Below are 56,325 nucleotides of genomic sequence, written 5' to 3'. Positions count from 1 at the left end.
CCAGTCGCCGTTCTTCTTCGCCCTGTACTACGTCCTCTCCAAGATCGCCTCCGGTAACGTCGTCGGCTATATCGACGAGCCGCTGCTGGCCAGCGCCCGGCAGGCACATATCTTCGGTGCCCCGCTGGCGGCGAAGTTCACGGACAGCCCGGAGAAGGTCGCGGCCCTGGACGCGTCGCTGACCGACGTCCGCGTGGTCACCGCCATCATGATCATCCTGATGTCGGCGTCGCAGTTCTACACCCAGCGCCAGCTGATGCAGAAGAACGTCGACCTGTCGGTGAAGACCCCGTACATGCAGCAGCAGAAGATGCTGATGTACATCTTCCCGGTGATCTTCGCGGTCATGGGCATCAACTTCCCCGTCGGTGTCCTCGTCTACTGGCTGACCACCAACGTCTGGACCATGGGTCAGCAGATGTATGTGATCAACCAGAACCCGACGCCCGGCAGCAAGGCGCAGGACCAGTACCTGACCCGGCTGCTGAAGTCCGCCACCCACCGCGGCGAGGTCCGCTCCCGCCGTCAGCGCAAGGTCGTCCAGGTGCTCGTGGCCAAGGGACCCGAGCGCAATGACAACGAGCGGAAGTTCGTCACGAGCCTCGCCAAGGCGGGCTACGCCGCCCAGGCCGACGGCACCATCGTGAAGAGCGACACCCTCGAGACCGAGCCCGAGGCCGGTGCCGGACGGCGGCAGCAGCCGAAGCGGCAGACCAAGTCCAAGCGCCAGTCCGGGCCGCAGTCCGGTACCGGGAGCAAGCCGGAGGAGCCTGCCGCCGGCGACAACGACGAGTCGAAGCCCTCGCTGGAGAAGAAGGCCACGACCCAGTCCGCCAAGTCCAAGCAGCCCCGGGCCAACTCGGGTCGTCAGCAGCCCAAGTCCGGACGCAAGGGCCCGCAGCGCCCCAAGCACCCGTCGTCCAAGAAGTAGTAGAAGGAGTCCATCCGTGACGGAAGGCACCATCCCCGCCGCCGCCGAGGAAGGCGACACCCTGACCCGCCTGGAGCAGGAGGGTGAGATCGCCGCGGACTACCTCGAAGGTCTGCTCGACATCGCCGATCTCGACGGCGATATCGATATGGACGTCGAGGCGGACCGGGCCGCTGTCTCGATCATCAGCGATACGGCAGGCCGTGATCTGCAGAAGCTGGTCGGCCGGGACGGCGAGGTCCTGGAGGCTCTGCAGGAGCTGACCCGGCTCGCCGTGCACCGGGAGACCGGTGACCGCAGTCGGCTGATGCTGGACATCGCGGGCTTCCGGGCCCGTAAGCGCACCGAACTCGCCGAGCTGGGGGCCAAGGCCGCCGACGAGGTGAAGAACAGCGGTGAGCCGGTCAAGCTCAAGCCGATGACCCCGTTCGAGCGCAAGGTCGTCCATGACGCGGTCGCCGCGGCCGGATTGCGCAGCGAGTCGGAGGGCGAGGAGCCGCAGCGCTTCGTCGTCGTCCTCCCGGCCTGACCCCGCTCGTTCCCTCGGCCCCGTCTGTAGCGCAGGCGGGGCCGAACTTTGTCAGCCTGATAGTCAGCGATAGTCAGCCACCACGGTCCATCAAGCGGCAGTACGGTACGGAAGGACGGTTCCCGTGACGGAGGCAGCGGAGCTTCCCCAGGCGCCCGAGGCGGCGCAAGCGGTCTTCGGCGATTTCTTGCCCGAGGCCGTGCGCTATGCCGAGCTGCTGGCCGATGCCGGGGTGAAGCGGGGACTGATCGGTCCGCGTGAGGTGCCCAGGCTCTGGGAGCGCCATCTGCTGAACTGCGCGGTGCTCTCCGAGGTGGTGCCCGAGGGCGTCACCGTCTGTGATGTCGGCTCCGGTGCCGGACTGCCGGGTATCCCGCTGGCCCTGGTCCGCCCCGATTTGAAGATCACCCTGCTGGAGCCGCTGCTGCGGCGGACCAATTTCCTCCAGGAGGTCGTCGAACTGCTGGGCCTCGACCATGTGACCGTGGTGCGCGGCCGGGCCGAGGAGATGATGGGCACGCTGCCCCCGGTCCATGTGGTGACGGCCCGTGCCGTGGCGCCGCTGGACCGGCTCGCGGGCTGGGGTGTGCCGCTGCTCCGCCCCTATGGGGAGATGCTGGCCCTCAAGGGCGATACCGCCGAGGAAGAGCTTCGGGGGGCCCGGGCCGCCCTCAGCAAGCTGGGTGTGGTGGAGACCTCGGTCCTCCAGGTCGGAGAGGGGCTGGTCGACCCCCTCTCCACCGTGGTGCGGGTGGAGGTCGGGGAGAGCCCCGGCGGTGTGCGGTTCGCGGCCAAGCGTGCCAAAGCGGCCCGGGTCAGCCGTTCGCGCCGCCGTCGCTGACCCCCCTGGCTCCCATACGTACGTATGCCGGAGTGTCGCCCGGGTGTCGCTCTGCGGCCCCGGGCATCGTGTTTCACGTGAAACGTCGCTCACTGCTGCACGGAATCATCAGCCGCGGGCGTGCCGCCGCCCCGATTCGGAACCGGAGACCCCTCGCCGGGGTTACGAAGTTGTCCACAGAGGTGGATTCATCCACAGAAGCACGGGCCTCGCTGGTTCATGACCCCGAAAGCATGGCAGGCTCTCTCTATCGCGAGCCTGAAGTCGAGGAGAGTGAATCCTTGCGGTCCGACGCCAACATCGCGGGACCGATGACCGATCCGGTCCCCGGCCCCCGTACCGAGTCGCCGGGAGACGATGTTTCACGTGAAACACCGGCCCCGATGGACGACACCCCCATCGGTCGAGCGGCCCAGCTCGCCGTACAGGCACTGGGACGGGCCGGTGAAGGTCTGCCACGACCGGAGCAGACCCGCGTCATGGTGGTCGCCAACCAGAAGGGCGGCGTAGGCAAGACCACCACCACGGTCAATCTCGCCGCCTCCCTCGCACTGCACGGTGCGCGTGTTCTGGTGATCGACCTCGACCCCCAGGGCAATGCCTCCACGGCGCTCGGTATCGACCATCACGCCGAAGTCCCCTCGATCTACGACGTCCTGGTGGAGAGCAAGCCGCTCTCCGATGTGGTCCAGCCGGTCTCGGACGTCGAAGGTCTCTTCTGCGCCCCCGCCACCATCGATCTCGCCGGTGCGGAGATCGAGCTGGTGTCGCTGGTGGCGCGGGAGAGCCGACTCCAGCGGGCGATCCAGGCATATGAGCAGCCACTGGACTACATCCTCATCGACTGCCCGCCCTCCCTCGGTCTGCTGACGGTCAATGCGCTGGTGGCCGGTGCGGAGGTGCTGATCCCCATTCAGTGCGAGTACTACGCGCTGGAAGGGCTCGGGCAGCTGCTGCGGAATGTGGATCTGGTCCGTGGGCACCTCAATCCGACCCTGCGGGTCTCGACGATCCTGCTCACCATGTACGACGGCCGGACCCGGCTGGCCTCCCAGGTGGCCGACGAGGTCCGCAGCCACTTCGGTGAAGAGGTTCTGCGGACCAACATCCCCCGCTCCGTCCGGATCTCGGAGGCACCCAGCTACGGGCAGACCGTGCTGACCTACGACCCGGGCTCCAGTGGCGCCCTGTCGTATCTGGAGGCGGCGCGGGAGATCGCCCTGCGCGGAGTCGGTCTCCAGTACGACCCGCACCATGCCCATCAGGGCACTCAGAACAACCGGCAGAACATCTCGGAGGGGATTCAGTGAGCGAGCGACGTAGAGGGTTGGGGCGGGGACTCGGTGCCCTGATCCCTGCGGCTCCCCAGGAGAAGCCGGCGCTCTCCGGCGGGACCCCCGGTTCCGCCGGTACGGCTCCGACCATGACCGACGACCGCGGTATCGCGGCGGCGAAGGTGGCCCGGCTGCCCTCGGCCGCCGTGGCTCCCGATCTCACCATCGGAGCCGGGGACCCGGATACCGAGCCCGCGTTGATCGCGCCCACCGGTGCGCACTTCGCGGAGGTGCTGCTGGACGCGATCACCCCCAACCCCCAGCAGCCGCGGGAGATCTTCGACGAGGACGCCCTGGCCGAGCTGGTCACCTCCATCAAGGAGGTCGGTCTGCTGCAGCCCGTGGTGGTCCGGCAGCTCGGTCCCGAGCGCTTTGAACTCGTCATGGGCGAGCGTCGCTGGCGGGCCTGCCGTGAGGCCGGTCTGGAGCGGATTCCCGCGATCGTCCGGGAGACCGAGGACGAGAAGCTGCTGCTGGACGCCCTGTTGGAGAATCTCCACCGGGCCCAGCTGAATCCGCTGGAGGAAGCGGCGGCCTACGACCAGTTGCTCAGGGACTTCAACTGCACCCATGACCAGCTGGCCGACCGGATCGGGCGCTCCCGGCCCCAGGTCTCCAACACCCTGCGTCTGCTGCGGCTGGCGCCCTCGGTACAGAAGCGGGTCGCCGCCGGGGTGCTGACGGCCGGGCACGCCCGGGCGCTGCTCTCGGTGGACGATCACGAGGAGCAGGACCAGCTCGCCCGCCGGATCGTGGCGGAGGGGCTGTCGGTCCGTTCGGTGGAGGAGATCGTGACGCTCCTCGGCTCCGAACCCGAGCGGAGTACCCGGAAGAAGGGGCCCCGTGCGGGAGCCCTGGTCTCCCCCGCCCTCACCGATCTGGCCTCCCGGCTCTCCGACCGCTTCGAGACCCGGGTCAAGGTCGACCTGGGGCAGAAGAAGGGCAAGATCGTCGTCGAGTTCGCCTCGATGGAGGATCTGGAGCGCATTCTCGGCACCCTGGCGCCCGGGGAGGGCCAGGTCCTGGAGCGCGGTCTCGCCGGGGGTGGCAGCGCCGAGGAAGCCGGGGACTGAGGCCCACCGCCCGGCCGCCACCGGGCGGCCGGGAACGACGGGGAGGAGCGGCTCGGATGGGGCGACGGCTGGTACCCCTCACCCTGGACAATCTGTCGGACCTCCCCGAGCGCTGCCGGTCCTGTGTCTTCTGGGAGCTGGACCCGGTCAGCGGGGAGGCCGCCGTCACGGCGGGCCGGCCGGGTGCGGAGAAGGAGGCATGGCTCTCCGCCGTTCTGCTGGAGTGGGGATCCTGCGGCCGGATCGTCTATGTCGACGAGGTGGCGGTGGGCTTTGTGCTCTACGCGCCCCCGGCGTATGTCCCCCGCTCCCTCGCCTTTCCCACCAGTCCGGTCTCGGCGGACGCCGTCCAGCTGATGACCTCCTGGATCGCTCCGGGATTTCAGGGGCAGGGGCTCGGCCGGGTGCTGGTTCAGACCGTCGCCAAGGATGCGCTCCGCCGGGGCTTCAAGGCCATTGAGGCATTCGGGGACGCCCGCTGGCGGCAGCCCGCCTGTCTCCTCCCGGCCGACCATCTGACCGCGGTGGGGTTCAAGACGGTCCGCCCGCACCCGTCCTATCCACGGCTGCGGCTGGAGCTGCGAACGACGCTCTCCTGGAAAGAAGATGTGGAGCAGGCGCTGGACCGGCTGCTCGGCGCGGTCCAGAAGGAGCCCGTCCTCCGGCCGCTCTGACGCCGAAGACGACAGAGGACAACAGAAGACGACTGAGGGCCCACCCCGGATCGGGGTGGGCCCTCGTCATGTTTCACGTGAAACATCGGCGCTGGGGCGCCGGGGTGCTACTCGGCGATAAAGGGGTCCAGGTCGCGGAGGATGGCGGTCTTCGGCTTGGCGCCGACGATCGTCTTGGCGACCTCACCGTTCTGGTAGACGTTCAGCGTCGGGATCGACATCACGCCGTACTTGGCGGCGGTGGCGGGGTTCTCGTCGATGTTCAGCTTGACGATCTCGATCTTGTCACCGTGCTCGGCGGCGATGGCCTCCAGGGACGGCGCGATCTGACGGCACGGGCCGCACCAGGCCGCCCAGAAGTCCACCAGTACCGGCTTGTCGCTCTTGAGGACCTCGTCCTCGAAGGTGTCATCGGTTACGTTCTTCAGCGCGCCGGCCACGGCGGCCTCCTTTGATCAGCTACGGGGTGAGAGGGAGAGGAAGGGGACCGGTCAGACCGCGGCGGTCTGCTCGGGCTGAGTGGCCTGCTCGGCGTCCGCCAGGGCGGCCAGGAAGCGCTCGGCGTCCAGCGCCGCGGAGCAGCCGGTACCGGCGGCCGTGATGGCCTGACGGTAGGTGTGGTCGACGACATCGCCCGCGGCGAAGACACCGGTCGCATTGGTACGGGTAGAGGGCGCCTCGACCTTGAGGTAGCCCTCGTCGTCCAGTTCGAGCTGGCCCTTGAACAGCTCGGTGCGCGGGTCGTGGCCCACGGCGATGAAGAGCCCCGTCACCGGGAGCTGGGACGTCTCGCCCGTCTTGGTGTTGCGCAGGGTCAGGGCGGAGAGCTTCTGGTCGCCGTGGATCTCGGCGACCTCACTGTCCCAGGCGAAGGTGATCTTCGGGTCGGCGAAGGCACGGTCCTGCATGGCCTTCGACGCCCGCAGGCTGTCCCGGCGGTGGACGATCGTCACCGACTTGGCGAACCGGGAGAGGAAGGTCGCCTCCTCCATCGCGGTGTCACCGCCGCCGACCACGGCGATGTCCTGGTCCTTGAAGAAGAAGCCGTCGCAGGTGGCGCACCAGGAGACTCCGCGCCCGGAGAGGGCGTCCTCGTTCGGCAGGCCGAGCTTGCGGTGCTGGGAACCGGTGGTGACGATGACGGCCTTGGCCCGGTGGACCGTGCCCGCCGTGTCGGTGACGGTCTTGATCTCACCGGTGAGGTCGACGGAGACCACATCGTCCGGGACCAGTTCGGCACCGAAGCGCTCGGCCTGGGCCCGCATATTGTCCATGAGGTCGGGCCCCATGATGCCGTCGCGGAAACCGGGGAAGTTCTCGACGTCGGTGGTGTTCATCAACGCACCCCCGGCCGTCACGGCTCCTTCGAACACCAGCGGATTCAGTGACGCCCGCGCGGTGTAGAGCGCCGCCGTGTACCCGGCGGGTCCGGAGCCGATGATGATGACGTTACGGACGTCGCTCACGAGTCTCTTCCTCGTCTCTGCAGGCTGCCTGCTGACAGATGGGTCGGGGCAATGGCTCTCACCCCACCCAACGGATCCTACGGGGGATGCATTCCCGTACGGTCGCGCAGCGCGCTCGGAGCCTCAGCGACGGGGGTAGGAGTCGGTCAGCAGTACCTTCCCCGGGGCCGGGGAAGCGGCGGTCGTACAACCGGCGTCGATGACGAACGCCTCGACCCGCTCGATGTCCACGGCCGCGGGCAGGACGACCAGATAGGCGTCGGTGCCCTGGTAGCTGCCCCGTTCCGCCGCGATCGGCGGAACGGTACGCCCGGTGCCCTGCTGGACACAGGGGGGGACCGAAGGGCCGGGGCCGCCCATCTCCGGGCCGGGCTCCGCGGGCGCCGTACCAGGCATGCCCTCGGTCGTCATGGCCGTACCGCCGTCCCGCTGGACGGGACGGGCCTGGAGGAGCGCACGGACCCGCCGCTCCAGGGTGTCCTCGGACAGCTCGTCGGGGCCGGCGGAGTGGGTGGTGGCGGAGTGCGTCCGGACCGGCTGATCGCCGCTCTCGGACGTCAGCAGCTGGAAGGAGAGGACCGCGACCCCCGTGGCGAACACACCGAAGGCCGCCCCCAGGACGACGGTACGGCGGCGGAGGCGAGTGGCCCGCCCGGGGCCGGTACCGCCACGGGGGCGGCCCTGGGGCCTGGTCACCGGTCCGCCACCGGCCGCGGTGGACCGGTCGGCCGCCGGGTCGGCGGTCGCGGCGGAAACGGGCACCGTCGATGTTTCACGTGAAACACCCATGGAGCCGGAGCCGGAGTTGCCGGTCTCGGGGTGCCCGGCAGCCAGCAGCGCTTCGGCGGCCAGCGCGGCATCGATCCGCTCGGCGATATCGGTGGGCATCCGGGGCGTACCCGGGACGGCGCCCAGCAGACCGCGGATCTCCTCCAGGGACGTCCGGACGTCCTGGCAGAGCTCGCAGTCGGCCAGATGCTCCCGCAGCCGGTCGCTCTCGGACGGGGAAAGCAGGCCCTCGGTGAGGTCGGAGATCTCGGAGACATCCGGATGCTGAACCATGTCGGCCGTGGATGTCACGTGCGTCCACCTCCGCCTTTCACAGCAGCAGGATCGGTCGGTCCCGCGTCCCTCTGGTCCGTTGCCGATGGGACGGATGTCCCCGGCGTCCGGTTCCTTCCCCCACCGGAATCGTCGCTATCCCCGGAAGACCCGCGCAGATGGGTGACGAGTGGCAGCAGCCGGGCTCTCCCCCGGGCGCAGCGGCTCTTGACCGTGCCCGGGGGCACATCGAGCGCCTCGGCCGCCTCGGCGACGGAGTAGCCCTGCATATCCACCAGGACCAGGGCCGCCCGCTGCTCCACCGGGAGCTTCGCCAGGGCGGCCAGCAGCTGCCGGTTGAGATCCCGGCGCTCGGCCGGGGCCTCCGCGGACTCATGCGGTTCGAGCAGCTGTTCCAGCCGTGTGGTGTCCTCGACGGGCGCGGTCCGCCGGGAGGCGGCCTTACGGGCCCGGTCCAGGCAGGCGTTCACCGTGATGCGGTGGAGCCAGGTGGTGACGGCGGACTGGCCGCGGAAGGTGTGGGCGGCCCGGAAGGCGGAGACCAGGGCGTCCTGGACCGCGTCGGCGGCCTCCTCGCGATCGCCCAGGGTGCGCAGGGCGACGGCCCAGAGCCGGTCGCGGTGGCGCCGGACCAGTTCGGCGAAGGCATCGGGATGGCCCTCGACATGGCGGGCGAGGAGTTCGGAGTCGCTGGCTGTGTGGGACGCCCCCGTTGTCACGGCCTCCACCCTCTGGTCGGTCCCGTACTGCGGCTGATCGCTTGAGCTCCGGCCCGGTCTGTCTATCACGATTACCCCGGACGGAGGCAGGGAGCCGGGGAATCCCCCGGTGCGGTCGGCCGGCGGGGCGTACCCCGCCGACCGGGTCACTTGCCCAGGATCTTGATCTCGGAGATTCCGCCCCGGAAGCGGTCCGCCCGCTCAGCCGGCGGCAATGACGTGAGGCGGATCAGTACATAGCGGGCCCGGACCGGTTCGAACGTGGTCCGCAGCTCCTCCCCCTTCGTCCCCTCGGGGACGAGCTGCCGGCCGAATTCCGAGAGGCCGGTCGGATTGACGGCGTTCTCGGCGGCGGCGGAGACCGAGACGGTGTTGCCGCCGCGGTAGAGGTCGATATCGACCCCGGAGACGTTCCGTACCGAACCGAGGTCGACGATGATGCCGCTCCCCAGGGACCGCTGGGGGAGATTGCCGAAGTTCGGATAGTTCCGGTACTCGGGTGTGATCCAGGCGGAGTTCGGGTCGCCGTCGACGGTGTTGGGGACCTGCTTCCGCTGGATCGAGGAGCCGTTGGGCTTGAACTCCTCGACATGGGTGATGGCCAGCGGGTCGGCGGGCGGGGCGGGCTTCTCGTCCCCGTCCCGGGGCGGGGCCTCGGGCGAGGGCCCGGAGTCCTTGGTCCGGTCGAGCAGCTTCTCCGAGATCTGCCAGCTGCCCACTCCCAGGGCGGCGATCAGCAGCGCGGCGGCGGTCCACTTCAGGGCCTTGCCCGCCCGGCTCTCCATCGGCGGCGGCGGCACCGGTACCGGACGGGTGGGAGCCGGGGCTCCGGGCAGTCCGGAGCCGGGGCGGCCGTAGCTGCCCTGCTGATAGGTGGTGCGCTGATACTCCGGCGGGGCGGCGAAGGCGGGCTCCGGAGGGCGGATCCGGGGCATCTCCGCCACGGCCTTCGCCAGCTCCTCCGGGGTGGTGCAGGGCGGCTCCTGGCGGGAGGCGGTGGCGCCGTCGTTGACCAGGGCGCGCATGGACAGCTCGGAGAGCCCCCGGTGGACCCCGGCCCGTACCTGGTCCGGCGGCAGCAGCCCGACGCCCTTGGGCAGCCCGGAGAGCCCGTGAGCGTCGTTCTCGTACGGCCAGCGCTGGGTGAGGGCGGCGTACAGCAGGGCGCCGATCGCCTCGGTGTCGGTGCGCTGCGGGCGTTCGGCGGTGATTCCGCGCAGGGCGGCGTTCACGGCGAGCCCGCGGACGCGGTACTGGCCGGTGGAGGTCCGCAGGATCGCGGAGGGGGTGAGCTTGAGGTGGGCGAGCCCCTCGCGATGGGCGGCCGCCATGGCCTGCGAGAGCTGGTCGACGAGCCGGTACGCCTCGTGCGGCTCCAGCGGGCCCATGGCCAGCAGGGTGGTCAGCTCGGTGGCGTCCGGCAGCCACTCGTGGACGACGTAGACGAGGTCGTTCTCCTCGACGGCGTCGAGGACCATCACGAACCGGGCGTCCCCCAGCAGGGCCGCGGAGCGGGCGGCGGCCAGCACGGACCGGGCCCGGGAGTGGTCGGCGGGCAGGACGTGGACCCCCACCGCCCGGCGCAGCTTCTCGTCCACGGCACGCCAGCTGCTGAAACCGTCCAGACGGGTGATGCACTCCTCCAGGCGGTACCGCTTGGCGAGTTTATGACCGCTGTGCAGCTCGGGTGCGGGGGCCGCGGCCCCCTTCTCGGCCGGGGCGTCGCCGTCCCGGGCGTCCTCGTTCTCGGGGGCGACGGGCAACTCGGCCGTCGCCTCGGATGCGGCAGCTCCGTCGGCCGCGGCCTGCTCCGCCTGAGCGGTCGGCGGTTCGTCCCCGCCGTTGTCGGCCACGTCGACGGCAGCCGTGCTACGTTCCGCCACCGTCGTTCCTGCCTCCCCATCCGATGCGCCTCACCAACAGCCATGCCAATTGTGCCCACAGACCGCTGCTATGCACGACACACGGCCCCCGGCGATGGTTGTGCGGGTAGCGCGTCAGCGCCCGAGCCGGCCCCGCACCATGCCGACGATCGAGTTCAGTTCCTCGATCCGCATCCGCCGGGCGGCCAGGAAGAACACCACGCCGAGGACCGCGCCGCCGCCGACGAGGGCGGCCAGTGAGCCGCTCGCGCCGCTGCCCAGGAGCTTGATGATGCCGAAGGCCGCACCGCCGCCGAGGACCGCGGCGGGCAGCGACGCGATGCACAGCCGGGTGTAGGTCCGCATCACATGGGCGCCGTCCAGATCGCCGCCGAGCCGCTTGCGCAGCCTGCTCCAGGCGACCCCCACGCCGATCATGTACGCCAGGCCGTACGAGGCGGCCATCCCGACGACGGCCCAGCGCGCGGGCAGGACGAGGAAGCTGATTCCGGCGGCGCTCGCGTTGATCACGGCGACGATCACGGTGTTGTAGAAGGGCGTCCGGGTGTCCTCGTAGGCGTAGAAGCCGCGGAGGACGACGTACTGCACGGAGTAGGGAATCAGTCCGAGGCCGAAGGCCATCAGGGTGAAACCGATGTTCCGGGCGCCCTCGGCACCCGATCCGGCGTACATCAGGCCCGCCATCGGCACACCGAGGGCCAGGAAGGCGAAGGCCGAGGGGACGATGGCGACGGCCGAGGTGCGCAGCCCGTAGGAGATGTCGTCCCGGACGGCGGCGGCGTCGCCGTCGTGGGCCGAGCGGGAGATCCTGGGCAGGACGGCGGTCATCACCGAGACGGTGATGATGGCCTGCGGAAGCTGCCAGAGCAGCAGGGCGAAGTTGTAGGCGGTGATACCGGTACCGGTGAAGCCGTGTTTCTCGGCGGTGGCTCCGGCGGAGGTCGCGAGCTGGGTGACGACGATCATGCCGAGCTGGTTGGCGAGGACGAAGAAGAGCGTCCACTTCGCCAGCTTGGCCGCCTTGCCGAGACCGTGGCCGCGCCAGTCGAACCGCAGCCTCATCCGGAAGCCGGCGTCCCGCAGATAGGGCAGCATCGCCAGGGCCTGGACGACCAGGCCGAGCATGGTGCCCAGGCCCAGCAGCCGGATGCCCTCGGGGGTGATCGTGGTGGTGTTGACCCCGGAGTCGGTGAAGCTGCCGAAGGCCCAGATGAAGGCGCCGAACGAGGCGATGATGACGACGTTGTTGAGGACCGGGGTCCACATCATCGCGCCGAACCGGCCCCGCGCGTTGAGGATCTGCCCGAGCACCACATGGAGACCCATGAAGAAGATGGTGGGGATGCAGTAGCGGGCGAAGGCGACGGCCACCTCCTTCTTCTGCGGGTCGGAGGCGATCGTCGGCGACATCATGGTGACGAGCATCGGCGCGGCCACCACACAGAGCACGGTGACGCCGGTCAGCAGTACCACCACGAGGGTGAGCAGCCGGTTGGCGTACGCCTCGCCGCCGTCCTCGTCGTTCTTCATGGCCCGGACCAGCTGGGGGATGAAGACCGCGTTCAGCGCGCCGCCGCCGACCAGGACGTAGATCATCGTCGGCAGGACGTTGGCGACCTGGTAGGTGTCGCTGAGGACGCCGACACCGATCGCCCCGGCCATCACCAGATTGCGCAGGAAGCCGGTGAGCCGGGAGACGATCGTGCCCGCCGCCATCACGGCGCTCGACTTCGCCAGGCTGGACACCCGGCCGCCGGAGCGCTTGGGCTCGGCGGGGGCGGGCAGCGGCTCCGGCGCGGGCGCGGGCACGCTCCGGCCGCCGCCCCCCTGCTGGTCGCGGAAGAGATGGGCGAAGGCGTCCTGCTGGGGCCGTTCGTCGGCCGCGTTGGTGACCAGGTCGTCGACCCCGGTGTACTGGGTGGTCCGGGCGTCGTCGCCGTACGGCAGATGACGGGAGGGGCCCTCGGGCTCCGGCGGCGGGGTGTGCGCCCAGACCCGGGGGTCGGGGGCGTGCTGCGGGGTCGGGGGCTGCTGGTAGAGCGGCTGCTGGTCGGGGTAGGTGCCGGGGGGCGGCGGCGGGTGGGAGGCCCGGTCGTAGAGCGCCTCGGCCACCGGGTCCTGGGCCGAGAGGTCCTGGGACCGGTAGGGGTCCGGGGCGTAGGCGTCGCGCAGATACGGATCCTGCTGGGCCTGGTGGTAGGAGACCTGCTGGGTCGCGTCGTAGGCGCCGTACTGCTGGGCCGCCGGGTCGTAGGGCTGCTGCTGCGCGGGGTCGTACGGGTACGGCTCCGGCTGCTGCTGGTAGGCGGGGTCGTAGCCGTACGGGTGCTGGGCCGGGTCGTAGGCGTACGGGGGCTGCGGCGGTGGCGGCTGGCCCGCCGGATCCATCCCGGCGCCCTGACCGCGGTCACCGTCGTACGGCGCGTTCATTGCAACCCCACCTCATCGTCCCCGGCCGGTGGCCACGACATCGCTCAACGGTCCACTTTCTCACCCGCGCCCGACCGGTCGCCGCTTTCCCGGCCGGTGTCCGGTGTCGGGTCACTCGGCTGCCCGGGGTCGATGCCGTCGGTACCGTCCCCGGGCGGCGGGGTTCCGCCCGCCGGGGCGTCCCCGGCGGAACCGCCGCCGGTGCCGTCGGCCGGGGTGTCGCGGGCCGCCGCGCGCTTGCGCTGGGTGTACATCCGGACCCCGGCGAGCACCAGGAGCAGTACGCCGCCCGCGATGACCAGCAGGACCGTGGGGGTGGCTTCGGAGACCTTGACCGTGAACTGCATCGCGGGGCCGTACGCGGTGCCGTCCTCGGTGTAGAGCTGGGCCGTCATCCGGACCTGGCCGTTGGCATTGGCCTTGGCGTCGAACTTCACCGACTGGCTGTGGCCGCCCTTGATCTCGATCGGGCGCTCGGCGACGCCCTTGTCGTCGAGGCTGAGCCGGGCGCCGTTGTCGGAGCTGAGCCGGAGCACCAGGTTGTCGACGTTCTGCACCAGCCGGTTCTGGACGGTGACCGGGATGGTGGCGCTGCGGCCGGAGAGGGTGATCTGCGACTTGTCGATCAGCTGTACCTCGCCGACCAGCAGCCCCAGGTTCTGCCGGACCCCGGCGCGGTACTCCTCGGCGGCCCGGGCGTTGCCCCGCCAGGAGGTGGACATCTCCCGGTCGACGGCCCGGGAGAACGGCGGCTCCACCCGCTCCGGGGAGGTGAGGATGCCGGTGAAGTCCTTCAACGTGTCCTGGGTGGCACGGATCTCCCGGAAGGCCGATACGGGCAGCTCGCGTCCGCGGAGCCGGTCGGGGTACTGGGAGCCGGACGGCACCCGGCGGTTCGCCCCGCTGTCCGGCTCGGCCTCCGCCGCGGCGATCAGATCCACCGGCTGGGTCCAGCGCTCCCCCGACAGCCCCTGGAGGGCCCTGGCCATGGCCTGGGCCTGGGACGCCGACGGCATCCGCTGGGGGGCGACCACGACATTCCGCGGTCCGGGGGCGTCCTGGAGGGCCACCACCAGGGTCTGGGCGAGGAACCGCTGGACGGCCAGGGTCGACCGGCCCGCGTGCACCAGGTCGCCCTCGAACGCCTTCGACAGCCGGGCGTCGGCCACTACCGCCGTCGTACCGCCGCCGATCGGGCGGGGGGCCGAGACCGTGTACGGCAGATCGTCGCGGAGGCTGTCGCCGCAGGTGATCACATGGTCGGCGCCGGCCGAGGTGGCGACGTTCACGATCGAGGAGTCGATCGCCCCCTCGACCGGCCAGGCGAAGTCGAGGGACGGCTTGACGTGCAGGATCGTCTCCACGGTCCGCCCCGCGACCTCGGTGGCGGGCTGGAGCCGGCCCAGCGTGCCGGAGACCTGGGTGCCGCGGTGCGCCAGGGACGCCAGATCGGGGTCGGCGTACGGCAGGGCGACGACCTTGCGGTCCTGTACGGCGGTCTGGAGGGCGCCGAGCCACTGCTGGGCCACCGCCTGGTTCCGGCCCGGTACGGTCCGCTCGCCCCCCTTGCCCGGCAGATCGCTCTTGACCCGGTAGTTACCGGTCATGGCGTCCACGGTGGCCAGCAGATCGGGGTCGATCACCCAGGTGACCGGCAGCTCCCGGCCCAGCGAGACCATCTGCCCGAGCCGGCCCCCGGGGGCGATCTCCTTGGCCAGCGACTCGTCCTCGAAGACGGGGGTCCGCTGCTCGTCCGAGCCGATCTCGGAGGTCAGATGAGTGGAGGAGACCAGCGGCCAGAGATAGGTGAGCCGGGTCTTGGTCCCCAGCGCCTCGGGCTGCCAGGGCAGAAAGGTCCGCTCGATGCCCAGCACCTGCTCGTAGGAGCCGCCCTCGCGGCCGGAGAGGCTGACCCCCAGCTGATAGACCCCGCCGTCGCCCAGATCCAGCTCCTCCACCGGGACGGAGAGCGTGAAGTCCCGGCTGATGCCCGGGGCCAGCGACGGCAGCTTGACGGTGAACTCGTCGCCCAGGGACCGGCCGTCGGCGCCGGGCTCGTAACCGCCCCGCTTGGCGACCCGGTCGATGGCGGTCCGGCTGGTCAGCCGCTGGCCCACCCGGAGGTCGACCTCCGGCTCGGTGATCCGCCGCTTGCCCTTGTTCACCACCGTGCCGGAGACCTTCAGAGTCCCGTCCGCCTCCGGCACGACCGGAGTGAGTGTGGTGAGAGTCACATCGACGGTGGAGGCTTCCGAGGCCGCCGGAGCGGCCGCGGCGGAGGCCGCCAGCGGCCCCAGCAGCCCGGCGATCAAGGGGGCGGCGGCCAGGGGGAGAGCCGCGCGGCGCAGCCACCGGCGGGAGGGCGAAGGGGTCGTCCTCCGGAAGTCTGCCGCCTCGGCCACGCGCTCGTCCGTCCCTCGTCGTCTGTTGCCGTCAGGTCGCTGTCGCTCATTGCGTCCACGCATGGTAACGAGGTGCGCCGGGCCTGAGTGCCGCGGTCCGCCGGACATGATCGTCCGGCTATTCCGGGAGACCCCCACGGGCCGGGGGACGTACCCTTCTCTGTTGTGCCGAACGCCAATGAAGACACCCCTTCCGCACTGAGCCAGGTGCAACGCCGCGCGGTGACGGAGCTACTGCGGGTAGCCCCCGTCGCGGACGATCTCGCCCATCGCTTCCGGGCCGCGGGCTTCCGCCTCGCCCTGGTCGGAGGCTCGGTCCGGGACGCACTGCTCGGCCGGCTCGGCAACGATCTCGACTTCACCACCGACGCCCGCCCCGAGGACGTGCTCGCCGTCGTCCGGCCCTGGGCCGACTCGGTCTGGGACGTCGGTATCGCCTTCGGCACCGTCGGGGCGCAGAAGTCCGGCTATCAGATCGAGATCACCACCTACCGCTCCGAGGCGTACGACCGGACGTCGCGCAAGCCCGAGGTCTCGTACGGCGACTCCATCGAGGAGGACCTGGTCCGCCGGGATTTCACGGTGAACGCGATGGCCGTCGCACTCCCCGAGAAGGAGTTCATCGACCCGCACCACGGTCTGGAGGACCTCGCGGCCAGGGTGCTGCGCACCCCGGGCACCCCCGAGGCGTCCTTCTCGGACGATCCGCTGCGGATGATGCGGGCCGCCCGGTTCTCGGCCCAGCTCGACTTCGCCGTGGCCCCCGAGGTGGTCGCCGCGATGACGGAGATGTCCGGGCGGATCGGGATCGTCTCCGCCGAACGGGTCAGGGACGAGCTGAACAAGCTGGTGCTCTCGGCCCACCCCCGGCAGGGGCTGGCCCTGCTCGTCGACTCCGGCCTGGCCGACCAGGTCCTGCCCGAGCTGCCCGCCCTGCGGCTGGAGAGCGATGAGCACCACCGGCACAAGGACGTCTACGAGCACTCCCTGACCGTGCTGGAGCAGGCGATCGATCTGGAGGAGGACGGCCCGGACCTGGTGCTCCGGCTCTCCGCCCTGCTCCATGACATCGGCAAGCCGCGGACCCGCCGGTTCGAGAAGGACGGCCGGGTCTCCTTCCACCACCACGAGGTGGTGGGCGCGAAGATGACCAAGAAGCGGATGACGGCGCTCAAGTACTCCAATGAGCTGGTCCGGGACGTCTCCCGGCTGGTGGAGCTGCATCTGCGGTTCCACGGGTACGGGGACGGCGAGTGGACCGACTCCGCGGTGCGCCGTTACGTCCGGGACTCCGGACCGCTGCTCACCCGGCTGCACAAGCTGACCCGCTCGGACTGCACCACCCGGAACAAGCGCAAGGCCGCCGCGCTCTCCCGGACGTACGACGGTCTGGAGGAGCGGATCGCCCAGCTCCAGCAGCAGGAGGAGCTGGACGCGATCCGGCCCGACCTCAACGGCAACCAGATCCAGGAGATCCTCGGGATCGGACCGGGGCCCGCGATCGGCAAGGCGTACGCCCATCTGCTGGAGCTGCGGCTGGAGAACGGGCCGATGGAGTACGACGACGCCGTCGCGGCGCTCAAGGAGTGGTGGGCCGCGCAGAGCTGAGCCGGAGCGGTGCTGAGCCGGAGCCGTCGGGCGGGGGCATGTTTCACGTGAAACATGCCCCCGCTTCGTTGTGCGGTGCCGCCCGGGGCGCGGGGCGATGGCTCTCCGTCGGAGTCCCGGGTCGGAGAACGGGCGATGTTTCACGTGAAACATCGCCCGTTTCTCATCGCCCGTCGTGGATGTCGCGGGAGTCGCGGTCCTCAGCCCGTGGGGCCGGTCCCGGCCCCGGTGGTCTCCGCCGGGAGCGGGCCGGGGTCGCGGCGGTGCCAGTGCCGGAGCGTCAGGGCGATCCCCGCATAGATCACGGCTACCAGTACCACCAGGACGACCGAGCGGCCGTCCGGCGGCAGCATCAGGGCGGCGACACCCGCCGCCCCGACGAAGGAGACATTGAAGAGGACGTCGTAGAAGGAGAAGATCCGGCCCCGGTAGGCATCGTCCACCGAGGTCTGGACGACGGTATCGGTGGTGATCTTCGCGCCCTGGGTGACCAGCCCCAGGACGAACGCGGCGACCAGTATCGGCCCCGGAGCGAAGGGGAGCCCGAGCGCCGGGACGAGCACGGCGGCCGTCGCCGCGCAGCAGACCATCCAGCCGTACGGGCCCAGCCGCCCGATGGTCCACGGGGTGATCAGGGCCGCGACCAGGAAGCCCGCCCCGGAGACGGCGACCGCGACCCCGAGCAGGGCGAGCCCGTCCTGCTCGTTCTCGTACCAGGCGTACCGGCAGAGCATCAGCACCATCACCAGCAGCGCGCCGTAGCAGAACCGCATCAGGGTCATCGCGGTCAGCGCCCGGGCCGCCGCCGGGCGCCGGGCGAGATGACGTACCCCCGAGACCAGTCCGCGGGCCGTGGAGGCGACGGCGCTCAGCAGCCCGGTCCGGATCCGGTCCGGATCGGGTCCGAGCAGCTCCCGGCCCATGCGCAGCGACGCCAGGGCGGCACAGAGATAGAGGGCCGCGCCCAGCAGCACCACGGCGGCGTCGGAGTCGTCGGCGATCAGCCGTACCGCGAAGGCGAGACCGCCGCCCGCGGTGGCGGCCAGGGTGCCCGCCGTCGGCGAGAGGGCGTTGGCGATCACCAGCCGGTCGTCGTCGACGACCCGGGGCAGCGCGGCGGAGAGCCCGGCCAGCACGAACCTGTTGATGGCGGTGACGGAGAGCGCCGAGACATAGAACAGCCAGTCCGGGACGGAGGCCAGGATCAGCAGGGCGGTACCGCAGGCGAGCAGGGCCCGCAGCAGATTGCCGTAGAGCAGGACCTGGCGGCGTCGCCAGCGGTCCAGCAGCACCCCGGCGAAAGGGCCGATCAGTGAATAAGGCAGCAGCAGGACGGCCATGGCCGAGGCGATGGCGGCGGGCGAGGTCTGCTTCTCGGGGGAGAAGACCACATACGCGGCGAGCGCCACCTGGTAGACACCGTCCGCCGACTGGGAGAGCAGGCGGACCGTCAGCAGCCGGCGGAAGCCGGTCAGGCGCAGGAGTACGCGCAGATCACGTACGACGGGCATGCGGACAAGAGTCACACATGAGCCCCGCGGGAACGCGGAGGGCCCCCGGTGATCACCGGGGGCCCTCCGCGTGGACCCGGCCGGGGCGCGGCCCGGTCCACGGCGGGATCAGCTCTCGACCTCGCCCTTGATGAACTTCTCGACGTTCTCACGGGCCTCGTCGTCGAAGTACTGGACCGGCGGGCTCTTCATGAAGTAGCTGCTCGCCGAGAGGATCGGGCCGCCGATACCGCGGTCCTTGGCGATCTTGGCGGCGCGCACCGCGTCGATGATGACACCGGCCGAGTTCGGGGAGTCCCAGACCTCGAGCTTGTACTCCAGGTTCAGCGGGACGTCGCCGAAGGCGCGGCCCTCGAGGCGAACGTACGCCCACTTGCGGTCGTCGAGCCAGGCGACGTAGTCGGACGGACCGATGTGGACGTTCTTCTCGCCCAGCTCGCGGTCGGGGATCTGCGAGGTGACGGCCTGCGTCTTGGAGATCTTCTTGGACTCCAGCCGCTCCCGCTCCAGCATGTTCTTGAAGTCCATGTTGCCGCCGACGTTCAGCTGCATCGTGCGGTCGAGGATGACCCCGCGGTCCTCGAAGAGCTTCGCCATGACCCGGTGGGTGATGGTGGCGCCGACCTGGGACTTGATGTCGTCGCCGACGATCGGGACCCCGGCCTCGGTGAACTTGTCCGCCCACTCCTTGGTGCCCGCGATGAAGACGGGCAGCGCGTTGACGAATGCGACCTTGGCGTCGATGGCGCACTGCGCGTAGAACTTCGCGGCGGTCTCGGAGCCGACCGGCAGGTAGCAGACCAGCACGTCGACCTGCTTGTCCTTGAGGACCTGGACGACGTCGACCGGGGCCTCGGGGGACTCCTCGATGGTCTCGCGGTAGTACTTGCCCAGACCGTCGAGGGTGTGGCCGCGCTGCACCGTGACACCGGCGTTCGGCACGTCGCAGATCTTGATGGTGTTGTTCTCGCTGGCGCCGATGGCGTCCGCCAGGTCGAGACCGACCTTCTTGGCGTCCACGTCGAAGGCGGCCACGAACTCGACGTCCCGGACGTGGTAGTCGCCGAACTGGACGTGCATCAGACCCGGCACCTTGCCGGCCGGGTCGGCGTCCTTGTAGTACTCGACGCCCTGCACCAGCGAGGCGGCGCAGTTGCCCACGCCGACGATGGCTACGCGAACCGAACCCATTCCGGTTGCTCCCTGTGTGATTTCGGTATTCCGGATGAGACCCGCGGACCGCGGGGTCTCAGTTGGCGGTGCCGTCGGACGGATCCGGCGGGGTGGCGGTCCCGGAGGCGTTGCCTCCGGGGTTCTCCGCACTCCCGCGCCGGGGCAGGCCGTCCTCGGACGCCGCGGTGTTCCACTGCCGAGACGCGGAGCCGGGGGAGGAGCGTCGCTGCTCCCGTCCCGCCCGCTCGCTCTCGATGAGCTCGTTCAGCCAGCGCACTTCGCGCTCCACGGACTCCATTCCGTGGCGCTGGAGCTCCAGTGTGTAGTCGTCGAGGCGCTCACGGGTGCGGGCGAGGGAGGCGCGCATCTTCTCCAGACGCTCCTCCAGCCGGCTGCGGCGGCCTTCCAGCACCCGCATCCGCACCTCGCGCTCCGTCTGCCCGAAGAAGGCGAACCGAGCCGCGAAGTGCTCGTCCTCCCAGCTGTCGGGGCCGGTGTGCGAGAGCAGCTCCTCGAAGTGTTCTTTCCCTTCCGCGGTCAACCGGTAGACGATCTTGGCGCGCCGCCCTGAGAGTGGAGCGGCCAGGGCGTCGTCGGAAGCGCTTCCCGGTTCCTCGATCAACCAGCCGTTGGCGACCAGCGTCTTGAGGCAGGGGTACAGGGTCCCGTAACTGAAGGCCCGGAAGATCCCCAACGAGGTATTGAGCCGTTTCCGCAGCTCATACCCATGCATCGGGGCTTCACGGAGGAGGCCGAGCACGGCGAACTCAAGAATTCCCGAGCGCCTGCTCACCCTGGCCTCCCTTCGTGCCGTCCCGAGCCCTTGTCTCGTGCTGATGTATCGACTCGATACATCAGCACGATATGACGGTGAGGCGCCCGCGACAAGGGGGGTCACGGTGAACGGGATCACATCGGCAATTCATCTTGGTCAACTTGCCTGATTTGGGATGAACTTCGGAGTCGGGAGGGTTTTGTTCGTGCGTAGTCTGTGCGGATGCAGACACCGGGAACCACATGACGGCCTCAGCCGTCATCGCCGTGGATGCAGTGCGGACGAGCCCCTCGTGTGGCCGGTCCGTATCCATGTCGGGGGGACCGGAAGTCAAATGCCGCTTCCAGGCGTTTCGCCTGCCCGAGGAGTAGTCGTTCGATGAGCGAGCACCGTCGCAAGCCGCCGCAGCCCGAAGGTGGCGGCAGGGCGGCTGCCAGGCGCGCAGCCCAGCAGCCATCCGGCCGCCGCGCCGTACCCAGTGAGGAGAACGCGCCGTTCTCCCCCACCGCCTCCCATGGTGAGGAGCGGCCGTCCTACGGCGGCCGCGCCGAGGCCAGGCGGGCGGCGAAGCGCGGCGGTGGTCGCCGCCGGGTCGAACCCGCCGCCGGTGGCGGCCACGGCGGCCGGGGTGGTGGCCGCCGGGGCACCGGCGGGGCGCACTACGACGGCCCCGGCGACGGCGGAGGCCCCCGCAGGCGGCGGCTGATCGACTATCCGCGGTACAACAAGGACGGCTGGCGCCGCTGGGTGCCCTCCTGGAAGCTGGTGAGCGGGCTCACCCTGGGCTTCCTCGGCACACTGATGGGCGCGGCGGCGCTGGCGTACGCCTGGGTGGACATCCCCGACCCGCGCAAGCAGGCCGAGGCCGAGAACAATGTCTACTACTGGGCCGACAACACCCAGATGGCGGCGACCGGCGGCGAGGTCAACCGGCAGAACGTCGGGATCGAGCAGATTCCGCAGCATATGCAGGACGCCGTGAAGTCGGCCGAGAACAAGACCTTCGACGAGGACTCGGGTATCGACCCCAAGGGCATCAGCCGGGCGCTGGTGAACATGGCCAAGGGCCAGCAGACCCAGGGCGGCTCGACGATCACCCAGCAGTATGTGAAGAACGCCCGGCTCGGCGACCAGTCGCAGACGATCAGCCGTAAGTTCAAGGAGCTCTTCATCTCGATGAAGGTCGGGACGGAGATGGAGAAGCCGGACATCATGGCCGGCTATCTCAACACCTCGTACTTCGGGCGGAACGCCTACGGGATCCAGGCGGCGGCCCGGACCTATCTCGACACCGACGCGGCCAAGCTGACGGTCGCCGAGTCCGCGTTTCTCACCACCCTGCTGAAGGGCGCGACCTACTACGACCCGGCCGGGGCCACCGACCTCGACCCGGCGGCGACCCGGGAGTCCAATCTCAAGCGGGTGACCGACCGCTGGAACTGGGTCCTGGACGAGATGGTCAAGGACGGCCACCTCGACGGGGCGGAGCGGAAGACGCTGAAGTTCCCCAAGGTCGAGGAGCCCTCCAAGCAGGCCAAGCTCGGTGGTCAGATCGGCTATCTGGTCGACCTGGCGAAGGCCAACTTCCTGGCCAACAACAAGGACGTCACGGCCAGTGAGCTGGCGCTCGGCGGCTACCACATCCATACGACCTTCGACAAGAAGCTGATCAAGCAGATGGAGGCGTCGGTCAAGAAGATCTACGCCGAGAACATCGACCCGAAGAAGCGCCCCAAGACCGATACGCATGTCCAGTTCGGCGGTGCCGCGGTGGAGCCCGATACCGGGGCGATCCGGGCGATCTACGGTGGTTCCGACGCCACCAAGCACTTCACCAACAACTCCGACAACACCGGTGTCGCGGTGGGGTCGACCTTCAAGCCGTTCGTGCTGGCCGCCGCGATGACGGACGGCGTCCGCGACCCCGGGGGCGAGCGTCAGCAGTCCGCTTCCCAGCGCACCAAGCTCGACCCGGACCGGGCGATCTACAACGGCAAGAACAAGCTCAAGATCAAGAACTATGACGGCTCGATCTGGCGGAACGAGAACGGCGACGAGTGGCTCCAGGTCAACGACGGCGGCAAGGACTACGACAACATCAATCTGCGTGAAGCCATGATCGACTCGGCGAACAGCCCGTTCGTCCAGCTCGGGATGGATATCGGCATTCCGCAGGTCCGCAAGGCCGCGATGGACGCCGGGCTGCTGGAGAGCTCCCTCAACAAGGCCGATGTGCCCTCGTTCTCGCTCGGTATCTCCACCCCCAGCGCCATCCGGATGGCCAGCTCGTACGCCACCTTCGCCTCCGAGGGCAAGCAGCGGGACCCGTACTCGGTGCAGACGGTGAAGAAGAAGGGCCGGGTCATCTATGAGCACAAGGACGACCCGAAGACCGCCTTCGAGCCCGATGTCGCCAACAACGTGACGGACGTCCTGGTGGACGTCGTGAAGAAGGGCACCGGTAAGAACGCCAGGGTCCCGGGCCACCAGGTGGCGGGCAAGACCGGTACGACCGACGGCAACGTGTCCGCCTGGTTCGTCGGCTACACCCCGCATCTGGCCACCGCGTTCGACATGTACCGGCTGGACGACGACGCCAAGAACACCAAGCGGAAGTTCGAGGAGATGTACGGCACCGGCGGCCAGGACAAGATCCACGGCTCGTCGTTCCCGTCCGACATCTTCGCCGACTTCATGGCCAAGGCCCTCAAGAACAAGAAGGCCATCGCCTTCCCGCCCGCGACACCGATCGGCGAGGCGTACTGGGGCGGCGGCGCCTCCAGCCCGCCGCCGTCGAAGTCGAAGGAGCCCTCGCAGGAGGAGTCCTCGCAGAAGCCGACCGACGACGAGTCCGAGTCGAAGAAGCCCGAGTCCCCGGCCTCGAGCGCCAGCTCCCCCGGCCCGTCGACCTCCTGCAACCCGTGGGAGGACTGGAGCTGCGGCACCAACAACGGCGGCAACGACAACGGCGGCAACGGGGCCAATGGCGCCAACAACAACGGCGGCAGTGGCAACGGCGGCAACGGGGCCAGCGGCGCCAACAACAACGGCGGTAGCGGCAACGGCGGCAACGGGGCCAGCGGCGCCAACAACAACGGCGGTAGCGGCAGCGACAACGGCGGTGCCGACGGCGGCGGCGACAGCGGGATGATCGCGGGGCGCCGGGAGTAGCGCCCCCGCCCGTACCCCCGCATCCCCACGAGGGCCGCGGGATCCGGTACCGCGGTCGTGTCCCGGACACCACCGCCGCCCGGATTCCGCGGCCCTCGTGGCGTACCACGGCGGTACGGCAGGATGTGCACCATGCCCAGCGCAGAAGAGACGACCGTGCCCCGGGACGACCGGCGGCACGGCCGTCCCGCCGACCGCCACGACGACCGGCCGGACGTCCGGCCCACCCGCCGCGCCCCGGTCGCGGCGGCCGGCAGCGAACTGATCGGCGGCCCGGCGGGCCGCTGGGCGCTCCGGGTCCGCGGCGGCTATCTCACCCCCGTCCGGGTGATCGCGCTGACCGCCATCGGGATGTTCGCGCTCGGTATGGCGCAGAAGATGCCCTGCTACGAGTGGGCCTGGTTCCGGGGCGTCAGCTCCCAGTACACCCGCGCCTGCTACTCCGACATCCCGCATCTCTTCGTCGGCCGGGGCTTCTCCGACGGGCTGACCCCCTACTTCGACCGGCTCCCCGGCGATATGGAGTATCTGGAGTACCCGGTACTGACCGGGCTCTTCATGCAGATCGCCGCCTGGCTCACCCCCTCCGGCGGCTCGCTCCAGGAACAGCAGCAGCTCTACTGGGCGGCCAACTCCGCGATGCTGATGATCTGCGCCGTGATCATCGCGGTCTGTGTCTCCCGGACCCATCGCCGCCGCCCCTGGGACGCCCTGCTGGTCGCGCTGGCGCCCGCCTTCGCCCTCACCGCCACCATCAACTGGGATCTGCTCGCGGTCGCCCTCACGGCCGCCGCGATGCTGATGTGGTCCCGGGGCCGGGCCCTGGCCTTCGGCGTACTGATCGGTCTCGCCACCGCCGCCAAGCTGTACGCCGTCTTCCTGCTCGGCCCTCTGCTGCTGCTCTGCTGGCGGGCCGGGAAATGGCGGGAGTACGGCACCGCGGTCCTGGGCGCCGCCGCCTCCTGGCTGGTGGCCAACGCCTATGTGATGTGGCGGGCGCCCGAGGGCTGGCGCAAGTTCTACACCTTCAACCAGGAACGGGACATCGACTTCGGCTCCTTCTGGATGATCCTCGTCCAGCGGTTCGACGCCGTGATCACCCCCGACGAGGTCAACCGCTACTCCCTGCTGCTGGCCGTACTGGCCTGTGCCGGGATCGGCTGGCTGATCCTCGCCGCGCCCCGCAGGCCGCGCTTCGCCCAGGTCGCCTTTCTGGTCGTCGCGGTCTTCATCCTGACCAACAAGGTCTACTCGCCGCAGTACGTCCTCTGGCTCGTTCCGCTCGCCGTCCTGGCCCGGCCCCGCTGGCGGGACTTCCTGATCTGGCAGGCGTGCGAGGTCGGGTACTTCATCGGCATCTGGATGTATCTCGCCTACACCACCAGCGGTGACGCCCGGCAGGGCCTGCCGCCCGAGGGGTACCACCTGGCGATCGCCCTGCATCTGCTGGGCACGCTCTACCTCTGCGCGGTGGTCGTCCGGGACGTGCTGCGGCCCGAGCGGGACGTCGTACGGCAGGACGGCTCGGACGACCCCTCCGGCGGGGTGCTCGACCGGGCCGAGGACGTCTTCGTCCTGGGCCGTACGGAGCCGTCGGACGAGGCGTACGACGACGAACCGGAGGGCGTGAAGGTGCGCTGGGGGGCGTACGGGGACGAGCCCGAGCAGAACGGGCGCCCCGCGCGCCGTGACGACGCGCCGGAGCGCCCGGAAGGCCCGTAGGCGGCAGGGCGAGGCCCGCGGGCGGCGGCCGGAAGGTCCGCCGCCTGCCTACGGCTCAGAAGGCCGGGGACCGGCGTTCAGCGCTCCCAGCGCTCAGCGCTCGACAATTCGGTCGAACTGGGTCGTGGTGTGGCGCAGATGCGCCACCAGCTCATCGCCGACCTGCGGCTCCTGCGCGTCCGACGGCACGAACAGGATCGACACCTGCATATGCGGCGGCTCGGCGAACCAGCGCTGCTTGCCCGCCCAGACGAACGGCGACAGATTGCGGTTGACGGTCGCCAGACCCGCCCGCGCCACGCCCTTGGCCCGCGGCATCATGCCGTGCAGCGCCTTGGGCGCCTCCAGACCGACGCCGTGGGAGGTGCCTCCGGCGACGACGACCAGCCAGCCGTCGGACGCCACCTTCTGCTGCCGGTAGCCGAACCGGTCGCCCTTGGCGACCGGGGTGACGTCGAGGACGGAGCCCCGGTACTCGGTGGAGTCGTGGTCGCCCAGCCAGAGCCGGGTGCCGATCCGGGCCCGGAAGCGGGTCTGCGGGAACTGCTGGCGCAGCCGGGCCAGCTCCTCGGCGCGCAGATGGCTGACGAACATGGTGTGCAGCGGCAGCCGGGCGGCCCGCAGCCGGTCCATCCAGCCGATGACCTCCTCGACGGCGTCCGAGCCGTCGGTACGGTCCAGCGGCAGATGGATCGCGAAGCCTTCGAGCCGGACGTCGTCGATGGCCGTGGCCAGCCGGGCCAGGTCCTGCTCGGAGACGCCGTGGCGCTTCATGGTGCTCATGCACTCGATCACGACCCGGGCGCCGACCAGGGCGTACACCCCGTCGACCGAGGAGACGGAGCGGATCACCCGGTCCGGCAGCGGAACCGGCTCCTCGCCCCGCCGGAAGGGGGTGAGGACCAGCAGATCACCGCTGAACCAGTCCTTGATCCGGGCCGCCTCGTAGGTGGTGCCGACGGCCAGCATGTCGGAGCCGAAGCGGGTCGCCTCCTCCGCCAGCCGCTCATGGCCGAAGCCGTAGCCGTTGCCCTTGCACACCGGGACGAGACCCGGGAACTGGTCGGTCACCGACTTCTGGTGCGCCCGCCAGCGATTGGTGTCGACGTACAGGGAGAGCGCCATGGCCGGCCCGGAACCTTTCTGGTGGCTGCGGTGTATCGAAGGTATGGACGAGAACGGGGAGAACGTACGGAAGGTACGAGGTTACGTGGTGGGGGCCGCCGGGCCGGGAATCGCCCGGGTCCGGCGGCGCTCCGCCCCGGGGTCAGCGCCGCGACATATACATGTCGAGGGCCTTGTGCAGCAGCTTGTTCAGCGGGAAGTCCCATTCGCCGACGTACTCGACGGCCTCGCCGCCGGTGCCGACCTTGAACTGGATCAGACCGAAGAGATGGTCGGTCTCGTCCAGGGAGTCGCTGATGCCGCGCAGGTCGTAGACGGTGGCGCCCATGGCGTACGCGTCGCGGAGCATCCGCCACTGCATCGCGTTGGAGGGCCGGACCTCACGGCCGATGTTGTCCGAGGCACCGTAGGAGTACCAGACGTGGCCGCCGACGACGAGCATCGTGGCCGCGGAGAGGTTGACGCCGTTGTGCCGGGCGAAATAGAGGCGCATGCGGTTGGGGTCCTCGTTGTTGAGGACCGTCCACATCCGCTGGAAGTACGAGAGGGGGCGCGGGCGGAACCGGTCGCGGATCGCGGTGATCTCGTAGAGCCGCTGCCACTCCTCCAGGTCGTAGTAGCCGCCCTGGACGACCTCGACCCCGGCCTTCTCGGCCTTCTTGATGTTCCGGCGCCACAGCTGGTTGAAGCCCTTGAGGACATCGTCGAGGGAACGGTTGGCCAGCGGCACCTGGTAGACGTAGCGGGGCTGGACGTCACCGAATCCGGCGCCGCCGTCCTCACCCTGCTGCCAGCCCATCTTCCGCAGCCGGTCGGCGACCTCGAAGGCCCGCGGCTCGATATGGGTGGCCTCGACGTCCCGCAGCCGCTTGACGTCCGGGTCCTGGATACCGGACTTGATCGCGGGGGCGTCCCAGCGGCGGATCACCACCGGCGGGCCCATCTTCACCGAGAAGGCGCCCTGCTGCTTCAGATGGGCGAGCATCGGCTGCAGCCAGTCGTCCAGATTGGGGGCGTACCAGTTGATCACCGGGCCCTCGGGGAGATAGGCGAGATACCGCTTGATCTTGGGCAGCTGGCGGTAGAGGACCAGACCGGCGCCGACCAGCTGACCCGACTTGTCGAACCAGCCCAGGTTCTCCGAGCGCCACTCGGTCTTCACATCCGACCACGCGGGCACCTGGCAGTGGCTTGCCGACGGCAGGGACTGGATGTAGGCCAGATGCTGCTCTCGGCTGATGGTCCTCAGTGTCAGGCTCATATGGGGCGCTCCTCGGCAGGTGTGTCCCCATGGGTCAGGGGCTCCGGCTCTCGCGCCGAAAGCCTACTGGGCGGGGGAGGTGCCCCGAATGGCCGCGTTCGATCAGGCTGTTCGTCGCGGTCCCACACCTGCCGAAGCGGGTCCGCCGGCCCCGCTTCGGGGGTGCCGGCGGACCGTGCGCTCCGCACTGTTCACTTGCCTTCGGGACCCGGGCCGGGCCCGTTTCCCGGCACCGGGCCGGGTCGGGGGTCGGTCGGGGACCCGGTACGGGTCAGCCGACGACGCCGCCGAAGAGGCCGCCGTGGGCCAGGCCCAGATAGAAGCCCGCGGCCGACGCGCCGAGGCCGAGGACCAGGACGAAGCGCTCACGGGTCGTCTCGGAGATGAACTGTCCGTAGGCGCCCGTGAGGATGCCGATCAGCCCGGTCCACGAGCTGAGGAGATGGAGACCTGGGAACCAGGACGACACAAAGGCCAGGACGCCGAGGACCAGCGTCACCCCGGCCAGGGTGTCCTGAAGGGGATGGGGCTTGCCGTCCGTGGCGAAGAGGGATGTCTGACGTCGCGCTGCCTGGGCCATCTGGCACCTCCTGGCGTTGCCGCGCGCGGCGCATCGTAGTGCCGCGCACACCCGATGTGTACAGATTGCGCCCGGCGGGCACCGGATTTCAACCGGAAGCGCCCGGGCGGGTACTCTGTACGGTCTGCACCGGTGTCTGTCCAGGCCACGGGCCGATCCCGCCGCTCAGGCCGGTGAATGTCAGTGGGCCCTGGTTTACTCGACACCGTTGCATCACGCATCACGACCCTCCTGCCACGGAACGACCGTGGCCGCCGAGTCCAAAGGAGGTGGGTTCCACATGCGTCACTACGAGGTGATGGTCATCCTCGACCCCGATCTGGAGGAGCGCGCCGTCGCCCCCCTGATCGAGAACTTCCTCTCCGTTGTCCGTGAGGCCAACGGAAAGGTCGAGAAGGTCGACACCTGGGGCCGTCGTCGTCTCTCGTACGAGATCAAGAAGAAGCCCGAGGGCATCTACTCGGTCATCGACCTGCAGGCCGAGCCTGCGGTCGTCAAGGAGCTCGACCGCCAGATGAACCTGAACGAGTCGGTCCTCCGGACCAAGGTCCTCCGTCCCGAGACCCACTGAGCATCCGCTCAGAGGTCATCGGGTCCGAGTAGCAACAAGCAGCCAAGCAATCCCCGCCGAGAGGTTCACCCATGGCAGGCGAGACCGTCATCACGGTCGTCGGCAATCTCGTCGACGACCCCGAGCTGCGCTTCACCAACTCCGGTGCGGCGGTCGCGAAGTTCCGTGTCGCGTCCACCCCGCGCACCTTCGACAAGCAGACCAATGAGTGGAAGGACGGCGAGAGCCTGTTCCTGACCTGCTCGGTCTGGCGGCAGGCGGCTGAGAATGTCGCCGAGTCGCTCCAGCGCGGCATGCGTGTCGTCGTGCAGGGCCGGTTGAAGCAGCGGTCCTACGAGGACCGCGAAGGTGTGAAGCGCACGGTCTACGAGCTGGACGTCGAGGAAGTCGGCCCCAGCCTCCGGAACGCCACGGCCAAGGTCACCAAGACCACCGGTCGCGGCGGCCAGGGCGGCTACGGCGGCGGCGGGCAGCAGGGTGGCGGCAACTGGGGCTCCGGCCCCGGCGGCCAGCAGGGCGGCGGGGCTCCCGCCGACGACCCCTGGGCCACCGGCGCGCCGTCCGGCGGCGGGCAGCAGCAGGGTGGAGGCGGCGGAGGCGGCTGGGGCGGAAGCTCCGGCGGTTCCTCCGGCGGCTCCGGCGGTGGCTACTCGGACGAGCCCCCCTTCTAGGACCCTCCGGGGATCCCTGGGGCGGTTCGTTAACCCCACTTCTTGATCACACAGGAGAATCACATGGCGAAGCCGCCTGTGCGCAAGCCGAAGAAGAAGGTCTGCGCATTCTGCAAGGACAAGACCGCTTACGTGGACTACAAGGACACGAACATGCTGCGGAAGTACATTTCCGACCGCGGCAAGATCCGTGCCCGCCGCGTGACCGGCAACTGCACGCAGCACCAGCGTGACGTCGCCACGGCCGTGAAGAACAGCCGTGAGATGGCGCTGCTGCCCTACACGTCCACCGCGCGATAAGGGAAGGGTGACATCACTATGAAGATCATCCTCACCCAGGAGGTCTCCGGCCTCGGTGCCGCGGGGGACGTCGTCGAGGTCAAGGACGGATACGCTCGCAACTACCTGGTCCCGCGCGGTTTCGCGATCCGCTGGACCAAGGGCGGCGAGAAGGACGTGGCGCAGATCCGCCGCGCCCGCAAGATCCACGAGATCGCGACCATCGAGCAGGCCAACGAGGTCAAGGCGAAGCTGGAGGCCGTCAAGGTCCGTCTGGCCGTTCGCTCCGGCGACGCCGGCCGCCTCTTCGGCTCGGTGACCCCGGCCGACGTCGCTTCGGCGATCAAGACCGCGGGTGGCCCGGAGGTCGACAAGCGCCGGGTCGAGCTCGGTGCGCCGATCAAGACCCTGGGCTCGCACCAGGTCTCCGTGCGTCTGCACCCCGAGGTCGACGCCAAGCTCGGTATCGAGGTCATCGCCGCCTGACGGGCTGCGCTCGGATGAGCTGAGAAAGGGCCGTATCCCTGGGATACGGCCCTTTGCGCTGTCCGGGGCCGGGAGCGCGCCGGGCGGCCGAGGGCCGGGCGGGCGACGTTTCACGTGAAACATCCGGGCCGGGCAGGGGCCGGGGGTCGGGGCTTGGGCCGGGGCCGGGAGCGGGGCCGTCGTCGTACCGGCCCCTTGTAGCTCCGGGGGCGGCGGTCAGCGGGTGGCGCCGGTGACGATCCAGCGGCCCGAGCGGGTCCGGGTCCAGAGCGTCACGAGCCGTACGGTCATCATCAGGGCCATCGCCCACCACAGGGCCGTGAGCCCGCCGCCCAGGGCGGGGACCAGCAGGGCCGCCGGGGCGAAGAGGGCCAGGGTGACCAGCATGGCCCCGGCGAGATAGCGGCCGTCGCCCGCGCCCATCAGTACGCCGTCGAGGACGTAGACGACTCCGGCGATCGGCTGGGTGACGGCGACCACCAGCAGGGCGGGCAGCAGGGCGTCGTGGACGGCCGGGTCGCCGCTGAACAGCGGGAGGAAGAGCGGGCTGGTGGCGACCAGCAGCACCCCGAGGACCACACCGGACGCGATACCCCAGTGCACCATCCGGCGGCATGCCTCCCGGGCGCCCTCGGTATCGCCCGCGCCCAGATAGCGGCCGATGATGGCCTGGCCCGCTATGGCGATGGCGTCGAGGGCGAAGGCCATCAGGCTCCACAGGGAGAGCGCGATCTGATGGGCGGCTATGTCGGTGTCCCCGAGCCGGGCGGCGACGGCGGTGGCGATCATCAGTACGGCGCGCAGGGAGAGCGTACGGATCAGCAGGGGCACCCCGGCCCGGGCATTGGCCAGGATCCCGGCGGCATGGGGACGCAGGGACGCCCGGTGCTCCCGGGCCCCGCGCACCACGACCACGAGATAGGCGGCGGCCATGCCGTACTGGGCGATGACCGTGCCCCAGGCGGAGCCGGCGATACCGAATCCGGCGCCGTAGACCAGCAGCACGTTCAGTACGCCGTTGGCGGTGAAGCCGCCGAGGGCGACATAGAGCGGCGTACGGGTGTCCTGGAGGCCGCGGAGTACGCCGGTGGCGGCGAGCACGATCAGCATCGCCGGGATGCCGAGGGCGGAGATCCGCAAGTAGGTGACGGCGTACGGGGCGGCGGTGTCGGAGGCGCCCAGGACGTCGACGACCCAGGGGGCGAGCGGCAGGGTGACGGCGGCGACCGCGACGCCGAGCAGAACGGCGAGCCAGATGCCGTCCATGCCCTGGCGGACGGCGCCGGGCAGATCGCCCGCGCCGACCCGGCGGGCGACGGCCGCGGTGGTGGCGTAGGCCAGGAAGACGAAGATGCTGACGGCCGTCAGCAGCAGGGCGGCGGCGATACCGAGACCGGCCAGCTGGGGGGTGCCGAGATGGCCGACGACGGCGCTGTCGACCATGACGAAGAGGGGTTCGGCGACCAGGGCGCCGAAGGCGGGGACGGCGAGTGCGACGATCTCTCGGTCATGGCGCCGCCGCCGGGCTTTCGGTGACGCTGGGGCCTGGGTCATCGGGATAGGTTAATCGTCCACAGGTAATAGATGCAACTCATTGATGATCCTTACTTGTGCGGAGGGTGACGGTCGATCGGCGGGTTGTTTGTTCCGTTCGTGCTCCAGTCGGGAAACTTTTTCTCCCCCACAGCCGGTGGATGGGAAAATCGCAGGTCAGGGCCGCTAGGTCGAGAGAGATCGCAGGTTGTCCACAGTGCTGTCCCCCGGTCCGTGCACAGGATCGGGCGGGTTCTCCACAGCATCTGGCCCGTCATCCACATGGCCTGTGGATAACCAGATTGGCTGACGGTGGCGGGCGGCCTAACGTGGACCGTCGTTCGACGCGCCGGAAGCCGGGTCGGGCCACTCGTTTTGTCAGTGCCGTGCCGTAGAAAGAAGGGGCACGGCGAGGTCCGCTGCGCGGACGGGAGGAAGGTGGCCCGGGTGAGCATCTCCGAGCCCTTGGACGACCCGTGGGCGGCCGACGGAATCCCCGGCGACCGTCTGCCCGTCTCCCGTTCCCGTCGTGACGACCGCGGCGGCGACCGCGGCGGCGACCGCCGCGGCGGTCGCGGCGGACGGGACGATCAGCACGACCGCGGCCAGGACGGCGGCTGGGACGGTGGCGGCGGGGGCTTCGAGCGGGTACCGCCCCAGGACCTCGACGCCGAGCAGTCCGTGCTCGGCGGCATGCTCCTCTCCAAGGACGCCATCGCCGACGTCGTGGAGATCATCAAGGGCCATGACTTCTACCGTCCCGCCCATGAGACGGTCTACACCGCGATCCTCGACCTCTACGCCAAGGGCGAGCCCGCCGACCCGATCACGGTGGCGGCCGAACTGGTCAAACGCGGCGAGATCACCCGGGTCGGCGGGGCGTCCTATCTCCACACCCTGGTCCAGTCGGTGCCGACCGCGGCCAACGCGTCGTACTACGCCGAGATCGTCCACGAGCGGGCCGTACTGCGCCGTCTGGTCGAGGCCGGTACCAAGATCACCCAGATGGGATACGCGGCGGACGGCGACGTCGACGAGATCGTCAACTCCGCCCAGGCCGAGATCTACGCCGTCACCGAGCAGCGGACGAGTGAGGACTACCTCCCCCTCGGCGACATCATGGAGGGCGCGCTCGACGAGATCGAGGCGATCGGCTCCCGCAGCGGTGAGATGACCGGTGTCCCCACCGGCTTCACCGACTTCGACTCGCTCACCAACGGCCTCCACCCCGGCCAGATGATCGTCATCGCCGCCCGTCCCGCGATGGGCAAGGCGCTGGCCCTGGACACCCCGCTGCCCACACCGGACGGCTGGACCACGATGGGCGCGGTACGGGTCGGAGACCTGCTGCTCGCCCATGACGGCACCCCGAACCGGGTGGTCGCCGCGACCGAGGTGATGACCGGGCGGCCGTGCTTCGAGATCACCTTCGACGACGGTACGACGGTCGTCGCGGACGCCGGCCACCAGTGGGTCACGGAGACCGGCGGGCCCGGCGACGACGCCCCGGCGGCGGGCGCCCCCGAGGGGGCCGGGGCCGTACGGACGACGCGGGAGATCGCCGCCACCCTGCTGGCCCCCGGCGGGGACGGCCGGGCGCACCACAGCGTGCTCACCACCGCGCCCCTCGCCCTGCCCCACCGCGATCTTCCCGAGGCGCCCCGGGCCCTCGGCGCCCGGCTCGGCGCCCGGCCGGGCCCCGGCCGCGCCGGGACCACCACCGGGACCCGGACCGGGACCGCCACTGTCGCGTCGGCGGCCCCGGCGGGCGGCGTACTGCTCCTCGCCCCGCCCGAGCCGGAGTCGGAGTCGGAGCCTGAGTCGGAGCCGTACACCGGCCCGGCCGGGCGCCGCGTCCCGCCGGAGTATCTGCGGGCGTCCGCCGCCCAGCGCCGCGAGCTGCTGGCGGGCCTGCTCGAAACCGGTGGCACGGCCGTGCCGGTGGACCCGGCCCACTGCTCGTTCCGGTTCACCACGGCCTCCCGCGCCCTCGCCGACGACGTCCGTGAACTGGTCGTCGGCCTCGGCCACCGCTGCGACCCGGCGGACGAGCGGTCCGCTGCGGACCCGGAGGCGGCCCCGGCCCCGGCCTCGTCTCCGGCCTCGTACGACGTCGTCTTCACGGCGGAGCACGACGCCTCCACCGCCACCGGTGCCGACCGGGGTCCCCGGCGTCCGGACCCCGGCACACCGCGAAGGTCCCGGCGCTTCATCACGGCCGTACGCCCGGTGCCGAGCGTGCCGGTGCGCTGTGTGCAGGTCGAGAACCCCGCCCATCTCTATCTGGCCACCCGCTCGATGGTCCCCACCCACAACAGCACCCTGGCGCTGGACTTCGCCCGCGCCGCCTCGATCAAGAACAATCTGCCGAGCGTGATCTTCTCCCTGGAGATGGGGCGCAACGAGATCGCCATGCGACTGCTGTCGGCGGAGGCCCGGGTGGCGCTCCACCACATGCGCTCCGGCACGATGACGGACGACGACTGGACCCGGCTCGCCCGCCGGATGCCCGATGTCTCCCAGGCGCCGCTCTACATCGACGACTCGCCCAATCTGTCGATGATGGAGATCCGCGCCAAGTGCCGTCGGCTCAAACAGCGCAACGATCTCAAACTGGTCGTGATCGACTACCTCCAGCTGATGCAGTCCGGCGGCTCCAAACGCGCCGAGAGCCGCCAGCAGGAGGTCTCCGACATGTCCCGTAACCTCAAGCTGCTGGCGAAGGAGCTGGAGGTCCCGGTGATCGCGCTCTCCCAGCTGAACCGAGGCCCCGAGCAGCGCACCGACAAGAAGCCGATGGTCTCCGACCTCCGTGAGTCGGGCTCCATCGAGCAGGACGCCGACATGGTGATCCTGCTGCACCGGGAGGACGCGTACGAGAAGGAGTCCCCGCGGGCGGGCGAGGCGGACCTGATCGTCGCCAAGCACCGTAACGGCCCGACGGCGACGATCACGGTCGCCTTCCAGGGCCACTACTCCCGTTTCGTGGACATGGCCCAGACCTGACGGGGTCGGGGGACGGGCGCTCAGCGCCTCGTCTCGTACCTGGTCAGGACCACGCCGCCGGGAAACGTCCGGGTCTCCACCAGGTTCAGGTTCACCCAGCTGTCCAACGCGGTGAAGAACGGCGTACCGCCGCCCACCAGGACCGGCGCGGTGGCCAGCACGTACTCGTCGATCAGCCCGGCCCGCGCGGCCGCCCCGGCGAGTGTCGCGCCGCCGATGTCCATCGGGCCGCCGTCCCCGGCCCTGAGCCGGGTGATCTCGGCGACCGCGTCGCCGGTGACCAGGCGGGTGTTCCAGTCGACCTCGCCGATCGTGGCGGAGAACACCACCTTCGGCATGTCCCGCCAGCGGCGCGCGAACTCGATCTGTGCCGGGCCGGCGTCGGGCCGCTGGTCACCGGTCGGCCAGTAGGAGCTCATCGTCCGCCACAGCTTGCGCCCGTACAGCGTCAGCTCGGTCGCCCGCAGCCGGTCGGACCAGAACTGGAACAGCTCGTCGCTCGGCGGCCCGCCCCAGTCGATGTCGTCGCCGGGCGCGGCGATATAGCCGTCCAGGGACACGTTCATGCCGTAGATCAGTTTCCGCATGGTGCCGGCCTTCCGTGAGTCGGTCTCCCGGGTACGGACCGGCGCGGTGCCGGAGTCTCATCGGTGCGCGATCCGGGTTCTGGTGCTCCGGTGCGGCGGATCAGCCCTTCCGTACGAGATCGAGGATGTCCGTCGCCCGCCGGAGCGACTGGTCGACGCTTTCGTCGCTGTACAGCGTGTCGACCATGACCTGCCCGATGCCGGTCCGCTCGCCCACGGTCCTGATCACGGCGGCGACCTGCTCCGACGACGTTCCCGCTGCGATGTTCACCCGCAGGACGGTGTCGATGGCGGCCGGGTCCCGGCCCGCCTCCCGGGCCAGTTGGTCGAGGGCCGCCCGCCGCCGGATCAGACCGTCGATGTCCACCCGGCCGGGGACCACGCAGAACGGCAGCCAGCCGTCGGCCCGCCGGGCGACCCGCTTCAGAGCGCGCTCCGACACCGAGCCCAGATAGAACGGCGGCCGGGGCCGGCGGACCGGTTTGAGCGGTGCGTGGTGCGGCGGGACCGAGAGCTGATCGCCCTGGTAGGAGGCCGGATCCCGGGTCCAGATCGCCTCCAGCGCGTCGAGGGTCTCGTCCAGCCGGGCGCCGCGCGTGCCGAAGTCCAGGCCCGCCGCCTCGTACTCCTCGGGCGACCAGCCGATCCCGAAGCCGGGGAGCAGCCTGCCACCGCTGATCACATCGATGGTGGTGAGCGCCCGCGCCAGTTGGACCGGTGGGTAGAGCGGGGCGAGGAGGACATGCGTACCCAGGACGACCCGCTCGGTGGCGCTCGCGGCCACGCCCAGCAGGACGAAGGGGTCGGCGGCGGGGTTCAGTTCGGCCGGGACGGTGGTGCCGTGGCCGCCGTAGCCGATCCGGGGGTGGACGGCCGCGAGATTGCGGTCTCCGACCCAGAGACCGGCCCCGCCCGCCCGCTCGATCTCCCGGGCGAATTCCGCCGTCCGGTGGATCTCGAACGCCTGCCGGTGGAACTGCGGTAACGCGAAACCGACCTTCATGGAGTTGCTCCTTTCAACGGCGGGTGCCCCGGCTCGTTCGCCGTCGGCGCCCGTGCGCATGGTTTCCGCCGACTCCTCGCCGATGACAGCCGTCCTCCCGGTGTGTCGCCGTGAGTTGCGGCACACCGGAGTACGCGCCGGGTCCCGGCCGTTGCCGCAGCGGTGCCGGGCCTCGGACGCTGTTGCCCGCCGAGGTGCCGGGCCTCGGGCCGTTTCGTCCGCCGAGCCTCCGCGAGCTGCGGGGGAGGGCATGGAAGAGGGCGCCGCGCCATGGTGTCGGGAAGCTTCGGCCGATTCAGGCGCATTGCGCGAACCGGTATTTTCTGGCTTCCCCGGAGTGTTCGTACGGTCCGGTCGCATGAATCCAGATTTCTCCACGGCCGAGGAACTCGGTGCTGCCCTGCGGGCCGGTGACGTGAGTTCGGCCGAACTGACCGAGGACGCGATCGCCCGCATCGAGCGGGACGACGAGTCGGTCAACGCGATCTGCGTACCGGACTTCGACCGGGCCCGGGAGGCCGCCCGGGCCGCCGACCGGGCGCGGGCCCGGGGCGAGGACGGTCCGCTGCTCGGCGTCCCGGTGACGGTCAAGGAGTGCTACGATATCGCGGGGCTGCCCACGACCTGGGGCATTCCGGCGCACCGGGACCACCGGCCGGCCGAGGACGCGGTCCAGGTGTCCCGGCTCGGGGCCGCGGGCGCGGTGATCCTCGGCAAGACCAATGTGCCCCTGGGGCTCCAGGACGTACAGACCTTCAACGACATCTACGGCACCACCAACAACCCCTGGGACCTCGGACGCACCCCGGGCGGCTCCTCCGGCGGGTCGGCGGCGGCCCTCGCGGCCGGATTCGGGGCGCTGTCCATCGGCTCCGACCTCGGCGGCTCCCTGCGCAACCCCGCGCACTACTGCGGTGTCTACGCGCACAAGCCGTCGCTCGGGCTCGTGGCGGGCCGCGGCATGGTGCCGCCGGACGTCCCGGCGCTGCCGGCCGATTTCGACCTGGCCGTCGTCGGCCCGATGGCCCGGAGCGCCCGCGATCTCACCCTGCTGCTGGACGTCATGGCCGGGCCGGATCCGCTGACGCTGGGGGTGGCGTACGGGCTGACGCTGCCGCCCGCCCGGCATCGGCGGCTCGCCGACTTCCGGGTCCTGGTCCTCGACCGGCATCCGCTGCTGCCGACCTCCGCCGCCGTTCGGGCGGGCGTGGGCCGGGTGGCGGACGCGCTGGTGGCCGGGGGTGCCCGGGTCGTACGGGAGAGCCCGCTGCTGCCCGATCCGGTCGAGGCCGCGGTGCTCTACAACCAGCTTCTGATCTCGGGATCCGTCGCACGGTTCCCCGTCGGCGCGGACGAGCTGATCAGGGCCGAGGCCGCGGCACTGAGCCCGGACGACCGGAGTCTCACCGCGACGCGGCTGCGCGCGATGCTCTTCAGCCACCGTGACTGGCTGCGCGCGAACGCGCTGCGCGAACTGCACCGGCACGGCTGGCGGCGGTTCTTCGCCGAGTTCGACGCCGTGGTGTGCCCCGTCATGCCCACCCCCGCCTTTCCGCACACCCACCACCCCGGCCCGATGGAGCGGATGATCGATATCGACGGGGCGGAGTATCCGTACTTCGACCAGCTCGTCTGGGCCGGGACGGCCACCATGCCCGGCCTGCCCGCCACCGCCGTACCGGCGGGCCGGTCACCCGAGGGGCTGCCGGTGGGAGCGCAGATCATCGGCCCGATGTTCGAGGACAGGACCCCGCTGATGCTGGCGGAGCTGCTGGAACGGGAGATGGGCGGCTTCCGGCCGCCGGAGCGGCCCGCCGGTCAGGGGCCGAGCAGGGGCAGGCCGGGCGCAGGCCGGGGCGATCGGGGCGGTCGGGTCGAGGCCGGCCGGGCCGAGGGGAGCCGGGTCGAGGGGAGCCGGGGAGGCCGGGGCGGTCGTACGGCTCACGGCGTCCGGCGGGTGGCCTGCGGCGGCTCGTGACGTACGGGCTCAGCCGCCCGGCGCGGCCGTGGGCGGCGCGGCCGTCGGCGCCGGGGACCAGACACCGAACCACTGGTCGGCGTCATAGGCGCGGAACCGTTCCGCCTCGGTGAACCCCAGCCGCGCGGCAAGGCGCATCGAGCGGAGGTTGGCGGTCTGGGTGGCGAGGACGACCTCCTCGCCGGGGAGGGCTCCGGCGAACCAGCCGAGGGCCGCCGCGCACGCCTCGGCGGCGTAGCCCCGGCCCCATGCCCCGGGCAGGAAGAGATAGCCCAGCTCGGCGCGTCCGGCGGCCTGCGGGAGGTGGCCGGTGTCCTTGGTGAGCATGACCCGGCCGATCATCGCGCCGTCGAGCGCGACGACGAAGAGGCCGGAGCGGCGGGCGGGGGTGCCGGGTGTGTCGCGTTCGAGTTCGGTACGCGGCCGGGGGCCGCCGAGATAGGCGCCGACCTCGGGCGAGGCCAGCAGTTCGATGGTCGCGGCACGGTCCCCGGCCTCGGGTTCGCGGAGGACGAGCCGCCCGGTCCTGATCGGGGCGGGTGGCCAGGCGACGGCTCCGAGATCGGTCATGGCCCCCAGCCAAGCAACCGTTCCGGCGGTGATCAAGGCTTGGGGCGGGCCGATCGCGCGCCGTCCGTACGGCCGCCCGCCCACCCGCCCGTAAGGCCGCCCGCCCGGCTGTACGGGCCCGGGGCCGGGAGCGGGGCGGGGCCCGGATGGGCTCCGGATGGGCTCCGGCGGTTGATCACTTCGATGGGACTCGGTGGCGAATCCCCTGGACGGCATACCCCCCGGGGGTATACAGTTCGGATTGTTGAACCGAACGGACCGCACCGGAAGGCGCGGAAGAGCCAGGGAGAAGCAGCCATGACGAACCACTCCGGACACCAGCACACCGGCCACGCGGGCCACGGCGCTCACACCGCCCACGGTTCGCACGGTGGCCACGGCGCTCATGAGGGCCACGGCGCTCACGGCGGGGGCCGCCCCGGTGGCCTTTCGGTCTCCGAGGACGGGTACACCATCGAGCTCGACTCCACGGTCCTCACCGCCGGTGTCCAACCGGTGACCTTCCGGGTGACCGGCCCCGACGGCCGAGTGGTCACCGAGTTCACCCCCGAGCACGAGAAGGAACTGCACTTCATCGCCGTCCGGCGGGACACGGCCGGATTCCAGCACGTACACCCGGTGCGAGACGGCGAGGGCACCTGGAGCGTCGAGCTGGATCTGACGCCCGGCGACTGGCGGTTCTTCGCCGATATCCACCCGACCGGCCACAACGCGACCCTGACGCTGGGGATCGACGCCGCGGTCGCCGGATCGTACGAGCCCCGGCCGCTGCCCGAGGTGAGCCGTACCGCGGTCATCGGCGAGTACACCGTGGCCCTCGACGGCGACCTCCTGCCCGGTGCGGCGGGCGATCTGACCCTCACCGTCAGCCGGAACGGGCGGCCCGTCACCGACCTGGAGCCCTATCTGGCCGCGTACGGCCACCTGGTGGCGCTGCGCGTCGGCGACCTGGGCTACCTCCATGTCCACCCGGACGGCGAGCCCGGTGACGGGGTCACCGCGCCGGGGCCCGGGATCTCCTTCATGGCGACCGCGCCGACCGCCGGCGCGTACCGCCTCTTCCTCGACTTCCAGCACGAAGGCGTGGTCCGGACGGCCGAGTTCACGGTACGTACCGCCGTCGCCGCCGAGGCCCCGCAGGCCGCGGACGAGCACGGCGGTCACCACGGCCACCACGGCCACCACTGACGGTCATGACACCGAAGCCGAAGACCACCATGAGCGGGATGTCCCCCGTACCGGAAGGAGAAGCGCCGTGCCCCGTCTGAACCGACTCACGTCCGATACCGCGGTCGGCGCCTCCCGCGACCTCCTCGCCGACCTGGAAGCCCGGCACGGCCGACCCGGTGACATGGTCGCCACCATGGCCAACTCACCAGCCGTACTCGGCGGATACCTCCAGCTCAGCCGGGCCATGGGCCGCGCCAAACTCGACCGGGCGATCAGCGAGCGGATCTCGATCGCGGTCCAGGCCCACCAGGGCTGCGGACTCTGTCTGGACGCCCATATCGGCGCCGCCCGCGCCAGAGGAGTGGACGACGAGGAGATCGAGCGGGCCCGCCGGGGCACCTCGGCCGACCCCGCGATCGCCGTGATCATCGCCCTCGCCCTCCGGATCCACCGCGAGCCCACCTCGATCACCGACGAACAGGTCGGCGCGCTGCGTGAGTACGGCTACAGCGACCGGGCGATAGCCGATGTCGTCGGCATCGTCGCGCTCAACGTCCTCACCGGCTCCTTCAACCTGCTTGCCGGACTCACCCCGGGGAGCGACCCCGATGCGTAGAGACAACCCCGTCTGTCCCCGCGGGGCACGGCCACCGCCTCCCCGTGGCCGTGCCCCGCCGCAGGGACACGTGAGAAATCGGAATCCGCCATGAGCTTGTTCGCCGTCCGCGACTACCGCCATCTCTTCGGCGCCCAGGTCATCGCCCTCTTCGGGACCGGGCTCGCCACCGTCGCCCTCGGACTCCTCGCCTACGATCTGGCCGGCCCGCGCGCCGGAGTGGTCCTCGGGACCGCCCTGACCGTGAAGATGGTCATGTACGTGGTCATCGCCCCACTGGCCGCCGCGTATGTCGACCGGCTCCCCAGAAGGACCTTCCTCTTCCTCCTCGACGTCGTCCGGGGCGCGGTCGTACTGGCCCTGCCGCTGGTCACCGAGGTCTGGCACATCTACGTACTGATCGGCCTGCTCCAGGCGTCGTCCGCGGCGTTCACCCCGACGTTCCAGGCCGTCATCCCCGACATCGTCACCGACGAGGCCGACTACACCCGGGCCCTCTCCGCCTCGCAGGTCGCCTCCACCATGGAGAGCCTGCTCAGCCCGGTACTGGCCGCCGTCGCCCTGACGTTCATGAGCTTCGACTGGCTGTTCCTCGGCACCTCCGCCGGATTCCTGGTCTCCGCCCTGCTCGTTCTGTCGACCCGGATCCCCGACGCCCGCCCCAGCGCCCACACCAAGGCGTGGGACAAGGCCGCGGCCGGGATCAGGACCTTCGTCAGGACACCGCGGCTGCGCGGAGTGATGGCCCTCAACCTGGTGGTCGCGGCGGCCGGTTCGATCGTCGTCGTCAACACCGTCAACTACGTCCGGGACGAGCTCGGCGGCTCCCAGTCGGACGTCGCCTGGACGCTCGCCGCCTCCGGCACCGGAACCCTGCTGGCCGCCCTCGTCCTGCCCCGGATCCTCGACCGGGTCGCCGCCAGGACCGTGATGACCACCGGCGCCGGAGTCCTCGTCGGCGGTACGGCCGCGGCGGTGACACTGAGCGCGGCCGGGGTCGCGAACTGGACCGCGACGGCGATCGTCTGGACCGTGATCGGGATCGGGATGGCCCTGGTCATCACCCCGACCGGCAAGGTCCTGCGGGCCTCCGTCGCCCGGAACGCGATCCCCGAGGCGTTCGCGGCGCAGTTCTCCCTCTCGCACCTGGCCTGGCTGATCACCTACCCCGTCGCGGGATGGCTCGGTACGAGCGCCGGATTCACCGTCACCTGGTCCGTACTCGCGGTCCTCGCCGGGACGGGAGCGGTCGCCGCCCTCCTCCTCTGGCCGCGCCACGAGGGCCGGGACGCGAGCACCGCACCGGCCACCGCCGTCCCGGCGCCCCGGGCGACGGACAGGTCGACCCTCTCCAAGGCCGCCTGACGGCCCGCGCCGCCCACGGGGTGGCTCCACCGGAAACCCGGGGGAGCCACCCCGAACACGCGCGCTGGATTCATCCACCAGGCGATCACACGACTACGACCCGGAGTTCCGGGACAAGGCGGTCCGGATACGTACCTGGGGGACCGGGCTGCTGGCCGTGGCGGCGCTGCTCCGGGGCTGGTGCGCCGTCCTCCTGCTGACGCCGTACGACGTCGGGCGGGAGCCCGGCGACAAGTACCCGGCCGGGTGCGCATCGCGACTCACCACCGACCGGGGCACCGCCGACGACGGGGTGCGCCGGGGCGACTTCTGCGCCGATGAGCGCGACTGGCCCGAGGCGCTGGCCGTACGCGGCCTCTCCGTACCGGTCTCGGTCATCGGCGTGGCCCTCTTCACCAGCGGCCAGGTGAGCCTGCGCCTGAGCGCCCACGCCCAGGCCCTCCGGTTCATGGACCGCCGTGCCGAGGAGGAGCGGGAGAAGAAGGCGGAGCGGGAGAACGAGCAGGCGTGACCCGGCGGGTCCGGCCGGACCGGGCTTCGGGGCGGGACGCGGTTGACCCTGACGCAGGGGCAGCCTTCCAGCATGGTCGCCATGACGACCACAACCAGTGCGATCGAGGTCAGCGGGTTGCGCAAGGCGTACGGCGGCCACGTGGTGATCGCCGGACTCGATCTGACCGTCCCGGCGGGCACCGTCTACGCCCTGCTCGGACCCAATGGCGCGGGCAAGACCACCACGGTACGGATCCTGACCACCCTCCTTCCGCCGGACGCCGGTGCGGCCCGGATCGCCGGGTACGACATCCGCCGCGACGCGGGCCGGGTCCGCGCCTCCATCGGGGTGACCGGCCAGTTCTCCGCCGTCGACGGGGTACTGACCGGGCGGGAGAATCTGCGGCTGATGGCCGATCTCGCCCGCCTCGCCCGGCCGCGCGCCCGGGCCCTGGTCGACCGGCTGCTGAAGCGGTTCGGGCTGACCGGGGCCGCCGACCGGCGCGCGGCGACCTACTCCGGCGGGATGCGAAGGCGGCTGGATCTGGCGATGACCCTGGTGCCGGGGCCGGGGCTGGTCTTCCTCGACGAGCCGACGACCGGTCTCGATCCGCGCAGCCGCCGCGAGTTGTGGGACGTCGTACGCGAACTGGTGGCGGACGGCGGCACCGTCTTTCTGACCACCCAGTATCTGGAGGAGGCCGACCGGCTCGCCGACCGGATCGGGGTAATCGACGGCGGCGCACTGGTCGCCGAGGGCACACCGGCCGAGCTGAAGGGGCTGGTCCCGGGCGGCCGGGTCGAGTTGCGGGCCGCCGACGCCGGGCGGGCGGCGGAGCTGGCGCGCCGACGGCCGGGGGCGGTGACCGACCCGGCGGCGCTCACCGTGACCCTGCCGTACGACGGCGGGGTCGCCGAGCTGCGACGGCTGCTGGACGGCCTCGACGACGACGCGGTCACCGGGCTCGCGGTCCGCACCCCGGACCTCGACGACGTCTTCCTCGCCCTCACCGGGGACACCGCACGGACCGCCGCCGGACCACCGGGCCGGGCCGCCGGGGACACCGCCGACACCGGGGAGGTGTCCGGATGAGCACCGTCGGCCATGCCGTACGGGACTCGGCGACCATGCTCCGCCGCAATCTGCGGCATATGGTCCGCTACCCGTCGATGACCGTGATGCTGATCGGGCAGCCGCTGCTCTTCCTGCTGCTCTTCGTCTACGTCTTCGGCACCACCATGGGCGCCGGACTGCCGGGCGCCCCGGCGGGCGACGCCCCGGCGGGGGACCGCGGCGACTATCTGACGTACATCACCCCCGGGATCCTGACGATGACGGTCGCCAGCGTCTCCATCGGTACGGCGGTCCTGGTCGCCAACGACATGACCGACGGGATCATCGACCGGTTCCGCACGATGGACATCACCAGGGGCTCGGTCCTCACCGGCCATGTGCTCGGGGCGATGATCCAGACCGCGCACGCCCTCGCCGTGGTCGTCGGGGTGGCCTTGTCGCTCGGTCTGCGGACCGCCGCCACGGCCGCGCAGTGGATCGGTCTGGTGGCCCTGCTCGTACTGCTCTCCCTGGCGCTGACCTGGTTCACCGTGGCGCTGGGACTGGCCGCCCCCGATCCGGAGACGGCGAGCAATCTGCCGATGGTCTTCGTTCTGCTGCCGTTCGTGGGCAGCGGGTTCGTCCCGGTGGACTCGATGCCCGCCGGCCTGCGGACCTTCGCCGAACACCAGCCGTTCACCCCCGTCATGGACGCCTTCCGGGGGCTGCTGGCCGGATCACCTGACGGCCGGGACATTCTGCTGTCGCTGTTCTGGTGCTCGGTGATCGGCGGAATCGGCTACCTCTGGTCCCGGCGCCTCTACCGGACCCGGGCCGCCCGCTGAACCGGTCTCGCACCTGCCGCGGCTCCGGCTCGTGAGGGGAGACTGATCGCATGCTGACCATCGGCGAGCTGGCGTCGTACGCGGGGGTGACCGTACGCACCGTGCGGCACTACCACGCCAAAGGGCTGCTGCCGGAGCCGGAGCGGGACCATTCCGGCTATCGGAGGTACGGCGCCGGGGCCGTGGTCGAACTGATCAGGATCCGGACCCTGGCCGAGGCCGGGGTGCCCCTGGCCCGGGTACGGGAGCTGCTGTCGGCCGGCGAACCGGAGTTCGCCGCGGCGATCGCCGATATCGACCGCCGGCTGAGGGCCGAGATCCGGGCCCGGCGGCGGCACCGGGAGCGGATCGCCCGGCTCGCCGCCGGGGACCGGCTGACCCTGCCGCCCGAGGTCGTCGGCTTCCTCGACCGGCTGCGGGCGCTCGGGGTCGACGAACGGATCGTCCGGGTGGAGCGCGACGGCTGGATCCCGCTGGCCGCCCGGGTACCGGAGCGGATCCCGGAGCTGGCGGCCCGGAAACGGGACCAGCTCGACGACCCCCGGGTACGCGGCTTCTATCTGACCCTGGGCCGGGCCCTCGACCGCGCCGACGACGATCCGTGCCTGGTCGAGCTGGCGGACGAACTGGCCGACTACCTGACCCGGACGGCCGACGACCGGGGCGACGCGTATGTCGGCGTCGCCGATATCGAACCGCAGGTGGCCGAGTTGATGGACGCGCTGGCCTTCGCCGACGCTCCCCCGGCCCGTCGGCTGGTCGAACTGCTCCACGAGCGCGGCTGGTCCGGCTGGACCCGGCTCCGGCGAGTGGCACCCGTACGGTCCGGCGCCGAAGACCCACCGGACGGTACGGGCGCGGGCCCGGGCTGCCCGTAGGGCCGGTGACGGCGGCTCAGCCGAGGACGAACGGGATCCGGGCCGTCAGCTCGCCGCCCAGCAAGGACCGTTCGGCGCGCGTCGGGGCGCGGCGGCCGGTGCCGATCAGCAGGACGTCGCGGTCGGGGAGCGCCGCCGGGAACGGCGTACCCGTGATCCGCTCCAGCAGCGCCCGGGCCCGGGCCAGGCCCTCGGCCGAGGGACCCGCCGCTTCGGGGAGGTGGGCCGTCAGATCCAGATGGTGCAGGGTCCACTCCAGGACGTAGGCGGTGAGGTAGTCGCCCGCGGTGAGGACCTGGCCCCGGGTGGCGACCGGCAGCGCCGGGTCCGCGAGTTCGGCGGCGCGGCCCGCGGCCGAGCCCACATCGTCCAGATGGAAGGTCAGCAGCGCCGGATCGCCGTAAGCGGCGGCCAGCCGGACGGTGAGCGCGTCGAGCGGATCGTCACCGGTCGGCGGGGTCCGGCCGACCTGCCAGTACGTCGCCGCGTCCCGGGTCGGGCCGGTGTCCGCCGGGGTCACCAGGGTGATCAGTACGTCCTGGGCGTCGATCACCAGATGGCAGACCAGATCCCGGACGAGCCACCCCGTACAACCCGACGGGCGGACGAAGTCCTCCTCGCGCAGTTCGGCGACCGCCGCGCGGAGCGCCGCCCAGGAGAGCGAGAAGCCGGCCGCGGATCCCATCTCAGCTCCAGAACGTCTCGTAGTAGCGCACCCGGTGGTCCTCACCGACCAGCCGCATCCCGACCGCCGCCATCACCTTCTGGGAGGCGATATTGGCATGGTCGGCATCGCCCTTGACCCGGCTGATCCCGAGGGACCTGGCATGGGCGAGGGCGGCCCGCAGCGCCTCGGAGGCGTAGCCGCGGCCCCGGGCCGAGGGGATCAGTCCGTAGCCGACCGTGACATCGCCGTTCCCGTCGGCGGGCCCGTGGAAGTCGACTCCGCCGATGGCCTGCCCGCCGGACCTGAGCCGTATCTCGAAGGCCCCGGGGTGCGGGGAGCCGGGGGCCGCCCGGGTGTGCGTGGTGAGGAAGCGGCGGGCCGCCGCCCGGTCGTCGTCCATCGGATAGCCGGGTGCCCACAACGCGCCGGAGGGCGTGGCGCCTTCGGCGAGCAGCTCCGCCTCCTCGGGCGTGAAGGGGTGGAGGAGCAGCCGCTCGGTCACGAGATCGCTCATGTCTATGACGTAGCACGGCCGAGGCCGGGGGCGCATCAGGAAATCGGCACCCGGGCGGTGGCGGAGGAAGCCCGGCCGGCGTGTGGCGGGAGCGGACCGGGGGCGCCCCGGGGTTTTCCCGGTGCCGTGCGACGGGCGGTCTGAGGTAGACCTTGTAGCCATGATCTCCTCATCTCCGACCTCTCCGGCCTCTGCGACCTCGGCGGCGGAACCCCTGCTGCCGACCACCGAAAGGACCTTGCTGCGTACCATCGCCGTGGCGCAGTCCGAGGGCCGGGCGCCCTCGCTCTCCGCCGCCGTGGCCCGCGACGGGGACGTCGTCTGGAGCGCCACCCGGCCCGCCGGGGCCGACGGCGGCCCGGCCGCCGACACCCAGTACCGCATCGGCTCGATCACCAAGACCTTCACGGCCGTTCTGGTGCTGCGGCTACGGGACGAAGGGCTGCTCGACCTCGGTGACCCGGTGGCGAGGCATCTGCCCGATACGGAGCTGGGCGAGGCGACGGTCGGTCAACTGCTCGCCCATACGGCCGGACTGGCGGCCGAGACCCCCGGCCCCTGGTGGGAACGGACCCCCGCCGCACTCCGGCCGGGCCTGGCGGAGGTGCTCGGCGACGATCCGTTCCGCCACCCCGTCGGCCGCCGCTTCCACTACTCCAACCCCGGCTATACCGTGCTCGGCTCCCTGGTCGCGGCGGTACGCGGCCGGAGCTGGGCGGACGTCCTGAAAGCCGAGATCCTCGAACCGCTGGGGCTCGACCGGACGAGTGTGGGGCCGATGGCACCGTACGCGGAGGGCTGGGCGGTCCATCCCCATGCCGACGCGCTGCTCCCCGAACCCGTCGAGGACCTCGGACTGATGGCCCCGGCCGGGCAGCTGTGGTCGACCGCCGCCGACCTCTGCCGGTTCGGCGCGTTCCTCGCCACCGGTGACGACCGGGTACTGAGTGCGGCGACCGTACGGGAGATGGCGACCCCGGCGGCACCGCCGGAGGCCGGGGAGTGGGAGAGCGGCTACGGCCTCGGCGTCCAGCTGGTGAACGGCGGGGGCCGGACCCTGGTCGGACATGCCGGATCCCTGCCGGGCTATCTCGCCGCCCTCTGGGTCAGCCCGGCGGACGGGCTGGCGGCGGCGACGGTGGCCAATGCCACCGCCGGGCCGCAGCCCTGGCTGGTCGCGGCCCGGCTGCTGGGGACCGTGGCCGATGCCGAGCCGGGGATCCCGCCGGCCTGGCGACCGCTGACCGAGGTGGATCCGGAGCTGCTGGCGCTCACCGGGACCTGGTACTGGGGCCCCCGGGCGCATGTCGTACGGCTGCTCCCCGATCGCGGGCTGTCGCTCGAACCGTTCGAGGGGCCGGGCCGGGGTGCCCGCTTCCGGGCCGGGGCGGACGGCAGCTGGACCGGTCTGAACGGCTATTACGCGGGGGAGACGCTTCGGGTGGTCCATCGGGAGGACGGCTCGGTCCGCCATCTCGACCTCGGGTCCTTCGTCTTCACCCGGGAGCCCTACGAGCCCGACGCGGGCGTCCCGGGCGGAGTCGACCCCGGCGGCTGGCGGGGGACGCCCTGATATCGCCCGGACCACGGGCGTCGGCGGAGGGCCGCTCGCACCCGCGGTGGGTCGTTGTTTCACGTGAAACGGCGACCCACGGCCGGGCGGTCCGGGGCTGTACGACGGGCCTCAGCTGTTCAGCTGTTCGACCGTCCGGACCAGCGGTGCGAGGACGGGGTTCCCGGCCGCCTCGTCGAACGCCTCCCGCAAGGCGGCGTCATGGGTGGGACGGGCCTCCGTGAGCAGAGCCAGCCCGTCCTCCGTGACATCGGTATAGATCCCCCGGCGGTCGGTGTCGCAGAGATACCGGGTCAGCAGCCCCCGGTCCTCCAGCCGGGTCACCAGCCGGGTCGTCGCGCTCTGGCTGAGGACCACGGCATCGGCGACCTGCTTCATCTGGAGATGGCCGCCGGGGCCGCTGTGCTGTCGGCTGAGGACATCCAGCAGGGAGTACTCGCGGACGCTCAGTCCATGGCCGCTCTGCAGGGCCCGCTCCACCCGCGTCTCGATCTTTCCGTGCAGCAGCGAGAGGGCGCACCAGCTCTGGGCGAGCCCGGTGAGGGCGGGATCGGTCGCGGTCATGGCTTCCTCCTGCGGATCGCGTCCGAGTCCTGGGCGCCGGAGCGACGGATATCCAGCGTAATCGACAGCCGTCAGTTGCAATATCCCGCGCCTGCAATTGTTTCTCCGGAGGGGTGCCGCTGAAGGGCGCCACCAAGGGCCCGCCAAAGGGCGCGGCCGGGCCCGGCGCCGACCGCTGAACGTCGGTCGTCGGATGTCGGGCGCGCCGGGGTATCAGCCGGTGGCGAGGGAGAGCGGGGCGAAGGCGCGTCGCCGGTCACCGGGCAGCTCACCGATGCCGTAGATCATCTCCGAGGTGCCGGAGACAGGCGTCATCCCGTGCTCGACGGCCCAGTCCAGCAGGTCCTTCTGCTCACCGTGGACACTGAGCAGTACGGGACCTTCGACGCTCCGGGCGACCGTGACCAGCAGCGCCCTGGCGGTAGCGGTGTCCCGGGCCGTGAGCGGGCCGATGCCGTAGGCGTCCGATGAGCTCCAGCCCGCCGCACAGCCGGTGATCTCGCCACCGTCCTCGGCCACCCAGAGCCGGTCGGCCGTCGCGGGCAGCCGGGTGATCAGATGGGTCCGGTCGACGCCGAAGACGGCGGCGTCCAGCCGGACGATCGCCGGAATGTCCTCGGCGGTGGCCCGCCGGGTCAGTACCCCGGCCGCCGAGGTGTCGGCCGCCCCGTCGAGCGTGCCCCGGAGCCGTTCGGTACGACCGGTCTCCACAAAGCCAAGCTCCTGATAGATCGGCCGGCCCTGAGGGGTGGCGTACAGCACCAGCGGGGTCTCCCCCGCCGCCGCCATGATCTGTGCCATCAGCCGTCGGCCCAGGCCCCGGCGGCCGTACTCCCCGGCGACCAGCAGCTTTCCGACGGCGGCGAGACCGGAGCCGTACGGGGTGAGTACACAGCAGGCGGCCAGGCCCTCCCCCTCCGGGGCGTCGATCCCGTACCCCGTCCCCGCGGCCAGCAGCAGCCCCCATACGCCCTCGGCCCGGGCCCAGCCCCGGTTCTGGGCGAGGTCGGCGCAGTGCCTCAGATCGGCCCGGGTGAGTCGGCGGATGGGCGGTTCGAGGAGGGCTGTCGACATAGACGTCAGACTGTACGCCGTGATGATCGCTCGTCCAGTGCTTTCCGGGAACTGATCTCGGCCCGCAACCGACGGCCGCGCCGGGTCGGTCCCCAGGGCTTCAGCACGGAGACGACCGTCATCAGCAGATAGGCGCAGAAGGAGACGACCGGCCCGCCCAGCAGCTCACCGGCCGGTGGTACGGCTCCGGCGGCCACGGTATCCGCCGCCTCCGCGATCCCGGGCCGCAGGGCGAGGGCGGTGGCGGTGACCGTGGCGAGGGTCAGCAGAAACTTGGTGAGCACCCAGCGATGACGGGCCAGCCCCCAGGGCGTTCCCAGGGCCAGGACCAGCCCGCTGCCCAGGGTCAGCAGGGCGAGCGGAAGGACCAGCCACTCCGTGAAGACCCGCATCGACCTGACCGCCGCCTCGATCGGCTCTCCGGGGGCGGTGGGACCGGCCGGGACCGGAGCCGCGGTCACGGCGGTGACCGCCAGGGCGAGCAGTCCGAGGGTGAGCCCGAGCCAGGCCGCGGCGGTGACGATATGGATGACGAGGAAGGTCCGGCGGACCCGTCGGCTGAGTGGTTTCACGTGAAACACCGTGCCGGGCGGGCCGCCGCCGGGCGTCCCACGGCGGGAGTAACCCGCCCTACGCGTACGGGCGCAGCGGAGCCCGGGGCCGGTCGGCGCGGGGGAGTACCGGCCCGGGGCCGGTCAGTACCGGTCCGGTCCGGGGAGTGTCAGCCGAGGTCCGGGGAGTGCAGAGCGCGGACGCCTTCGATATTGCCGTCGAGATAGTGCCGCAGGGAGAGGGGGACCAGATGGACCCCGGCGATGCCCATCCGGCTGAACGGCACCCGGACGATCTCGTACTCCCCCTGGGGTTCGTCCATCTCCGGGCCGTGCCGCCGGGCCGGATCCATGGCCACCAGCCGGCAGACGAAGAAGTGCTGGACCTTCACCCCGGTCACCCCGGTGGTGCCGTCGCCGCCGATGTGCTCCACGGTGTCGACGAAGCAGGGCACCACATCGGTGATCTGGGCGCCCAACTCCTCGTCCACCTCGCGGTGGAGCGCATCGACGACGCTGGCGTCCCCGGGCTCGACCCCGCCGCCGGGCGTCAGCCAGTACGGATCCACTCCGGGCCGGGTGCGCTTGATCAGGATCAGATCGTCGCCGTCGAGCAGGACGGCACGTGCGGTGCGCTTGACCACGGGACGTTCGGTCATGTCTGGACCATGGCCCGTCCGGCGGACTCTGAAACTCCCCGGCCCGGCAGCGGCCGTCCCGGAGGCGGGGTTCACCAGTCGGCGGCGGCCCGGATCAGCCACTCGTGGGCGCGGGCGATATGCGGCAGCGCCAGAGTTCCGGCCCGGACCACCAGGAAGTAGGTACGCAGCGGGGGCACCGGCGGATCCAGCAGGGGCACCAGCCGCCCCCGCTCCAGCGCCTCCTCGCAGAGGTAGCGCGGCAGTACGGCGAGCCCGGCGCCCGCGGCGGCGGTCTCCAGTACGGCCCGCAGATCGGGCGCGATGACGGTACCCGCGGCGGCGGGCGGGGATTCGAAGACGGTGGACCAGTACCGGGAGACCAGCGGCAGCGACTCATGGACCTCGACCACCGGCAGCTGCTCCAGCCGGACCTGGCCGCCGCGCAGGACGTCGGGCCCCAGCCGGGCGGCCCAGCGGGGCGAGGCGACCAGGACGTGTTCCTCGTCGCAGAGGGGAATCGCGGTGAAGAGTCCGCCGCGCGGCCGGGCCGTGGTGATGGCCAGATCGTGGTGCCCGGCGCCCAGTCCGTCCAGGGATTCCTCGGCCTTGCCGAACGCGGCCCGCAGCGCCAGCCCCTGGGAGAGCAGCGGGGTGAGGGCGGGCAGGGCCCGCAGGGAGATGAACTCCGGTGGCCCCACCAGATGCAGGGTCCGTACGCCCGCCTCCTCGTCGAGCCCGGTTTCGGCGATCTCCACCAGGGCGTCCAGATGCGGCGCGGCCCGGTGGGCCAGCTCGTCGCCGACGCTGGTCGGGGTGACGCCCCGGGCCTGCCGGAGGAAGAGGGGCTTGCCCAGTTGCCGTTCCAGGGTCCGTATCTGACCGGTCACCGCGGGCTGGGAGAGCCCCAGCAGGGCCGCGGCCCTGGTGAAGGAGCCGGCCCGGTGCACCGTGACGAACGTCCGCAGCAGGGCCAGGTCCATGCGAGCGCCTCCCCGGCCGATCGAATGTCAGCGGATCGGACAACTATAAATAAGTCGATAGGTTGCTGTCGCTACTGTGATTGGACACTGACGCAGAGTCAACTAGCCTTGTGGGCGCGGTTCTCAGGGGAAGAACCGGGACGGCCCGAGCCACGAGGGGGGAGGCTCGGGCCGTCCGATCGGACCGAAACCGGTCCGGTGCCGGCCGGATGCCGGGCGGGCCGTCCGCCCGGCCGGCCCGTGGCCGGGGCGTACGGGAGGGAGACGGCCCGCGGCCGTGACCGGTCCACGGGCCGTACGCCGTCGGCTCAGTCGCGCTCGGCCGCCTCGTCGAGGGACCGCAGGACGTCCGCCACCAGGTCCTCGGTGTCCTCGGCGCCCGCCGAGAGCCGGATGAAGCCCTCCGGGACCGCGTCCCCGCCCCAGCGCCCGCGCCGTTCCGCCGACGACCGGACGCCGCCGAAGCTGGTCGCGTCGTCCACCAGCCGCAGGGCGTCGAGGAAGCGCTCGGCGTGCTCCCGGTCGGGCAGGACGAACGAGACCACCCCGCCGAACCGCCGCATCTGCCGGTTGGCCAGCGGATACGCCGGATCCGTCGGCAGTCCGGGATAGCGCAGTCCGGTCACATCGGCCCGCTCGGCGAGCGCCCGGGCGAGGGCCAGCGCGTTGGCGCACTGCCGGTCGATCCGCAGATGGAGGGTGGCCAGCGACCGATGGGCCAGCCAGCTCTCCATCGGCCCCGGAATCGCGCCGACGATCTTCCGCCAGCGCCGTACGTCCGCCGTCAGCGCGCTGTCCCGGCAGGTCACATGGCCCAGCAGCAGATCGCCGTGGCCGGTCATGCCCTTGGTGTCACTGGCCACCGAGTAGTCGGCGCCCAGGGCCAGCGGTCGTTGCGCGAGCGGGGTCGACAGGGTGTTGTCGACGGCGACCAGGGCACCCCGGGCGTGGGCGATCCGCACCAGCCGCCGGATGTCGCAGACGTCGAGCCCGGGGTTGGAGGGGCATTCGATCCAGAGCAGCTTCGCCCCCTCCAGTACGGAGAGCTGGGCGTCGCCCGCCGTCGGCGCGGTGCGCACCTCGATGCCGTACGCCTCCAGCTGGTCGCGGACCAGCGGCAGCGCCTGATAGCCGTCGCTGGGCAGGACCACCGCGTCACCGGCGCGCAGCCGGGAGAACAGTACGGCCGAGACCGCCGCCATGCCCGAGGCGAAGACCGTGGTGCCGACGTCCTCGCCGGGCGCCTCCAGCTCGCCGATGGCCCGTTCCAGCAGGGTCCAGGAGGGGTTGGAGTCCCGTCCGTAGGTGTACGGCCCCGTCGGCTCGCCCGGCAGATGGAAATGGGCGGCGAAGGCCGGGCCCGGCAGGGTCGGTTCGTACTTCACCGGCTCGGGCAGCCCCGCTCGTACCGCCCTCGTCCCGTCTCCGATGTCCGCGGTCACGCCCCGGCCCTCCTCACGTCCACCGGCCCCGACCGGGCCCCTTGACTGGGAAAATCTTCCTGTGTCTGATCGTGACAGACATGATCGGGACAGCCGCGATCGGGACAGCTGCGATCGAGGCGGACGTGATCGGGACAGCCGCGATCGGGACAGCTGCGATCGAGGCGGACGTGATCGGGACAGACGTGACCGGGACGACGGGCAGGGGCGGCACACGATGAAGGCATTCCGGCTGGACGAACTGGAGGCGGAGCGCGCCGCCAACGACGGCGCGTACCTCCAGTTCCTGCGGGAGCGGAATATGTCGGTCGGTCTGTACGCCCTCGACGCCGGGGCGCTCGACCCCCAGCAGCCGCACAGCCAGGACGAGGTGTACTTCGTGGTCAGCGGCCGGGCCGCGATCACCGTCGGCACCGAGACGACCCCGGTGGGCCGGGGCAGTGTCGTCTACGTACCGGCCGGGGTGCCGCACAAGTTCCACCACATCACCGAGGACCTGCGGGTCATGGTGGTCTTCTCGCCCCCCGAGAGCTGAGCCCCCGCCCCTGCCCCGTCTTGTCCCGCCCGGGTCTCCACCCGGAAGCGGAGACCGGGGGCGCGGGACCTTAGGGGGACGGTCAGGGGAGACCGAGGGCCCGAAGCCCCCCGCCGCGCGGCCCGCCCGCTTAGCATCGGAGGCGGGAAAGCCGGGCAGCCGTCCCGGAACGCGCGGCGGAGCGCGGAAGACGAAGAAGGCTCTGTGGGAGAGACGGGGTAGTACCGATGGCCATAGGGAAGATCGCCACCAGGCTGCCGTGGTGGGTGAAGTGGATCGTCGCACCGGTGCTGGTGCTGCTGGTCTTCGGCGGACTGATCGCCAATGTCGTCGGGGTCCTGATCGGTCTCCTGTTCAAGGTGCTGGCGCTGGTCGCCCTCGTCTGCGCGCTGGCGTTCGTGGTCAGAAAGTTCAAGGGGTCGTCGAGCTCCCGCGGCGACTGGTAACCGTCTGTGATCAGGTGGGGGCCGGACCGTTAACCCGGCCGGGGGAACCCGGGGCCCTACCCGGTCACAGACGGTTGAATGGCCATTACAGTGGCAGTCCGCCGCTGGGTACGCGGATTCACCACCCCCTGTGCGCCCTTTCGTACGCGTATGAGCGCCCCCCTTCGGGGCGCTCGGCGTCACCGTCGGAACCTGTCCGGATCCCGCTCGGGAGACGGCCGGTGGGCCGTCGGGGGGCATCGGGGGGATGTCGGGCGACGGCCGCACGGACCGGGGAGACCGGACGGGGCCGGAGGATCCGGAGTGCCGCGGCGGGTGATCGCACGGGGACGGCCCCCGCGGACGGGCGCCGCCCCGCCACCTTGCCCGGGGGTGATCCATGGCCACGACGAACGAAGGCGGTACCGGGGCGCCCACCGGCTCCCCCACCTTGATCGGCTCGGTACGACGGGCCCTCAGGCTGCTGGAGGCCGCCGCCGGGCATCCCGCGGGCGCACCCGCGAAGGTGCTGGCCAGAGCCGCGGCGATCCCGCTGCCCACCGCGTACCACCTGCTGAGGACCCTGGTCCACGAGGGCTATCTGCGCCGGGAACGAGGGGTGTTCGTCCTCGGGGACGCCCTCGGCCGGCTCGGCGGTGGAGGCCCCGGGGCGACCTGCGGCGCCGCCGCCGGGGGCTCCCGGATCGCCCGGCTGACGACCTTCCTCGACCACTGGCGGAACGCGATCGGCGTCCCCGTCTACTGTGCGGTCTACCGCGAGGGCGAGATCCGGATCGTCGCCGTCTCCGACTCCCCGTACGCCCCGGCCGTCGGCGAGTGGGCGGCGTTCCGCGAGACCGGCCACGCCCATGCCATCGGCCAGTGTCTGCTCGGCCGCCTCGGGCCCGCCGCGCTCCACGACCATCTCGACCGCCATCCCGTCACGGCCCTGACGCCGTACTCGGTACGCGACCGGGCCGGGCTGCTCGCCCGGCTCGCGGCCCGGGGGAGCGGCGAACCCGTGGTGGAACGGCAGGAGTACGCGCTCGGCACGGTCTGCGCCGCCGTACCCGTACCGCTCGCCCCGGGTGGCCTCAGCGGCCTCAGTGGGTCCGGCGGGTCCGGCGGGTCCGGCGGTCTCGGGCCCGTCACGGCGGCGACGATGGCGATATCCCTCCCGCTCGATCAGGAGGAACGATTACTTCCGGCGATCGAGCTGCTCCGGACGGGGGCGGGCGGACTGCTCGGTGCCCTCGCCATCTCTATCAGCATCTGAAGAAATCACTCCTTGTAACTCTTCGGTGACGTACCGCACGATTATGAGGAGTGGATCAGGGGAATCCTTCCTGTTCCGTATCGCCGGGCTTCACCAAGAAGGCCGCCAACAGGCCCTATCCGGGCTTCCGTCACTGCGGGGTACACGATGCACGAGTCGGTCCAGGCCGAGGTACTGATGAGTTTCCTTGTCTCCGAGGAGCTGTCGTTCCGGATTCCGGTGGAGCTTCGGTACGTACCCGCGGATCCCTATGCCGTGCGAATGACCTTCCATCTGCCCGGGGACGCGCCGGTGAGCTGGGCCTTCGGCCGGGATCTGCTGCTCGACGGGATCGTCGGGCCGAGCGGTGACGGCGATGTGCACATCGCCCCGGTCGGCCCCGGTGAACTGGCCGATGTCGCGATCCGGCTCAGGGTCGGCGACGAGGAGGCGCTGTTCCAGGTGAGCGCCGCGCCGATCGTGGCCTTCCTCGACCGTACGGACCGGATCGTTCCGCTCGGCCAGGAACAGGCGCACGGGGACTTCGCCGCCGAACTGGACCAGGTGCTCCTCAGCATCCTCGCCGAGGAGAACGCGGGCTAGGGCGTGTCTGACGGATCTTGCTGGGCTCGCGTGCCCTGGCACCGCTCCCCCTGGGCCCGGCGGCCCGGGAGGTACCCCCACGCCGCGTTGTCGTCGGTCGCCTACGGCCCCCTGCGCCTGGCGGCGC

53 protein-coding genes (1 of these 53 only partly in view) are annotated in these 56,325 nt (G+C 71.1%); 28 read left to right on the top strand and 25 right to left on the bottom strand.

Annotated elements, in window-relative coordinates; all coding sequences use genetic code 11:
* The 6 genes from yidC to ABZ714_RS19305 form a co-directional block, all read left to right on the top strand.
* Positions 1–931, top strand: the 3' portion of a protein-coding gene (gene yidC, locus ABZ714_RS19330; protein WP_358826471.1) for a membrane protein insertase YidC. The gene continues 335 nt to the left of window position 1, outside the view; only the last 931 of its 1,266 coding nucleotides appear in the window; its start codon lies beyond the left edge, outside the window; it ends in the stop codon at positions 929–931.
* A gap of 16 nt (positions 932–947) precedes the next feature.
* Positions 948–1,460, top strand: a complete 513-nt coding sequence (locus ABZ714_RS19325; protein WP_358826470.1) for a R3H domain-containing nucleic acid-binding protein — start codon at positions 948–950, stop codon at positions 1,458–1,460.
* Positions 1,461–1,584: 124 nt separating this feature from the next.
* Entirely contained in the window at positions 1,585–2,301 is a 717-nt protein-coding gene (rsmG, locus tag ABZ714_RS19320) for a 16S rRNA (guanine(527)-N(7))-methyltransferase RsmG (protein ID WP_358826469.1), read from the top strand.
* Between the two features lie 233 nt (positions 2,302–2,534).
* Positions 2,535–3,611 (top strand): ParA family protein, encoded by a 1,077-nt coding sequence (locus ABZ714_RS19315; protein WP_358826468.1) that lies wholly within the window; start codon positions 2,535–2,537, stop codon positions 3,609–3,611.
* Positions 3,608–4,708 (top strand): ParB/RepB/Spo0J family partition protein, encoded by a 1,101-nt coding sequence (locus tag ABZ714_RS19310; protein ID WP_358826467.1) that lies wholly within the window; start codon positions 3,608–3,610, stop codon positions 4,706–4,708. The genes ABZ714_RS19315 and ABZ714_RS19310 overlap by 4 nt, the downstream gene beginning before the upstream one ends.
* A 56-nt stretch (positions 4,709–4,764) precedes the next feature.
* A complete protein-coding gene (locus ABZ714_RS19305) occupies positions 4,765–5,382 on the top strand; it encodes a GNAT family N-acetyltransferase (protein WP_358826466.1) in 618 nt (205 codons plus the stop codon).
* A 107-nt stretch (positions 5,383–5,489) separates the two neighbouring features.
* Here ABZ714_RS19305 and trxA read toward each other — a convergent pair whose 3' ends face one another.
* The 7 genes from trxA to ABZ714_RS19270 all read right to left on the bottom strand — a co-directional run bounded on the left by trxA (position 5,490) and on the right by ABZ714_RS19270 (position 15,344).
* Positions 5,490–5,822 (bottom strand): thioredoxin, encoded by a 333-nt coding sequence (gene trxA / locus ABZ714_RS19300; protein WP_358826465.1) that lies wholly within the window; start codon positions 5,820–5,822, stop codon positions 5,490–5,492.
* Between the two features lie 51 nt (positions 5,823–5,873).
* Complete coding sequence (trxB, locus tag ABZ714_RS19295; protein WP_358826464.1) at positions 5,874–6,848, bottom strand: thioredoxin-disulfide reductase; 975 nt, start codon at positions 6,846–6,848, stop codon at positions 5,874–5,876.
* Positions 6,849–6,971: 123 nt separating this feature from the next.
* Positions 6,972–7,928, bottom strand: coding sequence for a zf-HC2 domain-containing protein (locus tag ABZ714_RS19290; RefSeq protein WP_358826463.1), 957 nt, complete (start codon positions 7,926–7,928; stop codon positions 6,972–6,974).
* On the bottom strand, positions 7,925–8,629 hold the full coding sequence (sigM, locus tag ABZ714_RS19285; protein WP_358826462.1) for an RNA polymerase sigma factor SigM: 705 nt from the start codon (positions 8,627–8,629) through the stop codon (positions 7,925–7,927). Before sigM ends, ABZ714_RS19290 begins: the two co-directional genes overlap by 4 nt.
* A 146-nt stretch (positions 8,630–8,775) precedes the next feature.
* On the bottom strand, positions 8,776–10,512 hold the full coding sequence (locus ABZ714_RS19280; protein ID WP_358826461.1) for a protein kinase family protein: 1,737 nt from the start codon (positions 10,510–10,512) through the stop codon (positions 8,776–8,778).
* A 114-nt stretch (positions 10,513–10,626) separates the two neighbouring features.
* Positions 10,627–12,942 carry a murein biosynthesis integral membrane protein MurJ gene (murJ, locus tag ABZ714_RS19275; protein WP_358826460.1) on the bottom strand — a complete coding sequence of 772 codons (2,316 nt, stop codon included), beginning with the start codon at positions 12,940–12,942 and terminating at the stop codon, positions 10,627–10,629.
* 44 nt (positions 12,943–12,986) lie between these two features.
* Positions 12,987–15,344 (bottom strand): DUF6049 family protein, encoded by a 2,358-nt coding sequence (locus ABZ714_RS19270; RefSeq protein WP_358826459.1) that lies wholly within the window; start codon positions 15,342–15,344, stop codon positions 12,987–12,989.
* A 165-nt stretch (positions 15,345–15,509) separates the two neighbouring features.
* Between ABZ714_RS19270 and ABZ714_RS19265 the strand changes: the two genes are divergently transcribed.
* Positions 15,510–16,952 (top strand): CCA tRNA nucleotidyltransferase, encoded by a 1,443-nt coding sequence (locus ABZ714_RS19265; RefSeq protein ID WP_358826458.1) that lies wholly within the window; start codon positions 15,510–15,512, stop codon positions 16,950–16,952.
* A gap of 200 nt (positions 16,953–17,152) precedes the next feature.
* Here the strand turns inward: ABZ714_RS19265 and ABZ714_RS19260 are convergent, their stop codons facing one another.
* The 3 genes from ABZ714_RS19260 to ABZ714_RS19250 form a co-directional block, all read right to left on the bottom strand.
* The gene (locus tag ABZ714_RS19260; RefSeq protein WP_358826457.1) at positions 17,153–18,463 is read right to left on the bottom strand and encodes an MFS transporter; all 1,311 of its coding nucleotides are present in this window, start codon (positions 18,461–18,463) and stop codon (positions 17,153–17,155) included.
* A gap of 108 nt (positions 18,464–18,571) precedes the next feature.
* Positions 18,572–19,654: an inositol-3-phosphate synthase gene (locus tag ABZ714_RS19255; RefSeq protein WP_358826456.1), complete on the bottom strand. Its 1,083-nt coding sequence runs from the start codon at positions 19,652–19,654 to the stop codon at positions 18,572–18,574.
* Between the two features lie 58 nt (positions 19,655–19,712).
* Positions 19,713–20,429, bottom strand: a complete 717-nt coding sequence (locus ABZ714_RS19250; protein WP_358826455.1) for a helix-turn-helix transcriptional regulator — start codon at positions 20,427–20,429, stop codon at positions 19,713–19,715.
* Positions 20,430–20,789: 360 nt separating this feature from the next.
* Here ABZ714_RS19250 and ABZ714_RS19245 point away from each other — a divergent pair, with 360 nt between their 5' ends.
* Together ABZ714_RS19245 and ABZ714_RS19240 are read left to right on the top strand one after the other, a co-directional pair.
* The gene (locus ABZ714_RS19245; RefSeq protein ID WP_358826454.1) at positions 20,790–23,582 is read left to right on the top strand and encodes a transglycosylase domain-containing protein; all 2,793 of its coding nucleotides are present in this window, start codon (positions 20,790–20,792) and stop codon (positions 23,580–23,582) included.
* 123 nt (positions 23,583–23,705) lie between these two features.
* Positions 23,706–25,304: a glycosyltransferase 87 family protein gene (locus ABZ714_RS19240; RefSeq protein WP_358826453.1), complete on the top strand. Its 1,599-nt coding sequence runs from the start codon at positions 23,706–23,708 to the stop codon at positions 25,302–25,304.
* A 93-nt stretch (positions 25,305–25,397) separates the two neighbouring features.
* Here ABZ714_RS19240 and ABZ714_RS19235 read toward each other — a convergent pair whose 3' ends face one another.
* The 3 genes from ABZ714_RS19235 to ABZ714_RS19225 all read right to left on the bottom strand — a co-directional run bounded on the left by ABZ714_RS19235 (position 25,398) and on the right by ABZ714_RS19225 (position 28,270).
* A complete protein-coding gene (locus ABZ714_RS19235) occupies positions 25,398–26,429 on the bottom strand; it encodes an alanine racemase (RefSeq protein WP_358826452.1) in 1,032 nt (343 codons plus the stop codon).
* A 142-nt stretch (positions 26,430–26,571) separates the two neighbouring features.
* Positions 26,572–27,690: a peptidoglycan bridge formation glycyltransferase FemA/FemB family protein gene (locus tag ABZ714_RS19230; protein WP_358826451.1), complete on the bottom strand. Its 1,119-nt coding sequence runs from the start codon at positions 27,688–27,690 to the stop codon at positions 26,572–26,574.
* A gap of 271 nt (positions 27,691–27,961) precedes the next feature.
* Positions 27,962–28,270 (bottom strand): hypothetical protein, encoded by a 309-nt coding sequence (locus ABZ714_RS19225; protein WP_358826450.1) that lies wholly within the window; start codon positions 28,268–28,270, stop codon positions 27,962–27,964.
* Positions 28,271–28,550: 280 nt separating this feature from the next.
* Between ABZ714_RS19225 and rpsF the strand changes: the two genes are divergently transcribed.
* The 4 genes from rpsF (at position 28,551) to rplI (ending at position 30,277) form a co-directional block, all read left to right on the top strand.
* Positions 28,551–28,841, top strand: a complete 291-nt coding sequence (rpsF, locus tag ABZ714_RS19220) for a 30S ribosomal protein S6 (protein WP_017240415.1) — start codon at positions 28,551–28,553, stop codon at positions 28,839–28,841.
* A gap of 71 nt (positions 28,842–28,912) precedes the next feature.
* Positions 28,913–29,512: a single-stranded DNA-binding protein gene (locus ABZ714_RS19215; protein ID WP_358826449.1), complete on the top strand. Its 600-nt coding sequence runs from the start codon at positions 28,913–28,915 to the stop codon at positions 29,510–29,512.
* A 63-nt stretch (positions 29,513–29,575) separates the two neighbouring features.
* Entirely contained in the window at positions 29,576–29,812 is a 237-nt protein-coding gene (rpsR, locus tag ABZ714_RS19210; RefSeq protein ID WP_358826448.1) for a 30S ribosomal protein S18, read from the top strand.
* Positions 29,813–29,830: 18 nt separating this feature from the next.
* Positions 29,831–30,277, top strand: coding sequence for a 50S ribosomal protein L9 (gene rplI, locus ABZ714_RS19205; RefSeq protein ID WP_358826447.1), 447 nt, complete (start codon positions 29,831–29,833; stop codon positions 30,275–30,277).
* A gap of 216 nt (positions 30,278–30,493) precedes the next feature.
* Here rplI and ABZ714_RS19200 read toward each other — a convergent pair whose 3' ends face one another.
* On the bottom strand, positions 30,494–31,831 hold the full coding sequence (locus ABZ714_RS19200) for an MATE family efflux transporter (RefSeq protein WP_358826446.1): 1,338 nt from the start codon (positions 31,829–31,831) through the stop codon (positions 30,494–30,496).
* 291 nt (positions 31,832–32,122) lie between these two features.
* Here ABZ714_RS19200 and dnaB point away from each other — a divergent pair, with 291 nt between their 5' ends.
* Positions 32,123–34,816: a replicative DNA helicase gene (dnaB, locus tag ABZ714_RS19195; protein WP_358826445.1), complete on the top strand. Its 2,694-nt coding sequence runs from the start codon at positions 32,123–32,125 to the stop codon at positions 34,814–34,816.
* Positions 34,817–34,836: 20 nt separating this feature from the next.
* Here dnaB and ABZ714_RS19190 read toward each other — a convergent pair whose 3' ends face one another.
* Positions 34,837–35,403, bottom strand: coding sequence for a dihydrofolate reductase family protein (locus ABZ714_RS19190; protein WP_358826444.1), 567 nt, complete (start codon positions 35,401–35,403; stop codon positions 34,837–34,839).
* A 100-nt stretch (positions 35,404–35,503) separates the two neighbouring features.
* Positions 35,504–36,406, bottom strand: coding sequence for a TIGR03619 family F420-dependent LLM class oxidoreductase (locus ABZ714_RS19185; RefSeq protein ID WP_358826443.1), 903 nt, complete (start codon positions 36,404–36,406; stop codon positions 35,504–35,506).
* A gap of 358 nt (positions 36,407–36,764) precedes the next feature.
* Here ABZ714_RS19185 and ABZ714_RS19180 point away from each other — a divergent pair, with 358 nt between their 5' ends.
* Positions 36,765–38,384 carry an amidase gene (locus ABZ714_RS19180; RefSeq protein WP_358826442.1) on the top strand — a complete coding sequence of 540 codons (1,620 nt, stop codon included), beginning with the start codon at positions 36,765–36,767 and terminating at the stop codon, positions 38,382–38,384.
* Positions 38,385–38,393: 9 nt separating this feature from the next.
* Here the strand turns inward: ABZ714_RS19180 and ABZ714_RS19175 are convergent, their stop codons facing one another.
* Positions 38,394–38,954, bottom strand: a complete 561-nt coding sequence (locus tag ABZ714_RS19175) for a GNAT family N-acetyltransferase (RefSeq protein ID WP_358826441.1) — start codon at positions 38,952–38,954, stop codon at positions 38,394–38,396.
* 297 nt (positions 38,955–39,251) lie between these two features.
* Between ABZ714_RS19175 and ABZ714_RS19170 the strand changes: the two genes are divergently transcribed.
* From ABZ714_RS19170 to ABZ714_RS19140, 7 genes are all read left to right on the top strand, one after another.
* On the top strand, positions 39,252–40,142 hold the full coding sequence (locus ABZ714_RS19170) for a hypothetical protein (RefSeq protein ID WP_358826440.1): 891 nt from the start codon (positions 39,252–39,254) through the stop codon (positions 40,140–40,142).
* Positions 40,143–40,209: 67 nt separating this feature from the next.
* Positions 40,210–40,740 (top strand): carboxymuconolactone decarboxylase family protein, encoded by a 531-nt coding sequence (locus tag ABZ714_RS19165; RefSeq protein ID WP_358826439.1) that lies wholly within the window; start codon positions 40,210–40,212, stop codon positions 40,738–40,740.
* A 90-nt stretch (positions 40,741–40,830) separates the two neighbouring features.
* On the top strand, positions 40,831–42,105 hold the full coding sequence (locus tag ABZ714_RS19160) for an MFS transporter (protein ID WP_358826438.1): 1,275 nt from the start codon (positions 40,831–40,833) through the stop codon (positions 42,103–42,105).
* 157 nt (positions 42,106–42,262) lie between these two features.
* Positions 42,263–42,616: a hypothetical protein gene (locus ABZ714_RS19155; protein WP_358826437.1), complete on the top strand. Its 354-nt coding sequence runs from the start codon at positions 42,263–42,265 to the stop codon at positions 42,614–42,616.
* Between the two features lie 81 nt (positions 42,617–42,697).
* Positions 42,698–43,690, top strand: a complete 993-nt coding sequence (locus ABZ714_RS19150) for an ATP-binding cassette domain-containing protein (protein WP_358826436.1) — start codon at positions 42,698–42,700, stop codon at positions 43,688–43,690.
* Complete coding sequence (locus ABZ714_RS19145) at positions 43,687–44,496, top strand: ABC transporter permease (RefSeq protein ID WP_358826435.1); 810 nt, start codon at positions 43,687–43,689, stop codon at positions 44,494–44,496. The genes ABZ714_RS19150 and ABZ714_RS19145 overlap by 4 nt, the downstream gene beginning before the upstream one ends.
* A 50-nt stretch (positions 44,497–44,546) precedes the next feature.
* Positions 44,547–45,374 carry a MerR family transcriptional regulator gene (locus ABZ714_RS19140; protein WP_358826434.1) on the top strand — a complete coding sequence of 276 codons (828 nt, stop codon included), beginning with the start codon at positions 44,547–44,549 and terminating at the stop codon, positions 45,372–45,374.
* A gap of 16 nt (positions 45,375–45,390) precedes the next feature.
* Here the strand turns inward: ABZ714_RS19140 and ABZ714_RS19135 are convergent, their stop codons facing one another.
* On the bottom strand, positions 45,391–46,059 hold the full coding sequence (locus ABZ714_RS19135) for a maleylpyruvate isomerase N-terminal domain-containing protein (protein ID WP_358826433.1): 669 nt from the start codon (positions 46,057–46,059) through the stop codon (positions 45,391–45,393).
* A 1-nt stretch (position 46,060) separates the two neighbouring features.
* Positions 46,061–46,555: a GNAT family N-acetyltransferase gene (locus tag ABZ714_RS19130; RefSeq protein WP_358826432.1), complete on the bottom strand. Its 495-nt coding sequence runs from the start codon at positions 46,553–46,555 to the stop codon at positions 46,061–46,063.
* 160 nt (positions 46,556–46,715) lie between these two features.
* Between ABZ714_RS19130 and ABZ714_RS19125 the strand changes: the two genes are divergently transcribed.
* Entirely contained in the window at positions 46,716–48,128 is a 1,413-nt protein-coding gene (locus ABZ714_RS19125) for a serine hydrolase domain-containing protein (RefSeq protein ID WP_358826431.1), read from the top strand.
* 111 nt (positions 48,129–48,239) lie between these two features.
* Here ABZ714_RS19125 and ABZ714_RS19120 read toward each other — a convergent pair whose 3' ends face one another.
* From ABZ714_RS19120 to ABZ714_RS19095, 6 genes are all read right to left on the bottom strand, one after another.
* Positions 48,240–48,692 (bottom strand): MarR family transcriptional regulator, encoded by a 453-nt coding sequence (locus tag ABZ714_RS19120; protein ID WP_358826430.1) that lies wholly within the window; start codon positions 48,690–48,692, stop codon positions 48,240–48,242.
* 213 nt (positions 48,693–48,905) lie between these two features.
* A complete protein-coding gene (locus ABZ714_RS19115) occupies positions 48,906–49,766 on the bottom strand; it encodes a GNAT family N-acetyltransferase (RefSeq protein WP_358826429.1) in 861 nt (286 codons plus the stop codon).
* 5 nt (positions 49,767–49,771) lie between these two features.
* Positions 49,772–50,338 (bottom strand): DUF2269 domain-containing protein, encoded by a 567-nt coding sequence (locus ABZ714_RS19110; RefSeq protein ID WP_358826428.1) that lies wholly within the window; start codon positions 50,336–50,338, stop codon positions 49,772–49,774.
* 149 nt (positions 50,339–50,487) lie between these two features.
* Positions 50,488–50,976, bottom strand: a complete 489-nt coding sequence (locus tag ABZ714_RS19105) for an NUDIX hydrolase (protein WP_358826427.1) — start codon at positions 50,974–50,976, stop codon at positions 50,488–50,490.
* Between the two features lie 71 nt (positions 50,977–51,047).
* Positions 51,048–51,938 (bottom strand): LysR family transcriptional regulator, encoded by an 891-nt coding sequence (locus ABZ714_RS19100; RefSeq protein WP_358826426.1) that lies wholly within the window; start codon positions 51,936–51,938, stop codon positions 51,048–51,050.
* Positions 51,939–52,246: 308 nt separating this feature from the next.
* On the bottom strand, positions 52,247–53,380 hold the full coding sequence (locus ABZ714_RS19095) for a cystathionine gamma-lyase (protein WP_358826425.1): 1,134 nt from the start codon (positions 53,378–53,380) through the stop codon (positions 52,247–52,249).
* 80 nt (positions 53,381–53,460) lie between these two features.
* Between ABZ714_RS19095 and ABZ714_RS19090 the strand changes: the two genes are divergently transcribed.
* From ABZ714_RS19090 to ABZ714_RS19070, 5 genes are all read left to right on the top strand, one after another.
* Positions 53,461–53,601: a hypothetical protein gene (locus ABZ714_RS19090; RefSeq protein ID WP_358826424.1), complete on the top strand. Its 141-nt coding sequence runs from the start codon at positions 53,461–53,463 to the stop codon at positions 53,599–53,601.
* Complete coding sequence (locus ABZ714_RS19085) at positions 53,598–53,915, top strand: cupin domain-containing protein (protein ID WP_358826423.1); 318 nt, start codon at positions 53,598–53,600, stop codon at positions 53,913–53,915. Before ABZ714_RS19090 ends, ABZ714_RS19085 begins: the two co-directional genes overlap by 4 nt.
* A gap of 227 nt (positions 53,916–54,142) precedes the next feature.
* Complete coding sequence (locus tag ABZ714_RS19080) at positions 54,143–54,361, top strand: DUF5326 family protein (protein ID WP_358826422.1); 219 nt, start codon at positions 54,143–54,145, stop codon at positions 54,359–54,361.
* A gap of 379 nt (positions 54,362–54,740) precedes the next feature.
* On the top strand, positions 54,741–55,616 hold the full coding sequence (locus ABZ714_RS19075; protein WP_358826421.1) for a helix-turn-helix domain-containing protein: 876 nt from the start codon (positions 54,741–54,743) through the stop codon (positions 55,614–55,616).
* Between the two features lie 147 nt (positions 55,617–55,763).
* Positions 55,764–56,198: an SsgA family sporulation/cell division regulator gene (locus ABZ714_RS19070; RefSeq protein ID WP_358826420.1), complete on the top strand. Its 435-nt coding sequence runs from the start codon at positions 55,764–55,766 to the stop codon at positions 56,196–56,198.
* Positions 56,199–56,325: the final 127 nt, after the last annotated feature.

Origin of the sequence: Streptomyces sp. NPDC006798 (genome assembly GCF_040635975.1) — a bacterium.
GTDB lineage: Bacteria > Actinomycetota > Actinomycetes > Streptomycetales > Streptomycetaceae > Streptomyces.
This window is presented reverse-complemented; position numbering and strand designations above follow the sequence as displayed.

What these genes read in the sequence shown, in the direction of transcription:
- ABZ714_RS19315 (WP_358826468.1), top strand. Translation starts at nt 2,535, where the DNA reads ATGGCAGGCTCTCTCTATCGCGAGCCTGAAGTCGAGGAGAGTGAATCC.
- ABZ714_RS19305 (WP_358826466.1), top strand. Translation starts at nt 4,765, where the DNA reads ATGGGGCGACGGCTGGTACCCCTCACCCTGGACAATCTGTCGGACCTC.
- murJ (WP_358826460.1), bottom strand. Translation starts at nt 12,942, where the DNA reads ATGAACGCGCCGTACGACGGTGACCGCGGTCAGGGCGCCGGGATGGAT.
- ABZ714_RS19260 (WP_358826457.1), bottom strand. Translation starts at nt 18,463, where the DNA reads ATGCCCGTCGTACGTGATCTGCGCGTACTCCTGCGCCTGACCGGCTTC.
- ABZ714_RS19255 (WP_358826456.1), bottom strand. Translation starts at nt 19,654, where the DNA reads ATGGGTTCGGTTCGCGTAGCCATCGTCGGCGTGGGCAACTGCGCCGCC.
- ABZ714_RS19245 (WP_358826454.1), top strand. Translation starts at nt 20,790, where the DNA reads ATGAGCGAGCACCGTCGCAAGCCGCCGCAGCCCGAAGGTGGCGGCAGG.
- ABZ714_RS19240 (WP_358826453.1), top strand. Translation starts at nt 23,706, where the DNA reads ATGTGCACCATGCCCAGCGCAGAAGAGACGACCGTGCCCCGGGACGAC.
- ABZ714_RS19235 (WP_358826452.1), bottom strand. Translation starts at nt 26,429, where the DNA reads ATGGCGCTCTCCCTGTACGTCGACACCAATCGCTGGCGGGCGCACCAG.
- ABZ714_RS19230 (WP_358826451.1), bottom strand. Translation starts at nt 27,690, where the DNA reads ATGAGCCTGACACTGAGGACCATCAGCCGAGAGCAGCATCTGGCCTAC.
- ABZ714_RS19225 (WP_358826450.1), bottom strand. Translation starts at nt 28,270, where the DNA reads ATGGCCCAGGCAGCGCGACGTCAGACATCCCTCTTCGCCACGGACGGC.
- rpsF (WP_017240415.1), top strand. Translation starts at nt 28,551, where the DNA reads ATGCGTCACTACGAGGTGATGGTCATCCTCGACCCCGATCTGGAGGAG.
- ABZ714_RS19215 (WP_358826449.1), top strand. Translation starts at nt 28,913, where the DNA reads ATGGCAGGCGAGACCGTCATCACGGTCGTCGGCAATCTCGTCGACGAC.
- rpsR (WP_358826448.1), top strand. Translation starts at nt 29,576, where the DNA reads ATGGCGAAGCCGCCTGTGCGCAAGCCGAAGAAGAAGGTCTGCGCATTC.
- rplI (WP_358826447.1), top strand. Translation starts at nt 29,831, where the DNA reads ATGAAGATCATCCTCACCCAGGAGGTCTCCGGCCTCGGTGCCGCGGGG.
- ABZ714_RS19200 (WP_358826446.1), bottom strand. Translation starts at nt 31,831, where the DNA reads ATGACCCAGGCCCCAGCGTCACCGAAAGCCCGGCGGCGGCGCCATGAC.
- ABZ714_RS19190 (WP_358826444.1), bottom strand. Translation starts at nt 35,403, where the DNA reads ATGCGGAAACTGATCTACGGCATGAACGTGTCCCTGGACGGCTATATC.
- ABZ714_RS19185 (WP_358826443.1), bottom strand. Translation starts at nt 36,406, where the DNA reads ATGAAGGTCGGTTTCGCGTTACCGCAGTTCCACCGGCAGGCGTTCGAG.
- ABZ714_RS19180 (WP_358826442.1), top strand. Translation starts at nt 36,765, where the DNA reads ATGAATCCAGATTTCTCCACGGCCGAGGAACTCGGTGCTGCCCTGCGG.
- ABZ714_RS19175 (WP_358826441.1), bottom strand. Translation starts at nt 38,954, where the DNA reads ATGACCGATCTCGGAGCCGTCGCCTGGCCACCCGCCCCGATCAGGACC.
- ABZ714_RS19170 (WP_358826440.1), top strand. Translation starts at nt 39,252, where the DNA reads ATGACGAACCACTCCGGACACCAGCACACCGGCCACGCGGGCCACGGC.
- ABZ714_RS19160 (WP_358826438.1), top strand. Translation starts at nt 40,831, where the DNA reads ATGAGCTTGTTCGCCGTCCGCGACTACCGCCATCTCTTCGGCGCCCAG.
- ABZ714_RS19150 (WP_358826436.1), top strand. Translation starts at nt 42,698, where the DNA reads ATGACGACCACAACCAGTGCGATCGAGGTCAGCGGGTTGCGCAAGGCG.
- ABZ714_RS19145 (WP_358826435.1), top strand. Translation starts at nt 43,687, where the DNA reads ATGAGCACCGTCGGCCATGCCGTACGGGACTCGGCGACCATGCTCCGC.
- ABZ714_RS19140 (WP_358826434.1), top strand. Translation starts at nt 44,547, where the DNA reads ATGCTGACCATCGGCGAGCTGGCGTCGTACGCGGGGGTGACCGTACGC.
- ABZ714_RS19135 (WP_358826433.1), bottom strand. Translation starts at nt 46,059, where the DNA reads ATGGGATCCGCGGCCGGCTTCTCGCTCTCCTGGGCGGCGCTCCGCGCG.
- ABZ714_RS19130 (WP_358826432.1), bottom strand. Translation starts at nt 46,555, where the DNA reads ATGAGCGATCTCGTGACCGAGCGGCTGCTCCTCCACCCCTTCACGCCC.
- ABZ714_RS19125 (WP_358826431.1), top strand. Translation starts at nt 46,716, where the DNA reads ATGATCTCCTCATCTCCGACCTCTCCGGCCTCTGCGACCTCGGCGGCG.
- ABZ714_RS19120 (WP_358826430.1), bottom strand. Translation starts at nt 48,692, where the DNA reads ATGACCGCGACCGATCCCGCCCTCACCGGGCTCGCCCAGAGCTGGTGC.
- ABZ714_RS19115 (WP_358826429.1), bottom strand. Translation starts at nt 49,766, where the DNA reads ATGTCGACAGCCCTCCTCGAACCGCCCATCCGCCGACTCACCCGGGCC.
- ABZ714_RS19105 (WP_358826427.1), bottom strand. Translation starts at nt 50,976, where the DNA reads ATGACCGAACGTCCCGTGGTCAAGCGCACCGCACGTGCCGTCCTGCTC.
- ABZ714_RS19100 (WP_358826426.1), bottom strand. Translation starts at nt 51,938, where the DNA reads ATGGACCTGGCCCTGCTGCGGACGTTCGTCACGGTGCACCGGGCCGGC.
- ABZ714_RS19090 (WP_358826424.1), top strand. Translation starts at nt 53,461, where the DNA reads ATGATCGGGACAGCCGCGATCGGGACAGCTGCGATCGAGGCGGACGTG.
- ABZ714_RS19085 (WP_358826423.1), top strand. Translation starts at nt 53,598, where the DNA reads ATGAAGGCATTCCGGCTGGACGAACTGGAGGCGGAGCGCGCCGCCAAC.
- ABZ714_RS19080 (WP_358826422.1), top strand. Translation starts at nt 54,143, where the DNA reads ATGGCCATAGGGAAGATCGCCACCAGGCTGCCGTGGTGGGTGAAGTGG.
- ABZ714_RS19075 (WP_358826421.1), top strand. Translation starts at nt 54,741, where the DNA reads ATGGCCACGACGAACGAAGGCGGTACCGGGGCGCCCACCGGCTCCCCC.
- ABZ714_RS19070 (WP_358826420.1), top strand. Translation starts at nt 55,764, where the DNA reads ATGCACGAGTCGGTCCAGGCCGAGGTACTGATGAGTTTCCTTGTCTCC.